We start from the raw sequence: 45032 nt of genomic DNA on the forward strand, positions 1-45032 counted from the left end.
GTAGTCCGGCACCAGGTACAACAGGTCCGGCTCGGCGAGCACGGCCCGCGCGCAGGCCTCGCCGAAGGCGTGCTCGTGGCCTTGCCCGTCACGCAGGATAAAGGCCTGGCCGTTGCCGAAGCCGTGGTGCCGTCCACGGCCGACCTGCTGCCGGCAGCGCGTGCCGGGTTCGACAAAATCCTTGCGTACGGGAGTCCAGCTCCCGTCGTTGACTGCGATCATGAATCTGCTTGTGCCTGCCGTGATGAGTGCTGCAAAGTGGCTTGCGGCGCCGTCGGCGCCTGCCACCCGCTATTGTCCACCATGCGGCCAGCAACCGCACAACCGGGCACAACCAGCCACGACAGGCCAGGCCAGGCCTGGCCGCAGCCTACTTCAGCATGAACGACATCGCCGACAAGCAGTTCAGCATGCGCACGGTCGCCTGCACCGAGGCGGCATCGAACGCCAGCGTCACGCCATCCACGCGCTCCAGCGCGGGCCACTGGCAGAACAGGTCGGCATAGGCCGGGCCCTGGGTCTGCAGTTGGCAGCGGATCGGGCCGCTGATGTTCAGGGCTTGCCCACCCTGCTCGCGCACGGCCTGCTCGGCCGCCGCGGCAATTGCCTCGCGCGCCGCGGCGGGCGACAGCGTGGTGCCGCTGCCCTGACCGCCCGCTTCCTTGGTCTGGACGTAGCGCGCCCAGGGCATCAACGGGCGGGTTTCACCCACGAAGACATCGTCGCCGCTGGCCATCAGCACCGGCACGCCGAATTCCCCCGCCAGCGCGCCGTAGATCCCGGCCTCGCCCAGTTCCTGGCCGTTGAGCCAGATGCGGGCGAACGCGCCGCTGTTGATGGTGTGGGCCAGGATGCCGCGGCTCTGCGCGCGGCCGTGGTAGCCGACCATGAAAACGCCGTCGCAGCCGGGCACCCCGGCCATCATGCCGAGGTAGCGCGGCTTGCCGAGCACCAGGCGCGCGCGCGGATCGAGCAGGTCGGGCAACAGGTTGCGGAAGCCGCCGTGCGAGTCGTTGACCAGCACGTCGGTGGCGCCGCCGGCGAAGGCGCCTTGCACAGCGGCATTGGCCTCGGCCGTCATCCAGGCGCGGGCGCGTTCGTACTCGCCGTTGCCTGCGCGGGTCTGCTCGGCGTGGAAGACGCCGGCCACGCCTTCGATGTCGGTAGAAATCAGGATCTTCATGCGGTGGGGAATCGGTTCGTCTGGTGCAATGCATGACGCGCGAGCCACTGCGGCAGCTCGGGCATCAGCTCGCGCAGTGCAACGCGCTGGTGGCCATCGCGGCCTTGCACGGTCTCGGCCTGCCACAGCGCATGCAGGATGGCCTGCTCGACGCTGTCGGCGGCGGCGTGGAAGAGCGCGTCGAGGCGCGTTTCGTGCAGCATCGCCAGCGCCGGCATGGGCGCGTCGGCCAGCTGCGGCAAGGTGTAAGCGGTAGAGAAAGCGAGCGCGATATCGCCCGAGCCGTGGCCGAACACCGAGCCGGTGCGCGCCAGGCCCGCGCCCGCGCGCAGCGACAGCCGGCGCAGCTGGCGCGCGTCGAGCGGCGCGTCGGTGGCAACGATCATGATGATCGAGCCCTTCTCCGGGCCGGACTCCAACTGCGGCGCCTGCGCGTGCGCCTGCAGCCGCTCGGCCAGCAAGCCGCCAACGCGCGTGCCGGCCGCGGTGAAGGTGGGCAAGGTGCCAAAGTTGGACTGCACCAGCACGCCCACATGGTATTCGCCCACCTGGCGCGAGGCGGAGCCGATGCCGCCTTTCAGCCCGAACGATGACATCCCGCGCCCCGCCCCGACCGCGCCCTGCGCGAACGCCGTGCCGGCCGCGGCGCAGGCATCCGCGTAATGCGCTTGCTGCACGGCCATCGCCTGGATGTCGTTCAGGTAGCCGTCATTGCACTCGAACACCAATGGATTGACGGTGGGCCAGGCGCGGCCGATCTCCGGGTTGGCCGCAATGGCCTGCCGGATCTGCGCCTGCGCCAGCGCCCCCACGGCAAAGGTGTTGCTCAGCGCGATGGGCGTCTCCAGCACGCCGAGCTCTTCCACCTGCACCAGGCCCACGCTCTTGCCAAAGCCGTTGAGCACCGTGGCAGCGGCTGGCACCTTGTCGGTAAACAGGTTGCCGGCGTGCGGCAGCACCACCGTCACGCCGGTCTGGCAGGCGCCCTCGGCCAGCGTGCAGTGGCCCACCGCAACGCCGGGCACGTCGGTGATGCTGTTGCGCGCGCCGGCCGCCAGCGCGCCGATATGCGGCATGGCTTCAGACATGTGATGCGACATGTGATGCCGCCCCTTAGCGCCGGTCGATCTTCGGATCGAGCGCGTCGCGCAGGCCGTCGCCCAGCAGGTTGAAGGCCAGCACGGTGAGGAAGATCGCCAGGCTGGGGAAGATCGCCACATGCGGCGCGGTCACCATGTCCGCGCGCGCCTCGTTGAGCATCGCGCCCCACTCCGGGGTGGGCGGCTGCGCGCCCAGGCCCAGGAAGGACAAGCTGGCGGCGGTGATGATCGAGGTGCCGATGCGCATCGAGAAGTACACCACGATGGACGAGATGGTGCCTGGCAGGATGTGGCGCATCAGGATGGTGAAGTCGGACGCGCCGATGCTGCGCGCGGCTTCCACATAGGTCAGGCGCTTGAGCATCAGCGTATTGCCGCGCACCAGGCGGGCAAAGGCCGGGATGCTGAACACCGCCACCGCGAAGATCACGTTGGTCATGCCGTTGCCGAGGATGGCCACGATGCCGATCGCCAGCAGGATGCCAGGGAAGGCAAACAGCACGTCGGAGATGCGCATCACGATGCGGTCCCACCAGCCTTCGTAGTAGCCGGCCAGCAGTCCGAGCACGGTGCCGACGATGGCGCCGATGATCACCGAGAAGAAGCCTGCCGCCAGCGAGATGCGGGCACCGGCCAGGATGCGGCTGAAGATATCGCGCCCGAGCGAATCGACGCCGAACCAGTGCGCGGCGGAGGGGCCGGCATTGAGCGCGTCGTAGTCGAAGAAGTTCTCCGGATCGTAAGGCACCAGGTGCGGGGCGAGGACCGCCACCGCCACCAGCAGCAGCACGAACACGCCGGCGCCCAGCGCCAGGTGCTGCTTGCGGAATTTGCGCCAGAACTCGGTCCAGGGCGTGCGCACGGCTTCTTGCGCGGCGGCCGCGGCGGCAACGGCGGGCTCGCCATTGGCGGGCGTGGATAGCTGGGTCATGCCGGCCTCACTTACTTGTAACGAATGGCGGGGTTGATGACGGTGTACAGCACGTCGACCACCAGGTTGATCAGGATGAACTCGAGCGAGAACAGCAGCACCTCGGCCTGGATGACCGGATAGTCGCGCATCTCGACCGCGTCTACCAGCAGGCGTCCGAGGCCAGGCCAGTTGAATACCTTTTCCACCACGATCGAGCCGCCCAGCAAGAAGCCGAACTGCAGGCCCATCATGGTCACCACCGGAATCATGGCGTTGCGCAGGCAGTGCTTGGCCACCACCAGGAACTCGCCCACGCCTTTGGCGCGCGCGGTCCGCACGAAATCTTCATTCAGCACCTCGACGAAGGAGGCGCGGGTAAAACGCGCCATCACGGCGGCCACCGCGGCGCCCAGCGTGATCGACGGCAGGATGTAGTGCTTCCAGGTATCGGCGCCGATCGACGGCAGCCAGCCCAACTGCACCGAGAACACTTCCATCAGCAGCATGCCGAGCGCAAAGGCGGGAAACGAAATGCCGGACACCGCCAGCGTCATGCCGAAGCGATCGGGCCAGCGATTGCGCCACACGGCCGAGCTGATCCCGATCACCATGCCGAAAATGACCGCCCACACCATCGAGGCCAGCGTCAGGTACAGGGTCGGCATGAAGCGGTCGCCGATTTCCTCGCTGACCGCACGCTTGGTGCGCAGCGAATTGCCAAACTCCCAGCGCAAGGCGTTCGAGAAGAAATGCACGAACTGCTCGGGCAGCGGCTTGTCCAGGCCGAGATCGCGGCGCACCAGCTCCACCGTGGTCTGGTCGGCCTCGGGGCCGGCCGCGAGCCGGGCGGGGTCGCCCGGCAACAGGTGGACGAACAGGAACACCAGCACTGCCACGATCAGCAATGTGGGGATCACGCCCAGGAATCGTTTGAGAAAGTAATTCAGCATGAAGCACCGGATGATTAAAGACCGCGGGCCGCCCGCCCTGCCCCCGCGACTGCGGGCAGACGGCCGTGCACGGCTTACTGCGCTGTACCGCTAAGCGATGACTGACCGCGTGGCACCGCTCTGATGGGACGTGCCTCGCGTCAAGCCAATGCGCTTACTGCTTGATGTCGATGTCGTCGAAGCTGAACGAGCCGTCGGGCATCACGTAGGCGCCGGTCAGGCGCTTGGCGCGCGCGAACAGCACCTTCTCGGTCACCAGGAACGCCCAGGGTGCATCCTTCCAGATCTGCTCCTGCGCATCCTTGTACAGACGTGCCTTCTCGCCACGGTCGGTGGTGCGCAAGGCACCGGCGATGTCGGCATCGACCTGGTCGTTCTTGTAGTACGCCGTGTTCAGCAGCTTGGGCGGCATCGATTCGGAGGCCAGCAGCGGACGCAGCGCCCAGTCGGACTCGCCGGTGGACGACGACCAGCCCACGTAGTACATGCGCACGCCGGCGTCTTCCGGCTTCTGCACGCTCTCGACCTTCTCGACGCGCTGGCCGGCTTCGAGCGCTTGCACGGTCGCCTTGATGCCGACCTGCTGCAGCTGCTGCTGCACGAACTGGATCACCTTCTGCGCGGTAGTGTGGTTGTATGCGGACCACAGCGTGGTCTCGAAGCCGTTCGGGTAGCCGGCTTCCTTGAGCAGCGCGCGCGCCTTGGCCGGGTCATACGGCCACGGGCCCAGCTTCTCGGCATAGTCCACGCCCGCGGGCACCACGCCGTCCATCGGCGTGGCATAGGTGGCGAACGCCACCTTGGCCAGCGCCTCCTTGTTGATGGCGTAGTTGATGGCCTGGCGCACCTTGGGGTCGTTGAACGGCTTGACCATGGTGTTCATGCTCAGGTAGCGCTGGATGATCGACGGCGAGGCGATCAGGTCCACCTTGGCATTGCCCTTGAGCACGGCCGCCTGCTCGAACGGAATGCTGAAGGCGAAGTCCGCTTCGCCGGTCTGCATGATGGCGGCGCGGGTGTTGTTGTCCACCACCGGCTTCCAGGTGATGGTGTCGATCTTGGGATAGCCGGTCTTCCAGAAACCGGCAAACTTCTTGCCCTTCAGGTGATCGGGCTGCTTCCACTCCACGAACTCGAACGGGCCGGTGCCGACCGGATGGAAGGCGATGTCCTTGCCATACTTCTGCAGCGCGGCGGGCGAGATCATCACGGCGGACGGGTGGGCCAGCACGTTGATGAAGGGCGAGAACGGCTCCTTCAGGGTGACCTTGACGGTGTTGGGGTCGATCACGTCGGTCTTGGCCACTCGGTTGAACAGCGTGTAGCGCTTGAGCTTGTTGGCCGGGTTGGTCACGCGGTCGAAGTTGGCCTTGACGGCGGCGGCATCGAAGGTGGTGCCGTCGTGGAACTTCACGTTCTTCTTGAGCTTGATGGTGTACGTCAGGCCATCCTTGCTGGCTTCATAGCTCTCGGCCAGCACGTTGACCAGCTTCATGTCCTTGTCGAAGCCGAACAGGCCTTGGTAGAAGGACTTGGCGGCGGCTTGCGACAGCGTGTCGTTGGCGTCGTACGGGTCGAGCGTGGTGAAGGTGGAGTACACCGCCATCACGGCGTCCTTGGCGGCAAAGGCGGGACCTGCGCCGAGCGCGGCCAGGGCCAGGCCACCGGCGATCAGCTTGGAAGGGGCCAGACGAAAACGGGTCATCATCGATTCTCCTTGGGGTTGCGTCGGTTCATTACGTCGGTTCATGCGTCGGCTCAGTAGGCGCCGCCGATGGCGTGCCGGGCTACAAAATGATGGGAAGCGGCGTTGCCGCCGACCGCCACCAGGGGCTGCACCAGCGGCTCGTCGCCAAGCGCGCGGATTGGGCTGGGCATCTCCTCCAGGAGCGGCTCGCGCTTGAGGTGGCGGCGCGCCGGATCGGCGATCGGCACCGCCGACATCAGCTTTTTGGTGTACGGGTGCTGCGGGTTTTCAAAGATGGCGCGGCGCGGGCCGATCTCGACGATCTGGCCCAGGTACATCACCGCCACGCGGTGGCTCACGCGCTCCACTACCGCCATGTCGTGCGAGATGAACAGGAATGCAATGCCCATCTCGCGCTGCAGGTCCAGCATCAGGTTGACGATCTGCGCCTGGATGGAAACGTCGAGCGCGGAGACCGATTCATCGGCCACCACCACCTTCGGGTTCAGGGCGAGGGCACGCGCGATGCAGATGCGCTGGCGCTGGCCGCCCGAGAACTCGTGCGGGTAGCGCGACGCGTGCGCGGCCGACAAGCCCACCTTTTCCAGCAGCCAGGCCACGCGCTGCTCGGCCTCCTTGCCGCTGGCCACCTTGTGCACCAGCAGCGGCTCCATGATCGAGTAGCCCACCGGCACGCGCGGGTCTAGCGAAGCGAACGGGTCCTGGAAGATGAACTGGATATTGCGGCGCAGGGTCTGCAGCGCACTGCCGTGCATATGGCTGATGTCCTGGCCATTGAACTCGATGCTCCCGCTCTGGCTGTCGACCAGGCGCAGCAGCGAGCGGCCGGTGGTGGATTTGCCGCAGCCGGATTCGCCCACCAGCGCCAGCGTCTCGCCGGGGTAGAGGTCAAAGCTCACGCGCTCCACCGCATGCACGCGGCGCGCCACGCGGCCCAGCAGGCCGCCGGGCACGTCGAAGCGGGTCACCAGGTCGCGCACGCGCAGGATCGGCGAGGCGTTCACCGCCACCGTGTCCTGCGGCACCGGCGCCACCGGCTCGCCGTGGTCCAGCTGCACCAGCGGGAACTTGGCCGGCCAGTCGGTGCCGCGCATGGCGCCCAGCTTGGGCACCGCGGACAGCAGCGCGCGGGTGTAGGGATGCGCGGGCTTGCCAAAGACTTGCTCGGAGGTGCCCTCCTCGACCTTCTCGCCGCGGTACATCACCAGCACGCGGTCGGCCACTTCGGCCACCACGCCCATGTCGTGGGTGATGAACACCACGGCCATGTCCATCTCGGACTGCAGGTTGCGGATCAGTTGCAGGATCTCGGCCTGGATGGTGACGTCGAGCGCCGTGGTGGGCTCGTCGGCGATCAGCAGCGCCGGCTTGCACGACAGCGCCATGGCGATCATCACGCGCTGGCGCATGCCGCCGGAGAGCTGGTGCGGGAAGCGGTCCAGCACGCGGCGCGCCTCGGGAATGCGCACGATCTCCAGCATGCGCAGGGCCTCGGCGCGCGCCTGGGCGCGGCTCTTGCCCTGGTGCAGGCGGATCGATTCGGCAATCTGCTCACCCACCGGGAATACCGGGTTGAGCGAGGTCATCGGCTCCTGGAAGATCATCGCCACGTCGCTGCCGCGCACGCGGCGCATGGCGGCGCCATCGGCGGTGGCGAGATCGAGCACCTGGCCATTGCGCCTGCGCAGCGCCATGCTGCCGGTGGCGATCTTGCCGCCGCCGTGTTCCACCAGGCGCATCAGCGCGAGCGAGGTCACCGACTTGCCCGAGCCCGATTCGCCCACCACGGCTAGCGTCTCGCCACGATCGACGTGGAAGGACAAGTTGCGCACGGCTTCCACCGTGCGCTCCGAGGTGGAGAAACGCACGGTGAGATCGTTGACGGCTACCACGCGTTGCGGTGGCAGGACGATGGTCGACTGGGAAGAGGATGCAGCCACTGGGCCCCCTTAGTGCCTAGGTTGATGCTTCGCTTGATGCGTGTTTGGTGCGTGCTTGCTGTGCGGATGCCGCCGTCGTGCTCGCGCGCGCTCAGCCGTAGATCCACACATTGACCGGCTCGCCCACCCGGGCGAAACCGCGGTACATGCCTTCGGTATTGAACGGCAGCGTGACGTTGCCTTCGCGGTCCACGGCGATCAGGCCGCCGCGGCCTTCGATGGCGGGCAGCTTTTCCATCACCACGCGGCGTGCGGCTTCTTCCAGCGGCACGCCCGCATAGCGCATCTGCGCCGCCACGTCGTACGCGGCCACGGTGCGGATGAACATTTCGCCGGTGCCGGTGGCGGACACCGCCGCCACGTCGTCGGCAAAGCAGCCGGCGCCGACGATGGGCGTATCGCCCACGCGGCCCACCTGCTTGTTGGTCACGCCGCCGGTGGAAGTCGCCGCGGCCAGGCGCCCCTGCGCATCGACCGCCACCGCGCCTACCGTGCCGAACTTGGTGTCCGGGTCGATGGGCTCGGCGGCCAGCGTAGCGGCGTCGTGGTCCAGCAGGGTCATGCTGCTGGCGGCGCGCGCGCGTTCCCACTGATCGGTGCGCGCCTGCGTGAAGTAATAGTCGGGCGTCACCAGTTCCAGGCCCTGGGCCTCGGCAAAGGCTTCCGCGCCTTCGCCGGCGAACAGCACGTGCTGGCTTTTCTCCATCACCGCGCGCGCAGCCAGCACCGGGTTGCGCAGGCGCTTGACGCAGGCCACCGCGCCGGCGCCCAGCGTGGCGCCGTCCATGATCGCGGCGTCCAGCTCGTAGGTGCCGGCGTGGGTCAGCACCGAGCCGCGGCCGGCGTTGAACAGCGGGCAATCCTCCAGCAGGCGCACAGCCTCGGTGACGGCATCTAGCGCGCTGCCGCCGTCGGCCAGCACGCGCTGGCCGGCTTCAAGCACGGCGCTCAGCGCGGCGGTATATTCGGCTTCCTTGGCGGCGTTCATGGCGGCACGGGTGATGGTGCCGGCGCCGCCGTGGATAGCAATGACTGGGGTGTTCATGAGGTTCACGATGCGTTCGGGGAAGATTTCTTGCGGCGTGGCGAGGCCGCCTTGGGGCGGCCATTGGCCGCTTCGTCGTGGCGCTGCTCACGCCCTTGTCCCGGCGGCACGCCGTGCAGCCACGGCAGCAGGAAGTCGGTCATCTCGGCGGCGGCCTTGACGGCATGCGCGGCGCGATACGCCACCGCGCCGCACAGCGCCTCGATAAAGGCCAGCACGGCCGCATCCGAATTGGCCGAGAGCTGGCGCCCGGTGTGGGCGTACAGCGCGATATCGGCCAGCGGCGCCAGCGGCGAAGTGGGCCCGTCGGTCAGCGCCAGGATGCGGGCGCCATGCGAGCGGGCACGCTTGGCGATGGTCACGGTGTCAAACACATAGCGCGGGAAGCCGATCACGATCAGCAGGTCGCGCGGCTGCAGCTTGAACAACTGGCGCGCCGCGGTGGACGCGCCGCCCGCGCCCGAGACCGAGATCACGGTGCGGCAAGACATGTCCAGCCCATGCTGCAGCAGCCCGGCCAGGAAGCCGCTGGCGCCGAAGCCCACCACAAAGATGCGTTCGGCCGCCAGGATGGCCTCCACCGCGCGCTCGCAGGTCTCGGCATCGAGCGCGCGGCGCGAGGCTTCGAGGTTGCGCACGTCCTCTTCCAGCGACGCGGCAAACACCTCGGCCACCGTGGCAGGACGCGCCAGTTCGGTGCGTAATTTCTCAACTGGTGCAAGCGTGGCCTCGAAGCCGCGCACCAGTTCGGCGCGGAACTGCGGGAAGCCTTCGAAGCCCAGCGCATGCGCGAAGCGGTTCGCGGTGGCGACCGACACCGCCGCGGCATCGGCGAATTCGTCGATGCGCATGGTGGCGGCGCGGAACGGATTGCCCAGCACGTACTCCGCCATGCGCTGGTGCGCCGGCGTGAGCGTGGGCAAGGCGCGGGCGATGCGCTCCGAGATTGAAGCACTGCCGTTGTTGCCGTTGTTGCCGGAGGAGCCGTTGGTACCGTTGGTCATGGCGCGGGGGGTGGGTTGGTCGGAGACGCGCGCGGCGGGAAACATCGTTTTCATCCGGCGCGCATCCATGTAAATAAATTTACACGCAAAGCCTATGCCATGAAAATAGAGTTTTACCAGCCCAAGGGTTTTCACCTAGTAACGGAGGCAACGAAGACGGCCATGCGCCATGCGCCGCGCGTTCCGGAGGCGCTGCCATGCGAAGCGGCTACAATGCCGGGTTGCCCCGTGCCATGCCGGGGCCGGTTAGAGCAACAAAGCAACCGCCCCAGACCCGCAGCCTTCTTCAGCCTTTCCCCTCCCGTGATCCGAATCGACCAGCTAGTCCTCCAGCGCGGCACCAAGGTGCTGTTCGACCACACCAGCGTGACGCTGAACCCCGGCGAGCGCGTCGGCCTTGTCGGTGCAAACGGCAGTGGCAAGTCGACGCTGTTTGCCATGCTGCGCGGCGAGTTGCAGGCGGACGGCGGCGACGTGGCCATCCCGCCGCAGTGGCGTACTGCCCACGTGGCGCAGGAAACCCCCGCGGTGATGCGCAGCGCGGTGGAGTACACCATCGACGGCGATACCCGGCTGCGCGACATCGAAGCGCGCATTGCAGCCGCCCAGGCGAGCGGCGACGGCAGTGCCGAGGGCGAAGCCCACGCTGCCTTTGCCGATGCCGACGGCTACACGGCGCCGGCGCGCGCGGAGGCCCTGCTGCTGGGGCTGGGCTTTACGCTGGCGCAGGTGTCGCAGCCGGTGGCCTCGTTCTCCGGCGGCTGGCGCATGCGGCTGAACCTGGCGCAGGCGCTGATGTGCCCATCCGACCTGCTGCTGCTCGATGAGCCCACCAACCACTTGGACCTGGACGCCATCGTCTGGCTGGAAGACTGGCTGGCGCGCTATCCGGGCACGCTGGTGATGATTTCCCACGATCGCGAATTCCTCGACGCGATCTGCAATGTCACGGTGCATATCGAGAACCAGCAGCTGCGCCGCTACGGCGGCAACTACAGCCAGTTCGAGACGCTGCGCCTGCAGCAGATGGCGCTGCAGCAGTCCGCCTACTCGCGCCAGCAGAAGGAAATCGCCCACCTCGAGTCCTTCATCACCCGCTTCAAGGCCAAGGCCAGCAAGGCACGCCAGGCGCAGAGCCGGGTCAAGGCGCTGGAGAAGATGGAACGGCTGGCACCGGTGCATATCGCCGCGGGCTTTGCCTTCGAATTCCGCGAGCCGGATTCGGCGCCCAACCCGATGATGGTGCTCGAACGCGTGGACTGCGGCTATCCCGCTCCCGCGCCGGACGCGCCGCCCGTGACCATCCTGCACAACCTCACGCTGTCGATCCAGACCGGCCAGCGCATCGGCCTGCTGGGCGCCAATGGCCAGGGCAAGTCAACGCTGGTCAAGACGCTGGCCGCCTCGCAGGAAGCGCTGGCCGGCACGCTGCGCCAGGGCAAGGGCCTGCAGATCGGCTACTTTGCCCAGCACCAGCTGGAAACGCTGCGCGACCACGAGTCCCCGCTGCAGCACCTGGCCCGGCTCGCGCCGGACACCCGTGAGCAGGAGCTGCGCGACTTCCTCGGCAGCTTCAACTTCCGCGGCGAAATGGCCACCGCACCGATCGAGCCGTTCTCCGGCGGCGAGAAGGCCCGCCTGGCGCTATCGCTGATCGTCTGGCAGAAGCCCAACCTGCTGCTGCTGGATGAGCCGACCAACCACCTGGACCTCGACACCCGCGAGGCCCTCACCATGGCGCTGGCGCAGTTCGAAGGCACGCTGATCGTGGTCTCGCACGACCGGCACCTGCTGCGCGCCACCACCGACCAGTTCCTGCTGGTGGCCGACGGCACCATCCAGCCCTTCGACGGCGACCTGGACGACTACCGCGACTGGCTGCTCAAGCAAGCCGCGGCCAAGCGCAACGCGGCGAGCGCGACCCACACGCAAGAAGACGGCGACACGCCGGCCGCCGCCACCGCCAACCGGCGCGACCAGCGCCGCGCCGAGGCCGACGAGCGCCAGCGCCTGACGCAGTTGCGCAAGCCGCTGACCAAGGAACTGGAAAAGGTGGAAAAGCGCATGGCCGTGCTGCAGCAGGCCAAGAGCGAGATCGACACGTTCATGGCCGACGAGGCCAGCTACGCGGAGGCCAACAAGGCCAAGCTGATGGAGATGCTCAAGCGCCAGGGCGAGGTCGGCGGCGAGCTGGACGCGCTGGAGGAGCGCTGGCTGGAACTGCAGGAGCAGATCGAGCTGATCGTCTGATTGGTCTGATCGTGTAATCGCGTGAAGGGTGCCGGGGGCGCCAGCCCCCGGGATGCACGTGCCGGCAGCAGCCGGCAGCGGCAGGCAGGCCGGGCAGATCAGCGGTAGTTCTTCTCGCGCCGGATCATGCCCACCGCCAGGGTGGCGGTCAGGATGAACAGCCAGATCAGCGACCAGGCCGGGATCGACAGGCCGAAGATCGGGGGCAGCGGCGTGGTGCACATGCCGTCCGAGTAGAACACCTGCGGCAATATCTTGGCCGTGGGCAACTGGTTGACCCAGTTCTCCAGCGGATCGATGCCGCAGCTGGCCTTGGGGTTGAGCAGCAGCGACACGTGATAGCCCGCCACCGCGATGCCGGCCACGCCGGACAACATGCCCAGGCCCTGCCACAGGCTGCGCGTGTTCTGCGCAATGGCGGCCAGCAGCGAGAACAGGCCGATGCCGACGAAGGCAAAGCGCTGCATCACGCAGAGCGGGCAAGGCTGGTAGCCCTCCACATGCTGCAGGTAGAGGGCGTAGCCGACCAGGCCGAACGAAATCGCGGCGATCAGCAAAAAGAAACTACGGGAATTGGCTTGCATGGCTCACTAGCAAAAAAGGGCCGGACGACATTCGCCGACGCGCAATACGAGGCACATTATTACCGATTTTGCGAAAGATGCCCGCGCAATCCCGCGCGATGGGCTCGCCGCCGCTTGCGGCGGATTGACGCAGGCCGCCATACCGCCGCCGCGCGCTGCCCTGGCTCAGGCGCCCGCGCCTATGCCGCCCATCGTGGCAGGCACGATGCGCCGGTGCAAGGGCGCCACGAACAACATGTACACGCGCCCCAGCGCATTGCGGTTGTGCACTACCGTGGACACCGCCACCGAGGGCTGGCCGCCGGCCGCCGGCTCGGGCGGATCCAGCTTGCATATGGACAGCTTCACCTCCAGGTGCTTGTCCGCGTCGCCGAGCACCACCTCGCGCTCGGACAGCGCGAGCAGCGAGAAGATGCCTACGCGATCGCCCACGCGGTAGGCGCTGGCCGGCTTGCCGGCATCGACGTCGCCGAGGTTGCCCAGGTCCTTCAGCCCTAGCAACGCCACCACGCGGTTGCGCAGCGTCATCAGGCAAGTCACCCAGGCCGGCGTGCGCGAGACCATGTCCAGATAGATTTCCAGCGCGGATTGCCCCGCATCGGCCAGGCCCACGCGATAGGCGTCGAAAAAGTCGGCGCTGGCCAGGCTGGGCGCGAGCAAACTGGAGGCGGGTACGTCGATGACGGTGACAGGCTGGCGCATGGCTCGCGTGGCGTGGACGGATGACGGGGCCCAGTATAGCGGCCAGCCAGGCGCCAAGCGCGTGGCCTTCAGGGTGCGCGCACGTCGCCGGGCAAGCCGCGCCAGCGCTGCGCCGGCAAACGGTACAGCCAGTGCTGGCGCAGCGGGCTGCCCGGCGCAACGGCCGGGTGCTCGAAGGTGCCGTCCGCCACCATGCCCAGCCGCTCCATCACGGCCCGCGAACGGGCGTTGGGCAGCGCGGTGAACGAGACGATTTCCGCCAGCGCCAGTTGCTCGAAGCCAAAGCGCAGCGCGGCCTGCGCCGCCTCCAACGCATAGCCCTGCCCCCAGTACGCCTGCGCCAGGCGCCAGCCGGTTTCCACGCAGGGGGAGAACGGCAAGGCCCACGCGGGCTCGTTGAGGCCGACCATACCGACAAATGCCTCATCGTCCTTGCGCTCGACCGCCCACAGGCCCCAGCCACGGCCGGCGATCAGCGCCTGGCAGCGCAGCGCCATGACGTCGCTGGCCGCGCGGTCCAGCGGCGCGGGGAAACACGCCATCACCACCGGATCGGCGTTGAGCGCGGCAAAGGGCGCGAAATCCGCCGCACGCCACTGGCGCAGGCGCAGCCGTGCGGTTTCCAGCACGACCGGCTCATCGCCAGCCGCACCTGCCGCCGAAGTGCGTTGATCGCGCATGGTGACGTTTCTCCTGGGCCAGTGTCAGCGCACGGCGGCGCCCTGCTCCGCCCGGCTGCGCTCGTAGGCTTTGAGTGCCTGCGCGTCCGTGTGGCTGACAAATTCGCAGATCAGCAGCGTCTTGCCCGGCAGCGCAGCACTTTCGCGCGCCACGATGGATACAGTGCCGAGATCCGGCTTGGGCTGCTGGCCGGCCGGCAGTGCACGGGCGAAGCCCTTGGTGGCGGTGCCCAGCAACGTGGAAGCCTCCGGCTTGAGCTGGTAGCGCGCGGCCAGCGCATCGGCCTGCTGGCCCTGCACCAGCACACCCACCGACGTCCCCGCGAATACCACCTCATCGCTATCGAAGCCGTCCTTCCCGATGGGCCGCGGCAGCTTGTAGATGGCGGCGCCTAACTTGGACATGTCCGCCTTGGCGAGCTTCTCGGCGGCGTCGTAGATCGCGGTGGCGGATTTGGTCGTATAGGGCGGCTTGCACAGCGCCGCGTCAAAGAACGCCTTGGTGGCATCGGCAGGAGCAGCGGCGGCGGACAGCGACAGCAGCGTGGCGCCGCAGCCGATCGCGGCTAGCACGCCAGCGTGAAGGCGGACATTGAAAGTGCGCATGGATGAACTCCGATTAAAAAAAGTGCTTCGGAATATACCCAAAATTGCATCGAAAGGGGCAGGAACAGGCTGAAAGCCTCACTCCATATGCCGAACCCGGTCAATCGCCTGCTCCAGGCGCTCCACCGCTATCACTTCCAGCCCGTCGATCTTCTGCTTGGGCGCATTGGCCTTGGGAATCACGGCTATCGAGAAGCCCAGCTTGGCCGCCTCGCGCAAGCGATCCTGCCCACGCGGGCTGGGACGGATCTCCCCGGCCAGGCCGATCTCGCCAAACACCACCAGGCCACGTGGCAGCGGCTTGTTGCGCATGGAGGAGTGAATGGCCAGCAGCACCGCCAGGTCGGCCGCCGGCTCGGTGATCTTGACCCCGCCCACGGCGTTGAGGAAGACGTCCTGGTCGAAGCAGGCAATGCCGGCATGGCGGTGCAGCACCGCCAGCAGCATGGCCAGCCGGTTCTGCTCCAGCCCCACCGCCAGGCGCCGCGGGTTCGGCACGTTCGCGGTATCCACCAGCGCCTGCACCTCCACCAGCAGCGGCCGCGTGCCCTCCTGCGTCACCAGCACGCAGGAACCGGCCACCACCTGCTCATGCTGCGACAGGAACAGCGCGGACGGGTTGCTGACGCCGCGCAGGCCACGCTCGGTCATGGCGAACACGCCCAGCTCGTTGACCGCGCCAAAACGGTTCTTGAAGGCGCGGATGAGGCGGTGCGAGGAATGTGTGTCGCCCTCGAAATACAGCACGGTATCGACGATGTGTTCCAGCACGCGCGGGCCTGCCAGGCTGCCGTCCTTGGTCACGTGGCCCACCAGGATGATGGTGGTGCCGGTGCTCTTGGCGATCCGGGTCAGCTGGGCCGCGCATTCGCGCACCTGCGCTACCGAGCCCGGCGCCGAGGTCAAGGCATCCGAGAACAAGGTCTGGATCGAGTCGATCACCGCCACCTCGGGCTTCTCCACCTCCAGCGTGGCCTGGATCTTCTCGAGCTGGATCTCGGCCAGCAGCGCCAGGTGCGGGCTGTCCACGCCCAGGCGCTGCGCCCGCAGCGCGATCTGCGCGCCGGACTCCTCGCCGCTGACGTACAGCACGCGGCGCTGCGCCGAGAGGTTGGCCAAGGCCTGCAGCAGCAAGGTGGACTTGCCGATGCCGGGATCGCCGCCGATCAGCACCACCCCGCCCGACACCAGGCCGCCGCCGAGCACGCGGTCGAACTCCTCGATGCCGCTGGAAAAGCGCGGCACGTCGGCGGCGTCGATCTCGGACAGGCGCTGCACCATGGCGGAGGCCGCCAGCGGCTGGAAGCGCTTGGTCGAAGGGGTTTCCGCCACGCTCTCCACCAGCGTGTTCCATTGCTGGCACTGCGGGCACTGGCCTTGCCAGCGCGGCGAGGTGCCGCCGCATTCGGTGCAGGTATAGACGTTCTTGGGCTTGGCCAACTGAGGTCCTAGGGGATGCTGAAGGGGATGCTGAGGGGAATGGCGGGGCTCGGAATCGGTCGCCGGCCGGGACGAAGGTCCCGGCCCCTGCCTTGCATGGCCGCTCAGGCCAGCGCAGGCTGCTCCGGCGCGGTCAGGGTCGCCACGGTGACGGGCACCCGGGGCGCCAGCGCGCACATCAGCTCATAGCCCACGGTGCCGCTGGCCATGGCGACGTCGTCGATCGGCAAGCCCTGGCCCCACAGGGTCACGGCGCTGCCCACCTTGGCCTTCGGGCAAGGCGTCAGGTCGACGCAGATCATGTCCATGGAGACCCGGCCCACCAGCTGGGTGCGCACGCCATCGACCAGCACCGGTGCCGGCTTGTCGCCCCAGCCCGCGGCGTGGCGCGGATAGCCATCGGCATAGCCACAAGCCACCACGCCGATGCGCATCGGCCGCTCGGCCTTGAACAGCGAGCCATAGCCGACGGTATCGCCCGGCTGCAGGTCCTGCACCGAAATCAGCTCGCTGTGCAGCGACATGGCCGGCTGCAGCCCGAAGCTGGCCACATCGGCCGCGACGCCCGAGGGCGAGGCACCGTACAGCACCACCCCGGGACGAACCCAGGCGCGATGGGCCTGGGGATGCCACAGCGTGGCGGCCGAGTTGGACAAGCTGGCCTCGCCCGGCAAGTTGGCGGTGGCGGCGTCGAACACTTCCAGCTGGTGCGCGATGCCGCGCGCGCTGTCGGCGTCCGAGAAATGGGTCATGTGCACGATGCTGCCTACGCATGGCAGGGTCCGCGCGCGCTCCCACGCCGTGCGGTACTGCTCCGGGCGGAAGCCCAGCCGGTTCATGCCGGTGTTGAGCTTGAGCTGGATGCCCAGCGGCCCCTTGGGGCGCGCCACTTCCAGCATGCGCAGCTGCTCCTCGCAATGCACCGCGGTGGTGAGACGGTATTGCTCCAGCAAAGGGACGTCCTGCGGCTGGAAGAAACCTTCTAGTAACAGGATCGGCCCCTGCCAGCCCAGCTCGCGCAGCAGCACGGCTTCGTTCAGGTCGAGCAAGCCGAAGCCATCGGCGGCGCGCAGGCCGGCGAATGCACGGCGGATGCCGTGGCCATAAGCGTTGGCCTTGATCACGGCCCAGACGCGCGACTGGGGTGCGCAACGGCGCACTACGTCCAGGTTGTTGGCCAGGGCCGGTTGGTGAATGACGGCGTGAATGGGTCTTGGCATGAGATCGCTTCTAGTGCTTCTAGTGCTTCGAGGGGCTTGCGGCGCGGCGGATCGGCGGGAGTCCTGGCTGGCTGGCCTGACCACTCCCGCCGCCTGGATGCACCATATCCGGGAAGACCCGGTACGCGCAGCGCGTCGCGCAGACGTTATTTGAACACATTAGGCCAAACATTTAGGGAATCGCTGCGCGCTTGCGCTGTCCAACCGGCGGCCCGTGGAAGCTCGGAATCGCCTTATTTTCGTGTTATAAAGCCGGACGTTCCGGCCATGTTTTAAAAGTGATGCAATATGTCGAACACAGTCAGGCAGGCTGCGCACCGATCCCACGGCTGGTCCGGGCATCATTTTGACAACGACGCGGGCCCAGGTTCCCTTCAGGCAATAACAGCGCCTAGCGGCGCGCTGCAGCCTGACATGTACGGTGATAGCGATGGAGTCAGAGTCCAAAGTATGAAGAAGGGTTTTTATACCATCATGGCCGCGCAGTTCTTCTCTTCGCTGGCCGACAACGCGTTACTCATCGCCGCTATCGCCCTTCTGACCGAGTTGCACTCCCCACAGTGGATGACGCCGCTGCTCAAATTGTTTTTCGTGCTGTCCTACGTCGTACTGGCCGCCTTCGTGGGCGCCTTCGCCGACTCGATGCCCAAGGGCAAGGTGATGTTCATCACCAACACCATCAAGATAGCGGGGTGCGCCATCATGATGTTCGGGTTGCACCCGCTGCTGGCCTACGGCATCGTCGGGTTCGGCGCAGCGGCGTACTCGCCCGCCAAGTACGGCATCCTCACCGAGCTGCTGCCGCCCGAGAAACTGGTCGCCGCCAATGGCTGGATCGAAGGCCTGACGGTGTGCTCGATCATTCTGGGCACCGTTGTGGGCGGCGCGTTGATCTCGGTGCACATTTCGAAGCTTCTGCTCGGCATCGATGTTCCCTACATCGACACTGGCATCCACACCCCGGCCGAGGCAGCCATGGTGGTGATCATGCTGTTCTACGTAATCGCGGCCGTGTTCAACCTGTTCATCCCCGAGACGGGGGCCCGCTACCCGCAGCAGGAAAAGAACCCGATCAAGCTGATCGCAGAGTTCGCGGATTGCTTTACCGCGCTGTGGCGCGACAAGCTCGGCCAGATTTCGCTGGCCGTGACCACGCTGTTCTGGGGCGCCGGCGCCACCTTGCAGTTCATCGTGCTGAAGTGGGCGGAAAAATCGCTCGGCCTGAACCTGTCGCAAGGCGCCCTGCTGCAAGCGGTGGTGGCGGTGGGCGTGGCGGTAGGCGCGATGATGGCGGCCATGCGCATCCCGCTGCGCAAGTCGCTGTCGGTGCTGCCGTATGGCGTGGCGATGGGTGTGGTGGTGATGCTGATGGCCTTCTACACCAAGAACAGCCTGCCTGACATTTCGCTGAATGTGCTCGGCATGCACATGCCGCTGTACATGGCGATCGCCTACGTCTTCCTGATGCTGGTGGGAGGCATGTCCGGCTACTTCGTGGTGCCGATGAACGCGCTGTTGCAACACCGCGGGCACGTCCTGCTGTCGGCCGGCCATTCGATCGCCGTGCAGAACTTCAACGAGAACGTCTCGGTGCTGCTGATGCTGTGCCTGTACGCGCTGCTCATCAAGCTCAATGTGCCGATCGGGATCGTCATCGTCGCCTTCGGCATCTTCGTGTGCGTCACCATGCTGCTGGTAATGCGCCAGCACCGCTACAACGTGCGCAACTTCAATTCGCTCGCCATGATCGGCGAGGACAAGCACCACTAAGCATCGCTTGACCCGCGGGCCAGGTCAGCCTACCGGCCAGGAGATGCGCTCGCGCGCCCGCTCCTCCCAGCCCGGCGGCACCACAAACCCGCGGGTACGCTCCCGCCACACGCCGGGCTGCCCCGCCGGCTCCACCTCGCACAGCATCACCGGCGCTTCCCGGCGCCAGTTCTTCTCGTGATGCGTCTCCGCAAAACGCAGTGCCAGCGCCTCATGGATCGCATCGGCGGTTTCCGTGTGCGCCTGGGCCACCCTGGCCGGCGCCATCCACGCCGAGCGCGGCAGCCGGTACCAGCGCGAGCCCTCGCGCTTGCCAGCCCAGGCCAGCCAGTCCGGCAAGGTGGACCACCATCCGTGCAGGTGATCCGGGGCGATGCCCAGGCTGCCGATGGCGGCCGGCACCACGCCGTCCCGGTAGAACAGCCAGCCGAGCAGGTAGACCTCGCTGCGGTCAACCGGGCGACCCAGCAGCGCCAGGGCCTCGGGGGTGCGTGACAGCGGCAGCTGCCTGCGCACGATATGTTCGAGCTTGTCGCCCAGGCGGTCCACCAGGTTGGGGCCGACGAAGCAATGGCGGTCCAGCACGGCAGCGCCGGCCCCGCCGCCGCGCGGCGCGCCATCCGCCGCGGGTTCGACCAGCAGGTAGAACTTGGCCGCCATCTCCCAGTGCACGGTCGCGCCGCTGTCCACGTCGCGCCAGACAAAATCAAGCTCGCCCAGCGTCTGCACGCCGTGCGCGCCGGCACGGCGCACCGGCAGGTTCGCCGCGAGCAGCTCCAGCCCCTCAGTGTGTTCCAGCGTGAATTGCAGCAGGCGCTCCGCATGCCGGCCCAGCCGCAGGCTGGGCGCGGGCGACGGGCCGCGCACGCGTTGCTGCTCCAGCCCTGCGGCGAGCTCGGCAATGGTGGGGGGCAGCGCGGCGGGGTCGGCAGCGGGCAGCCAACGCTGCCAGGCGGCCAGCGCCCCTTCCGGCCAGCGCGCGAGCGCCGCTTGCGAACGCCCGGGGGCGTTGCCATTGATGATGGGATTGCCTGCCTCGTCCGTCGGCAGGAATGCCAGCAACGGGGGCGACAGCGAGCACCAGGCGAGCTCGCGCAGGCGCTGCGAGGCGGCATGGCGCCAGAGCGGCGCCATCTCGATGGCGCCGCCGGGGCTTAGCGTGAACTCAGGCCTTGGCTCCCGCACGGGCATGTACCTCGCGGGCCAGGCACAGGTCTTCCCAGGCACGCGCCTTGTCGGACAAGGTGCGCAACAGGTAGGCCGGGTGGTAGGTCACCACCACCGGAATGCCTTCGTAGCTATGGACGGTGCCGCGCAGCTTGCCGATCGGCGTGGTGGTGCGCAGCAGTGACTGAGCCGCAAAGCGCCCCAGCACCACGATCAGCTTGGGCTGGATCAGCGCGATCTGCCTGCGCAGGTAAGGCTCGCACTGCGCGACCTCCTCCGGCTCGGGATTGCGGTTGCCGGGCGGGCGGCACTTCAGCACGTTGGCGATAAACACGTTGCGCCCGCGTGCCAGGCCGACGGCGGCCAGCATATTGTCAAGCAGCTTGCCGGCCTGGCCCACGAAGGGCTCGCCCTGCTTGTCCTCGTTTTCGCCCGGGGCTTCGCCGACCAGCATCCATTCGGCCTGGCGGTCGCCCACGCCAAACACGGTCTGCGTGCGGCCATCGCACAACTGGCAATCGGTGCAGCCGCAGACCCGCTGCTCGAGCGCGGCCCAGTCCAGGCGGGCAATCACGGCCTCGCGCGTACTGGTATCCGCCGCCACAGGCTCTGGCGGCATGCGCGCGACGGCGACTTCGGCCGGGGCCGGGGCCGGGGCCGGGGCTGCCGCGTCCATATCGGCTTGCGCCGACCACGCGGACGGCGCTGCTTCGGCCTGGGCCTCATTCACGCGAGCGTCGGCCACGGCGGCAAGCGTCACCGCGGCCTGGGCCGCTTCGCGCGAAGCCGCGTCTTCGTGGACGGCGGTAACTTCCGCGCTCGGGTCGGCGAGCCCCGCCATCGCGGATGGCTCGACGGCCTCCGGCAGGGCCGGCGCGCGGCGCAGCACCCATTCATCGGCAATGCCGAGCACTTCGAGGAACCTGGCGCGGCGGCTCATGGCATGGCCTCCGTGGGTGCCCATGCACGGCGCAGCACAAGCGCATCCTCGCGCGCCTGGCCGGCTGCGGGGTAATAGCCCTTGCGCCGGCCGATCTCGGCAAAGCCTGCCTGCCGGTACAGCTCGATGGCGCCCACGTTGGAAGGCCGCACTTCGAGCAGCATGGTGTGGAGATGGTGCGCGTGCGAGGTAGCCATGGCAGCGGCCAGCAGCAGCCGGCCAAGGCCGCCACGCTGGCGCTCCGGGTCCACGGTGATATTGAGCAGGTGCATCTCGTCGACGACCGGCATCAGCACCGTGTAGGCGATCAGCACGCCCCCGTTATCCCGCAAGGTCAGGCCGATGTGCCCGGCCTTGACGGAATTCTCGAAGTTGCCGCGCGTCCATGGGTGGCTGTAGGCCCGGGCCTCGATCTGCGCCACGGCTTCCACATCCAGCGCCGTCATGCGGCCGATGCTCCAGCCTGCCGGCAAGCTTGGCATCACCGGCACTTCAGGCCATTCGTATCCGGCGCCGGACGCGGCATCCGCGCCGCGGCCGGAACTGGCCGCGCCGCTTCCCGGTGGCTGGTTGCGCTCGACGCTCACGGCTGCTCTCCCGCGGCCAGCGCAGCGCGCTGCGCCGCCACGGCCTGGCGCTCGGCGATGGTCTGGGCCACCTTGTCGCGCAGGTAGATCGGCCTGGCATCGGCCGCCGCGACGGTTTCATTGCGGGCCAGCGCGCGCAGGGCAATCGATACCAGGGCCGGCGCCGCGGGCAAGGCCTCGGGCACGCTGTGCAATGCCAGCGCCGTGGCCTTGAGGCGCTCGCCAAACACGGCAGCGGCACTGCCCGCCAGCCAGAACGGCCCGGGGGGCAGGCTGACGGCCTCCGGCGGGCACACCTGCATGTCGGTCGCCGCCTGCCACTCCTGCGCGGCGCCGTCCCACCGGAACGCGCCTGCATAGGCTTCGTCCATGCGGGCGTCCAGCGCTACCAGCACCGATACGTCAGGCGGCAACGCGGGCATGCCTTCCCCGCCCAGGCGCACGCGTTCGGCGCAGGCCATCAGCGAATTGACGGGAATGACCGGCAGGTCGGCGCCAAAGGCCAGGCCCTGGGCGACGCCGCAGGCGGTGCGCAGGCCCGTGAAGGAGCCTGGCCCCGCGCCAAAGGCGATGGCGGCACAGTCCGACAGGGCAATGCCGGCCTCGGCGAGCAACTCGCCGGCGGCCGGCAGCACGCGGGAGGACGAGCGCGGGCCGGTGTGTTCATGACGAACCAGGCACTCCAGGGCGCCGCCATCGGCAATGCGCCCGAGCGCCACGGAACACCACTCGGTGGAGGTTTCAACTGCAAGAATCCAGGACATGGCGAGATTGTATCCGGAGCGACCTCAAAAGCCGAACTAGCGCGGTGCGCACACCCCGCCCCGGCGCGCCGGACTGAAGCGTTCTTCGGTTTCTTCCGGCTCAAACGCGCGGTCGCGGGCGCTATCATCGCGGCTGCCGGGTTTTTCCCGAACACCGAATCCAGAACGCTTCCCCCATCCAGCCAGGAGAACCCCATGAGCGACCTGCAGGCACGCTTCGCCCAAGCCCAGATCGACATCAAGCAACTGACCGAGCGCCCCAGCAACATGACCCTGCTGCGCCTCTACGCGCTGTTCAAGCAAGGCAGCGAGGGCGACGCACATGGCGACAAGCCGGGCATGACCGATTTCGTCGGCCGCTACAAGTTCGAAGCCTGGGAAACGCTCAAGGGCACCGCCCAGGAAGAGGCGCAGGAAAAATACATCGCGCTGGTGGAAGAGCTGCGCAGCGGCGCCACCGCCTGAAGCCAAATCGGGTAGCCGGCCCTGCGCCGGCCCCCGGATTTACGCTTCGGCCAGCGGCCTGGGCCGGATCCGCCAGGCCGCCAGGATGGCGGTCGCAATGACGAGGCCGACCGCCAGGAAGGTCTCGTCGAAAGCGCGAATGCGCGCGGCCGGATCGCCGTCGGCGCCCAGCACCGCGCCCTGCGCGGCCAGCCGCCATTGCAGGCCTACACCCGCCAGGCTCACCCCGATCGCGCCACCCAGTTGCCGGATGAAGTTGATGCAACTGGAACCCTGCGCGATCAGCGAATAATCCACGCCACGCATCGAGCCCAGCGTCAGCGAAGGCAGGATGCAGCCCAGCCCGATCCGCCCCAGCACCGCAAACCCCACCAGCAGCAGGTAAGGCGTGGCCTGGGACCCCATCGCCATCAGCAGGAAAGAGGCCGACAGCAGCGCGAGCCCGAAGGACACCTGCAGGTGCGCAGAGATGCGATTGGTCAACCGCCCCGCCGCCGCTATGGTCAGGGCCAGCGCGATGCCGGCCGGCAGCAGCACCAGCCCGGCGCGCGACGGCGTATAGGCCAGCGCCATCTGCATGTAGACGGGCAGCAGGTAGGTCGATCCGAACAGCCCGGCGCCATAGATGAACGCCACCACCGCCCCGGCCGAAAACTGCCGGTAGCTGTACAGGCGCATATTCATCAGCGGATGCGCCGCGCGCAACTGCCACAGCACGAACGCCACCAGCATCAGCACGCCAAAGCCAGCCAGTGCCATCCCGGCGGGCACGCTCTCGCGCATCTGCACCAGCCCGTTGAGCAGGCTCACGGTGGCAATGCCGGCCAGGCCCAGGCCCTGCCAGTCGAGCGGCTTGCGCTCGCCCATCATGGCCGAGTCCACCGCCATGAAGCGGCGCGCCATCCACAGCCCGATCAGCGTCAGCGGCACCACCACGAAGAAGATCGAGCGCCAGCCGAAGGCCTCCACCAGGAAGCCGCCCACGCTGGGCCCCAGCGCCGGCGCCAGCACCACGCCAAAGCCGAACATGCTGATCGCCTTGCCCTGCTCGCGCTCCTCGAACACCCGCAGGATCAGGATATTGGGCAGCGGCTGCAGGATCCCCGCCGCAATGCCCTCGGCCACCCGCATGGCGATCATCACGCCATAGGTCGGCGAGAATCCGCCGACCATCCCGCCCGTGCCCAGCAGCAGCAGGCTGCCCATGAAGGTGCGGCGCAGGCCGTAACGGTTAAGCAGCCACGGCGTGAGCAGCATCGACAGCGTCATGGCGATCATGAAGCTGGCCGCCACCCATTGCGCGCTGTCCTGCCCCAGCACGAAATGCCGGCTCAGGTCGGGAATGGCCACGTTGACGATGGTCGACGACACGATCGAGGAGACCGTGCCCAGCATCAGCGTCAGCAGCACCAGCCAGCGATGACGGCTGCCATAGCGCGCCCGCAGCGACTCACGGGTCGGGCCGCCCGGCTGCCTGCCGGCGGCAGGCGACGAGGGCTGCCCGCTCACCCCAGCCGTCCGAGGGCGGCCAGTTCGCGGATCTTGCGCACGGTGTCGAGGTCGGCCTCGTGATAGGCCGACTTGACGATTTCGGCGAAGCGGTCATCGCCGCTGTCGTCCACCGTGGGCATGGTGGTTTCGTAGACAAAGCGTAGCAGCAACGCGCCCGGTCCCGGCGTCTCGATCGCCATGGTCAGGGTGCCGCCGGCGTGCTCGTCGGTGGGGGCGGTTTCATAGCGCACGACACGGCGCTGCTCGAAAACGACGCGGTCGCGGATCGTGGCCTTGCCGAAATGCAGCTTGCGCTCGACCCAGTCGTCGCCCCGCTCCACGATCTCCGCGCGGTCCAGCCCCATCACAAACAGCTCGGGCTCGGCACTGCGCAGCACCAGCCCTTGCCAGAGCTGCTCCGGCGTGAGCGTGTCCAACTGGATATTTTGTGGATCGTTGATCTCCACCAGGTGCTCGAAACGCAACTTAACTCTCCCGATCTATTGTTAGCCGATATTATGAAGGTCTGTGCCAAGGTCCGCAGCAAACTTTCCCGGAGCCCGCCCATGAGCGCCCTGCCGTCTCCCGTCACCCGATCCGACACCCTTTGCGCCGTCGACCCGCTGCAGGTACTTGTCTACGCCGACTCGCTATCCTGGGGCATCGTGCCGGGCACGCGACAGCGCCTTCCCTGGCCGGTGCGCTGGCCCGGCCGCCTGGAACTCGCCCTGAACGGCGCGATCGCCGAAGGGCAACGCCCGGTGCGCATACTGGAAGACTGCCTCAACGGCCGCCGCACGGTCTGGGACGATCCCTTCAAGCCGGGCCGCAACGGCATCCAGGGCCTGGCGCAGCGCATCGAGATGCACTCGCCGCTGGCACTGGTGATCCTGATGCTCGGCAGCAACGATTTCCAGTCCATGCACCCGCATCACGCCTGGCACGCCGCGCAAGGCATCGGCGCCCTGCTCGACACCATCCGCGGCGCGCCGATCGAGCCCGGCATGCCCGTACCGCCGGTGCTGGTGCTGGTGCCCCCGCCCATCACCACGCCGCGCGGGCCGCTGGCGCCGAAATTTGCCGGTGGCGAGCACAAATGCGTGGGGCTGGCGCAAGCCTTCCAGGAAGTCTGCCGCGCGCGCGGATGCGACTGTTTCGACACTGGCACGGTGATCCACAGCAGCGAAGTCGACGGCGTGCACCTGGACGCCGCCGACCATATCGCGCTGGGCGATGCGCTGGTGCCCGTGGTCAATGCCTTGCTGGTGCCAATGCGCGCCTGAAGCCCTCGCCGGCACCGCTTTCAGCCTTGCGCATCACAGGCGCCGAGTACAACACTCCTGACAGTACTTGTCAGGAGGGCCGGCGCACAATCCCGTTCTTCGGGCGTGATGCTTCCATGCGGGCTCCGCCCCCATTTCAAGCAGGAGACTGCGATGCAATTGCTGATCAATATCGACGTCGACGACCTCGCGCACGGCATCGGCTTCTACCAGCACGGCCTCGGGCTGCGCCTGGCGCGCAAGCTGTTCGACGGCTCCGTGGCGGAAATGCTGGGCGGCAGCGCACCGATCTACCTGCTGGCCAAGGCGCAGGGCACCAGGCCCAGCACGCGCGCCGATGGCCGGCGCGACTATCGCCGGCACTGGACGCCGGTGCATCTCGACTTTGTGGTGGAGGACCTGGAAAGCGCAGTGGAACGCGCGCTGGAAGCCGGTGCCGAACTGGAGGACTGGCCGCAGGATTTCGCCTGGGGGCGGCAGGCGATGCTGTCCGACCCTTTTGGCCATGGGCTGTGCTTTATCGAGTGGAAGGGTGAAGGCTATGGCCCGGCCGAGGCGGGAGAGCAAGCCAGGGAGGCCGTGTTGCAGGACCGGTAGCCTGACGTGCGCCGGGCATTGCCGCCCAGGCAACGCCCGCGCCTTATGCGAGTGCCTGATGCGAGTGCCTTATGCGAGTGCAAGCGTCAAATGCCCTACCGGCTCTGCCGCAAGCGTGACTTTGATTTCGATGTCGTAACCCAGCCGGGTAAGGCACTCCATCAATTTGCGTTCGGACAAATTGGCGAAGTCACCTCGCAGCATGCTCGACACCTTCGGCTGCGCAATGCCCATCCGGCGCCCCGCTTCTTCCTGGGTCAGCCCGAGGCGACGCACGGCGCGCGCGATCTCGATCACGAGGCCGGATTTGATCTTGAGTTTCTCGGTATCGGGCAGGCCCAGGTCGGCAAAGACATTGCCGGAGCCCGTTTCGATCTCGATGCCGTCAATCGTGCGCTTTGCCATGCCTCTAGCTCCTTTGCGTGCGCCTCTGCCACATTCAGCCTGGCGCGAATGATGTCCATCTCTTCTCTCGGTGTCGCAATCCCGCGCTTGGAATCCGCTGCGCGGCCTCCTGCAGTTGCGCCAGGGTCAGCTCGCGGCCTTGCAGGTCGGCAAGCCGCCATGCGCCACGGCTGCGCGCGGCGTCGGGCCGGGGTCCGGATTCAATGTTTGCAAAATCAGGTCGTGGGAGTAGAGACGGATGCATTGTTCCGTGGGACCGCGGCACAGGGCGTGGGCGCCGTCTGAATTGGCGCAGGGAAATTTCTGCGCGCAGTGATGCGGCGAACGGCCATCCACAAAAGTGGATATGCAAGCGCGGTTTGCTTCGTTGGTGGCGCGACAACCTTGTTCTATCGTGTCTCGGGTGCAACATTGAGAAGACAACCCGGCATGCCCAACTTCGGTCCGGATCTGAGCGATCCCTTCGTCGCCCGCGCAGTGGTGCTGCGCGAGGCCTTCCATACCGATGCCGTCGCCCGCGACAAGGCTGGCGGCCGGCCCATCGAACCAATCCGCTTGCTCAAGGAAAGCGGCCTGCTCTCAGCCGGCATTCCCACGGCGTACGGCGGGGGCGGTGCCTCATGGCTGTCGCTGCTGCGCGTGGTGCGGGAATTCGCGCGTACCGATGGCTCGCTGGCCCACCTGTTCGGCTACCACCATCTGCCCGTGCACGCCGTGCAGGCGCGCGGCACGCCCGCGCAGCAGGAGCGCTGGCTGCGCGCCGCTGCCAAGGAGCAATGGCTGTGGAGCAACTCGGGCAATGCGCTGTCGAAAACGTCCAGCGCGCAGCGCGCGCCCAGCAACGATGGCTGGCTGGTCACGGGATTCCGGCCCTTCTCCAGCGGCAGCCATGTGGCGGACGTGATCCAGCTTGCCTGGGAGAATGCGCTCGGCCAGCGCCTGATGGGCGTGGTGCCGGCGGATCGCGCGGGCATCGTGGTCGAGGATGACTGGGACGGCATCGGCCAGCGCCAGACCGGCAGCGGCACCGTGACGTTCAACGGCGTGCTGGTGCGCGACGACGAGCTGCTTGGCAAGCCTGACGATCCGCTCACCCCTTTCGCATCGCTCACCACGCTGTTGCAGCAAAGCGTGCTGCTCAATGTGTTCGTCGGCACGGCACAGGGCGCGCTGGACGAAGGCCGCGCCTACACCGCCACGCAATCGCGTCCGTGGATCCACTCGGGCGTGGAGCGCCATGTCGATGATCCGTGGATCCAGCGCAAATACGGTGAGCTCGCCATCCGCACCTTGGCGGCGACCGAGCTGGCCGACCAGGCGGCGCGCAGCCTGGATGCGATCTATGGCTACGGACAGGCGCTGACGCTGGCGCAGCGCGGGCCGGTAGCCATCGAGCTGGCTACCGCCAACCTGTACGCCGGGGAGACCGGACTGGCCGTATCGAACGAGATCTTCGAGGTGATGGGCGCGCGTTCTGCCACCAACGCCAATGGCTTCGACCGCTTCTGGCGCAACGTGCGCACCCACACGCTGCACAACCCGGCCGAGTACAAGAAACGCACGGTGGGCACATGGTTGCTCACGGGCGAATTCCCCTCGCCTGCCATCTATCGCTGAACCCGCCGAACACCATGAGCCGCGACTGCTGGCCTGCGCGCCCAACATTCGATTACGGCTACCGACCGAGACCCCATCATGACCGCCAACGTCGCCTATCTCCACGCACAGGCTGAATCAGCGCCCACGCTGTTCGAGCCCGATACCAGCAACCCATTCATCGCCCGCGCCGTCGCACTGCGCGATCGCTTCGCCGAAGACGCCATCGCCCGCGACCAGGCCGGCGGGAAACCGGCGGAGCAGATTCGCTTGCTCAAGGAGCACGGCCTGCTTGCGCTGCTGCTGCCACACGAAATCGGCGGCCAGGGCGAAACCTGGTCGACCGTGCTGCGCATCACGCGCCTGTTCGCGCAGGTGGATGGCTCGCTCGGCCATCTGTTCGGCTATCACTACAGCAGCCTGCTGAGCCCGCGCTTGCGCAACGCGCCGCAGAAGGCCTTGAGCCTGTGGCGCCGCTCGGCCGAGGGCAACTGGTTCTGGGGCAACACGGCGAACAGCCTTTCCAAGAGCCTGTTTGGCCGGCGCGAAGGCGAATGGTTCGTGCTGGACGGCTATCGCCCCTTCACTTCCGGTTCGCATGTGGCCGACTTCCTGGCGATTGCCTGGGAAGACGCCGACAGCGGCGAGCGCCGCTTTGCCGCGATTCCCGCGGACCGCCAAGGCATCGTGATCGAGGACGACTGGGACGGCATCGGCCAGCGCCAGACCGGCAGCGGCCGCGTCACCTACCGGGGTGTGCGCGTGCACGAGAGCGAAGTGCTCGGCCAGCCAGTGCCGTTGAACCCCACCGGCGCGCCGGCCGAGCCCTACCGCACGGTCACGCCGCTGCAGCAGCAAAGCGTGCTGCTCAATGTGTTTATCGGCACGGCGCAGGGCGCGCTGCGCGCGGGGCGCGAATACACGGTGCATCAGTCGCGCCCGTGGATCCACTCGGGCGTGGAGCGCCATGTCGACGACCCGTGGGTGCGCCGGCAATACGGCGAGCTCTGGGTCAAGACCCAGGCCGCCACCGCGCTGGCCGACCGCGCGCTGCTTGCGCTCGACGGCGTGATTGCGCGCGGAGAAGCGCTCGCCGCCGAGGAACGCGGCGCAGCGGCCGTGGCCATCGCGGCGGCCAACGTGCTGGCTGGCGAGGTCGCGCTGCAGGTCTCCAGCGAGATCTTCGAGGTCACCGGCGCACGCTCGGCGGTGCGCAAGACCGGCCTGGACCGCTTCTGGCGCAACGTGCGCATCCATACCCTGCACAACCCGTCCGAGTACAAGACCCGCAACGTCGGCCGCTGGGTGCTGGGCGAAGGCCATCCCGAACCGGGGACCTACCAATGAGTGCATCGAACCGAGCGCGCCAGCTCCACCTCAATATCAACATCCTGCACTCGGGCTTCGTGCCGTCGGCCTGGCGGCTGCCCGAGAGCGATCCCACCGCCTTTACCGACGTGCGGCACTACATCCGCGTGGCGCAGATTGCCGAAGCCAGCAAGCTCGACGCGGTGTTCCTGGCGGACAACGCCGCCATCGTCGACCAGATCCATTTCCGCCCGATCCCCGCGCTGGAGCCGACGGTGCTGCTGGCCTGCATCGCGGCGGCGACCACGCATATCGGCCTGGTCGGCACGGCGTCCACCAGCTACAACGAGCCCTACAACATCGCGCGTCGCTTTGCCACGCTGGACCATGTGAGCGCGGGGCGCGCCGGCTGGAACGTGGTCACCACGGCCGATGTGCCCTCGGCGCGCAACTTCGGGCGCGATGCGGCACCGGACCACGCGCAGCGGTATGCGCGCGCATCCGAGTTCACCACGGTCGTCAAGGCGCTGTGGGACAGCTGGGAGGACGACGCCTTTATCGGCGACAAGGCATCGGGCCGCTTCGTCGACACCGCCAAGGTGCAGCCGATCGCGCACCATGGCGAGCATTTCAGCGTGCAGGGGCCGCTCAACCTGCCGCGCTCGCCGCAAGGCCATCCGGTGCTGGTGCAGGCCGGCGGCTCCGCCGACGGGCGCGAGCTGGCCGCACGCCATGCCGAGGCCGTGTTCTCGGCGTCGCAATCCTTCGAGGAATCGCTGGCCTACGGGCGCGAGCTGAAAGCGCGCGCGCAGGCGCTCGGGCGCGGGCCCGACGCCGTGCGGGTGCTGGCGGGCCTGACCACCATCATCGGCGCCACCGAAGCGCAGGCACGCCAGCGGCGCGACGCGCTGATCGACCTGATTCCCTGGGACTATAGCCTGGCGCGGCTGGCCGGCACGCTGGGCATTACGCCGGACCGCCTGAAGCTGGACGAGCGGCTGCCGGACCACCTTGTCCTGCCCGCCAACGGCAATGGCAACCACACCTTCTTCAACGCCACGCTGGCGCTGGCGCGGCGCCATGGCTACACCGTGCGCGAACTGATCCGCGAGCTGGCGGGCGGCGGCGGGCATCGCGTGATCGTGGGCACGCCTGAGCAAATCGCCGACGACATCGAGCACTGGTTCCGGCATGGCGCGGCGGATGGCTTCAACCTGATGCCGGATGCGCTGCCCGACGGGCTGCAGGACTTTGTCGACGGCGTGGTGCCGATCCTGCAACGGCGCGGCATCTTCCGCACGGAGTACGAAGGCAGCACGCTGCGCGAGCACCTGGGGCTGGCACGGCCACAGGGCCGGCAAAGCGCTCGCAAGGCCGCCTGATATCCCCTGATCCAAGCAAACAACAGACACCAGCAAATAACCGACAAGCAATCATGGCTCAACGTAACGGTTTACTCAGCCTGGGCGCCTTCCTTTACCCCAGCGGCCACCATATCGCCGCCTGGCGCCATCCCGATGCCAAGGCCGACGCGGGCATCGACTTCAAGCACTACGTCGCGCTCGCCCAGGCCGCCGAGGCGGCGAAGTTCGACCTGGTCTTCCTGGCCGACGGTGTAGGCACGCGCGGCGACGATGTCGAGTTCCTCAGCCGCACCGCGCACAGCTACCAGGCGCAGTTCGAGCCCATCACGCTGCTATCCGCGCTGGCCGCGGTGACCGATCGCATCGGCCTGGTCGGCACCGCCTCGACGAGCTTCAACGAGCCCTATCACGTGGCGCGCAAGTTCGCCTCGCTGGACCATATCTCGGGCGGGCGCGCCGGCTGGAACCTGGTCACCTCGTCCAACGAGCACGAAGCCCGCAACTTCAACCGCGACCACCATTTCGCCCATGCCGACCGCTACGAGCGCGCTGCCGAGTTCGCCGACGTGGTCACCGGGCTGTGGAACAGCTGGGAAGACGATGCCTTCCTGCGTGACAAGGCCAGCGGCCGCTACTACGAGCCCGCCAGGCGCCATGTGCTGCGCCACAAGGGCAAGCATTTCTCGGTGCAGGGGCCGCTCAACGTGTCGCGCACGCCGCAGGGCCATCCGGTCGTGGTACAGGCCGGCTCCTCCGAAGCCGGCAAGGAACTGGCCGCACGCACAGGCGAAGCCGTGTTCACGGCGCAGCAGACCGTGGAGGATGCCGTGGCCTTCTACGCCGACGTCAAAGGCCGGCTCGCGAGGTATGGGCGCGAGCCGGACGACCTGAAGATCCTGCCCGGCGTATTCCCCGTGGTGGGCCAGAGCGAAAGCGAAGCCAAGGAGAAATTCGAGCAGCTGCAAGCGCTGATCGACCCCGTGGTCGGCCTGGCGCTGGTGTCCGGCCTGACCGGCGGCTTCGACCTGTCGGGCTATGCGCTCGATGGCCCGATTCCCGAGCTGCCCGAGACCAATGCCAGCAAGAGCCGCCAGCGGCTCGTGATCGACCTGGCGCGGCGCGAGAACCTGACCATCCGCCAGCTCTACCAGCGCGTTGCGGGTGCCCGCGGCCACTGGCAGGTGATCGGCACGCCAGAGCAGATCGTCGACCAGCTCGAAGAGCGCTTCCGCAAATACGGCGCCGACGGCTACAACATCATGTCGCCGGTGCTGCCGGGCGGGCTCACCGATTTCATCGCACTGGTGCTGCCGGAGCTGCGCCGCCGCGGCCTGTTCCGCGCGGAGTACGACGGCAGCACGCTGCGCGAGCACCTTGGGCTCAAGCGCCCCGCGCATCCAGCCGCTTCCTCCAGATCCGCCGCCCAAACCCTTGCCGCTGCCGCATGACTACTACCTCTTCCCTCTCCGCTTCCGACCCCGATTTCCTCGCGCGTGAAACACTGCGCCTGCTCGGTCCCGCGCCAGACAACTGGGTGCCGGACCACGCCGGCATCGACCACAACGTGGCCGTCGTCGGCGGCGGCCAGAGCGGCAGCGCCTACGCCTTCGCGCTGCGCCGCGCGGGCATCGGCCGCGTGACGGTGCTGGACGCCGCGCCCGACGGCGCGTTGGCCGGCGTCTGGCGCACGCGCGCCCGCATGCAGAAGCTGCGCACGCCCAAGAACCTGGTCGGGCCGGAGCTTGGCCTGCCCACGCTGGGCTTCCAGGCCTGGTATGAAGCGCGGCACGGGGCCGAGGCCTATGCCGCCATCGACCGCATTCCTCGCCTGGCCTGGGCCGATTACCTGGACTGGTACCGGAGCTTCCTCGGCGTGCAGGTGCGCTATGCCACACGGGTGGTACGCATCGAACCCGTAACCGGCGCCGCGGTGCAGCACTTCCGGCTGCATCTGGAAGTGAATGGGCAGCCGCGCATCGAGACGGCGCGCAAGGTCATCCTGGCCAATGGCGTGGCCGGCAATGGCGCACCGTTCGTGCCAGCCGTGCTGTCGCGGGCCGTGGCCGCCGGGCTGGCCGCGCATACGGCCGATGCCATCGACTTCGACGCGCTGCGCGGCAAGACGGTCGCCGTGCTGGGCGCGGCGGCATCCGCCTTCGACGCCGCCGCCGTGGCGCTGGAATCCGGCGTGGCTGCCGTGCACCTGTTCGCGCGCCGCGACCATATCGCCGCCACGCCGGTATCGCGCGTGCGCGCCTACCCCGGCCTTTACGACAACTACCACGCCCTGCCCGACGCCACGCGCTGGGAGCAAGCCATCCGCTATCGCCGCGCCGGCTCCACGCCACCGGCCGACTCCGTTGAGCGGGTGCTCAAATTCCCGCAATTCCATTTGCACCTGGGCACGTCGCTGTCCGGCGCCGAGGTGGAATCCGGCCGCATCGTCACCCAGGTGCAAGGCGAGACCCTGCGCTTCGACTTCGCGATTGCCGGCACGGGCTATCTGGTAGATCCGTCGGCTCGTCCGGAACTGGCCGACATCGCGCCGCATATCCTGCGTTGGCGAGACCGCTATGCAGCCCCGGCCGACGCACGCGACGACGAACTCGCCGCGTCGCCCTATCTGGGCAGCGGCCTTGAGTACCTTGAGAAAACACCAGGCGCCGCGCCGTGGCTGCGCAATCTCCACGTGCACAACCCTGCTGGCTTCGCCAGCGTCGGCGTGCCGCTGGGCGATGTGCCCAGCATGCGGCGCGATATCCCAGGCTCTGTCGCCCGCATCAGCCGCGATCTGCTGCTGGCGGACCTGGCGCTGCATGAACAGCGGATTCGCGGCGACGTGCCGGCGGATTTTGGTGCGGCGCTTTATGCGGGTGCGCTGTGGAAGCCAGCTGATGCCACGCTAGCTGCGGCGTGAGGCGAGGACGCGTGACAGGGAGGCCGTGGCCAGCATCTCCGGCACCGGCTGCCTTCGGCTATCGGGCCACGTTGACCCGATAGCATCGGCGCGATCCGCCTGATCCGCCTGATCAGTGATGAAGCAAAAGTACCAGGAAGAGAACGGAGGCGAGAAGACTCAGCACGGACCGGACCGCATGTAGCCTTCCCCATTTGTCCAGCAGGATCCGCGTTTCAGCCGAAGCGAGCTCGCGCTTGCCCTCAAGCAGTTGCGCGTTGACATGCTTGATCACGAGCAAGGTGAACGGCACAACGCTGCCGATGAGCACCGCGCCAATCAGCCACATCGTGCCGCCCCCGAGCAGCCCTGAGGCCACACCCGCGAGACAGCTCAGGATTGCCAGCGGCGCCTGCATCAGCGTTGCGCGCTTGTAGCTTGGCGCCCAGACCGTTGCCGCCGTTTTCGTGTCACATCCCATCCGCGCGGGATGCTCGACAAACGTAATGTAGACCGCTGCGCCCGAGAACAGGATGCAGCAAAAGGTAGCGATAAACTGGGCAGCCTGAAGCATCGTCGCCTCTCCTGCTGGAATGAGCATTCCAAGCCTTATCGATCGGCGTGAGCAGATCGCGGAAAAATTCCGGCAAGAGCAAGCCTGGTCCGGATCATGTTACGCCAGATGGCATGGGCGCGAATCGCGTCGGCTTACCTTGAGCCTGGAAATAAAAAACCCGCAGCACCAGGCTGCGGGTTTCTTAACGCCGAGGCAGGCGCCCCGGCAAGGCCAGTGCTGCCAGCCCGATCAGATCTCTTCGTACAGCGGCAGCGTCAGGAACTCAGCAAAGTCTTCCGACGTCGACATCTGCTCGAAGATCTGCCCGGCGCGGTCATACGTCTTGGTGTCGCCACCGACGAATGCCTTGACCTTGGCCAGCTCTTCCGGGATCAGCGCGCGCACCATCTCCGCGGTCACCTTGCGGCCATCTTCCAGCTTGCCCTTGGGCGAGCGGATCCACTGCCACACCTGCGAGCGCGAGATCTCGGCGGTGGCGGCGTCTTCCATCAGGTTGTGGATGGGCACGCAGCCGTTGCCGGCCAGCCAGGAGCCGAGGTAGTGGATGCCGACGTTGATGTTCATGCGCAGGCCGGCTTCCGTGATCGGGGTTTCCGGCTGGAAGTCCAGCAGGTCCTTGGCCGCCACGTTGACGTCGTCGCGCTGCTTGTCGAACTGGTTGGGCTTGTCGCCCAGGACTGCCACGAATTCCTTCATGGCCGGCTCGACCAGGCCCGGGTGCGCCACCCAGCCGCCGTCGTAGCCGTCGGTGGCATCGCGCTTCTTGTCGTTGATGATGCCTTGCATGGCGATGGCGTTCTTTTCCGGATCGTTCTTGATCGGGATCAGGGCGCTCATGCCGCCGATGGCGGGCGCGCCGCGCTTGTGGCAGGTCTTGAGCAGCAGCAGCGCGTACGAGCGCATGAACGGCGCGGTCATGGTGACCTTGGCGCGGTCGGCCAGGCAGAAGTTCTTGTCGACCTTGAACTTCTTGATGCACGAGAAGATGTAGTCCCAGCGGCCGGCATTCAGGCCAGCGCTGTGCTCGCGCAGCTCATACAGGATTTCTTCCATCTCGAAGGCGGCCAGGATCGTTTCGATCAGCACGGTTGCCTTGACGGTGCCTTGCGGCAGGCCGATTTCGTTCTGGGCCATGACGAAGACGTCGTTCCACAGGCGGGCTTCGAGGTGGCTTTCCATCTTCGGCAGGTAGAAGAAGGGGCCGGCGCCGCGTGCGATCTGTTCCTTGGCGTTATGGAACAGGAACAGCGCAAAGTCGAAGATGCCGCCGGAGACGCGCTGGCCGTCGATGGTGACGTGCTTTTCATCGAGGTGCCAGCCGCGGGGGCGCACCTGCAGCGTGGCGATCTTGTCGGCCAGCTTGTAGTGCTTGCCGTTGGAGTCCAGCGTGAGGGTGCGGCGCACGGCGGCCTTGAGGTTGACCTGGCCCTGCAACTGGTTGTGCCAGTTGGGGGTGTTGGAGTCCTCGAAGTCGGTCATGTAGCTGTCCGCGCCGGAGTTGAACGCGTTGATGACCATCTTGGCTTCGACCGGGCCGGTGATTTCCACGCGGCGGCAATGCAGTGCCGGCGGCACCGGCGCGACCTTCCAGTCGCCTTCGCGCACGCTCTTGGTTTCCGGCAGGAAGTCGGGCAGCTCGCCGGCGTCCAGGCGCTTGGTGCGCTCGACGCGGGCGGCCAGCAGTTCCTGGCGGCGCGGCTCGAAGGCGCGATGCAGTTTGTCCACCAGGGCCAGTGCGGCCGGCGAGAGGATGTCTTCGTAGGCCGGCAGGATTTCGCCGGTAATCTTCATGCCCGCAGGCAGCGTGATGGCCATCAGTGTTCTCCTGTGATCGATGGTTGAGTTGGGGTGCCCGCCGTCAAACCGCCGCACCTTGGGTGCGCACGAATTCGAGCAGGTCGTTCATGTCGTGCCCGGTGCCGGAAGGGCTCACATCGAGCCGCTCCGCCGGATGACCGGCACGATTGATCCAGAACGTGGTGTAGCCGTACCAGGTGGCGCCGCAAGCGTCCCAGCCATTGGACGAGACGAAGAGGATCTCCCCGGCCGGCACGCCAAATGCCTTGGGGCCCAGCGCGTAGGCCTCGGGCGCGGTCTTGTACATGCGCACCGCATCGACCGACAGCACGTGGTCGAACAGCCCGTGCATGCCGGCGCTCTTGACCGAGATGTCCAGCATCTCGGGGTTGCCGTTGGAAAGAATGCCCAGCGGCAGCCCGGCGGCCCGCAGGCGCTTGAGCGCCCCGAGGTTTTCCGGGAAGGCCGACAGGCACGCGTACTCCTTGAGCAGCTGCGCCTCCAAGGCCGGGTCCAGCACCAGTTGCAGGCGCTCGGCCGCATAACGCAGCGCATCCACCGTAAGCGCCCAGAACGGCTTGTAGTATGCGCCGTCGGGGGCGGCCATCGAGCGAATGCGGGTGTAGTCGATCTGCCGCTCGCGCCACAGCAATGCCAGCGCCTCGCCCTTGCCCGGAAACAATTGCTCCGCGCGCGCGGTGACGGAATACACGTCGAACAGCGTGCCGTAGGCATCGAAGACGACTGCGCGGATCTTTTGCATGAGCTGGAGCGGTTCCTTTGGACAAACCCGGCAAAGCCGGCAAGCCAACACCACTGCGTGGGCCTGTACACCAATGAATGCATAGCATTGTAGGGAGACGTTGCAGTGCGGCAAAGTCGGTCAGGGTCACTTGATCTTTTACTTTTACCCCACTAATCTTCGCTAACGGTGTAAAGATAAGGCACCAAATCCACCCCATTACCTCACCCACCCTGTCTTTTGGGCGGCATGAGGCACAAAACTGGCGAGCTTCGTGGATCATTTCAAACAATTGGAGACCTTCGTCTCGGTAGCCGCTCGGGGCAGCCTTTCGGCGGCCGCGGCGGCTGAAGGCGTGGCGCCCGCCATCATCGGCCGGCGCATCGATGCGCTGGAAGAGCGCCTGGGCGTCAAGCTGCTGCTGCGCACCACCCGCAAGATCAGCCTCACCTTCGAGGGCTCGGCCTTCCTGGAAGACTGCCAGCGCATCCTCAACGACCTGCACAACGCCGAGGCCAGCGTCTCGGCCGGCGGCGTCAAGGCCAGCGGCCACCTGCGCGTGACCGCGCCGGCGGGCTACGGGCGCAAGCACGTGGCGCCCCTGGTGCCGCTGTTCATCGAATCGCACCCGGATGTGACCATCACGCTGGACCTGTCGGACCGCGTGGTGGATCTCGTCAACGAGGGCTTCGACTGCGCCATCCGCCTGGGCGACCTGCCCGACTCCAGCCTGGTGTCGATCCGCCTGGCGGAGAACCGGCGCGTGGTGGTGGCGTCTCCCGAATACCTGGCGCGCCATGGCGTGCCCGCCGTGCCCGAGGATCTCACCCGCCACAACTGCCTGGCCTTCGGCGCCAGCGCCAACGTGCAGCGCGGCTGGGCCTTCCAGCAGGAGGGCCGCCAGGTGACAGTCAAGGTGGGCGGCACCATGGAATGCACCGATGGCGCGGTGCTGCACGCGTGGTGCCTGCATGGCCACGGGCTGGCATGGCGCTCCTGGTGGGAGGTCGGGCAGGAAATTGCCAGTGGCCGGCTGGTCACGGTGCTCGACGAATTCCAGGCGCCGCCGATCGGCATCCACGCTGTCTTTCCGCAGCGCAAGCACCTGCCGCTGCGGGTGCGGCTATTCATCGACCACCTGAAGAACACTTATGGGAATCCGGCCTACTGGCGCCGCGCGGAACAGGCATCCGCCGCCAGCAAGCCGCAACTGGCGGTCAATTCGTAGTTCGATTTGATTTAGGGCAATGCTGCATGCGCCACCCCTGCCTACAATGAAACCTGACAGGTGCCATGCGGCCTGCCTCCGTCCACACGTCAATTCGGTCCACGCGGTCCATTCGCCCCAAAGGAGTCCAGCATGTTCAAGCACATCCTGCTACCCACCGACGGTTCGGAACTGTCCAAGAAGGCCATCGACGGCGCGCTGGAGCTGGCCAAGACAATCAACGCGCGAGTCACCGCCTATGTCTGCCTGGAGGAATATCCCTACACGCCGTTCAGCGAGATCGTGGTGGAGGCGCCCCAGGCCTTCCGGGACCGCATCGAAAGCCAGGCCAAGCTGTACCTGAAGGAAGTGGAAACCGCCGCCAGGGCCGACGGCATCAGCTTCGACGCCGACATGTCCACCTTTGCCGTGCCCTACCTGGGCATCATCGACGCGGCCGAGCGCCATGGCTGCGACGTGATCTTCATGGCCTCGCACGGCAGGCGCGGCTTGTCGGGCTTGCTGCTGGGCAGCGAAACCCAGAAGGTGCTGACGCACACCGACATCCCGGTGATCGTGTATCGCTAAGTGCGCCCTGGCGCCGGGCGCCAGTCAACAAAAAGGCTGGCCACCCCGAGCGGGGCAGCCAGCCTTTTTGCTTGATCGGCCCGCCGATGCGGCCAGGCCGGCCAGGATCAGCTGCTCTTCTTGATGCGGTCTTCGATGTGCTTGGCGCGGTCTTCCGAGCCCGGGTGCGACGAGAACATGCTGGACTTGCCGCCATCGAGCTTGGCCAGCTTCTGGAACGCCGTGACCAGGCCGCGGGTGCTGGCCTTGTTCTTGGTCAGCACGTCGAACGAGTAGTCGTCCGCGGCGCTTTCCTGCGTTTGCGAGAATTGCGCGTTGATCAGCTGCTCGCCCATTTCGCCCAGTTGCGAGGCCGACAGCGCGGCCACGGTGCCGCCGGCGGCGGCCAGCGCGCCGCGCGCGGCCATGGCGGCGTACGCCACCTGCATCTTGTTCTTGGTGTGGCCCAGCGCCACGTGGCCCAGCTCATGCCCCACCACGCCGCGCACTTCGTCGTCGGTCATCATGTCCATCAGGCCGCTGTACACGCGCACGCAGCCGTTGGCCATGGCCCAGGCGTTGACGTCCTTGGTCAGGTAGACCTTGGCGTTGACGCTGGGCAGGTCGCCCGATTGCAGGCCCGACATGATCTTGGTCAGGCGCTTGCTGTAGGTGCTGTTGGCGGCCGCGATCTTGTTGGTCTTATCGAGCTCTGCGCAAGACTGGTCGGACATGGTCTTGACGTCGCCGTCGCTCAGCGAGGCCGCCTTGAACATCGACGTGCCGGCGCCCAACATGCCGTCAACATTGGTGCCGGCGCAGCCGACCACAAAGGCGGATAGAGCAACGATGGCCGCCAGGGAGAGTTTGTGCTTCATGATTGATCTTCTTCTTGGGATGTGCACCGACCGGGTTGCCTGCCAGTGACTTATATGGACATGTGCCGGTGGCTCACCGGCGACCTGCTGCGCGCCTCTTCTGGCACACGGCGGAATCATATCGCTGAAATCGTCCCAAGTGAACCGAAAATGTCCGAATCGATACAGACACAATATTTGACATTTCCACGCATACCGGCCTTTGCTCTCCCTTTCCGGGCCGGGCGCCTGCCAGCCTGGCGCCAAAAAGCAAAAAACCGCGCCGTCCCTGAGAGGGAGACGGCGCGGCGCCTAATTGAGGGGCGTGATGGTCGCACGCCCTTCAGGTGACCAGCTACTGATCTGAAGATCTGAAGCGTCAGGCCACTTTCTTGTCGTCGAAGAATTGTTCGTCTTCGGTCGAACCCTTGAGGGCGGTCGTGGACGACTGGCCGCCTTCGATGGTCTGGGTCACGGCGTCGAAGTAACCCGTGCCGACTTCGCGCTGGTGCTTGACGGCGGTGAAGCCCTTCTCGGCTGCCTTGAACTCGTTTTCCTGCAGTTCGACGAAGGCGCTCATCTGGTTGCGGGCATAGCCGTAGGCCAGGTTGAACATCGAGTAGTTCAGCGAGTGGAAGCCGGCCAGCGTGATGAACTGGAACTTGTAGCCCATGGCGCCCAGTTCCTTCTGGAACTTGGCGATGGTGGCGTCGTCCAGGTTCTTCTTCCAGTTGAACGACGGCGAGCAGTTGTAGGCCAGCATCTTGCCCGGGAACTTGGCGTGGACGGCTTCGGCAAACTTCTTGGCGAACTCCAGGTCCGGCTTGCCGGTTTCGCACCACACCAGGTCGGCCACTTCCGCGTAGGCCAGGGCACGGGCGATCGATTGCTCGATACCCGGCTTGGTGCGGTAGAAGCCTTCCACCGTCCGCTCGCCGGTGCAGAACGGGCGATCGCGCTCGTCCACGTCCGAGGTCAGCAGGTCGGCGGCTTCCGCGTCGGTACGGGCGATCACCAGGGTCGGCACGCCGGACACGTCGGCGGCCAGGCGCGCGGCGGTCAGCTTGGCAACGGCTTCACGCGTCGGCACCAGCACCTTGCCACCCATGTGGCCGCACTTCTTGACCGAAGCCAGCTGGTCTTCGAAGTGAACGCCGGCAGCGCCCGCGTCGATCATCGACTTCATCAGCTCGAAGGCGTTCAGCACGCCGCCGAAACCGGCTTCGGCATCAGCCACGATCGGTGCGAAGAAATCGGTGTCGCCCTTGCCTTCGCTCCACTGGATCTGGTCGGCGCGCTGGAAGGTGTTGTTGATGCGGCGAACCACTTGCGGCACCGAGTTGGCCGGGTACAGCGACTGGTCGGGGTACATTTCGCCGGCCAGGTTAGCGTCGCCTGCGACTTGCCAGCCCGACAGGTAGATGGCCTTGAGGCCAGCCTTGACCTGTTGCATGGCCTGGTTGCCAGTCAGCGCGCCCAGCGTGTTGACGAACGGCTCGGTGTTCAGCAGGTGCCACAGCTTCTCGGCACCGCGGCGGGCCAAGGTGTGCTCGATCTGCACGGAGCCGCGCAGGCGCACGACGTCATCGGCGGTGTAGTGACGCGCGACGCCCTTCCAGCGGGGATTGGTATCCCATTCTTTTTGCAGGTTCTTTGCTTCGGTTTCGCGGGACATTTCACTCTCCTAGTGTTTAAGGCGGGATGGCATTGAAAACTTGCGACTGGCTTGGCGGACCGTGGTGCCGACTTGCCGACCGGGGCACTTTCGGGGGGTGTTCAGGAGGCGCTGATTTGCTGGCCTCGCCACCCCTGTTTTTTGCCGCTCAGGTCATGTGTCTTATATAAGAGTGTAGGGAAACGTCCCGCGTCGCAACAGGTCGGAATGCAGTCCTTGCTTAGTTTTTTTCTTATTTATAATCAATGGCTTGTGAGATATTTTTCACGATGTGGCAGGCAATCTTCCATCATGAGAAATGCCCGTTGTGCCTCGCATCTACATTTTTTGCCGCGCAAAACATCATTCCGCATTATGAAATTTCGGAATTTGGCGCCATCCGTGCCTGCCGCAATGCCAGCGGTTCCGGGCCGCCATCGATATGCCCGGCCAGGTCCCGCACCATCGCGGCCATGGCGGCGGGGTCCGCCAGCAGCAGCCAGTGCCGCGCGCTGACCTCCCGGCGCCACCAGCGCCCCACCCAGCGCGACAGATCCTCGGAGAGCGCCGGCCTGACATAACGATCCAGCAGCGGCACGATCACCTGCACCGGCGCGTGGGCGTGGCGCTCGCCCGGAGAAAGCAGGCGCGGCAGCATATTGGCGCGGTACAGCGCCAGCCCAAAGCAGCCGTCCGCGATCTGGGTGGGATTCCGATCCGCATCGATACGCTCGGTCCGCTTCAGGTAAAGCGGCCAGGCGCGGCCCATCCAGAGCCGCCAGCTGAGTTCCGGCAGCCACGGCAGGTGGAAGAGATAGATGTACCAGGACGAGGCCATCTGCCGCAGCGAGCGCGAAAGCGCCGTGAACGACAGGCGCCGGTTTCCCCGCATCCAGTGGCCGACATGGTCCAGGCAAGGCCCGGAGCACGACGTGAACGAGGCGATGCGGCCGCGCAGGCGTGGCTCGGTGACAAACTCCCAGCACTGGATCGAGCCCCAGTCATGGCCGACCAGGTGGACGGGCGCATGCGGCGAGACGGCATCGATCACCGCGCTGAAGTCTTGCGCCAGCCGCTCCAGGCGGTAGGCCGCCACGCCTTTGGGCGCCGAAGAGCCGCCGGCGCCGCGCACGTCATAGGCAACTACGTAATAGTCATTGGCCAGCAGCGGCGCCACGCCATGCCAGACGGCGCTGTTGTCCGGATAGCCGTGCACCAGCACGATGGCCGGGCGCGCGGGATCGCCCCAGGTCTTGACGGCAAGCCGCACGTCGCCGGACTGGACGAAGCGCTGGTTGGGAAGGGAGTTGGAAGCGTGCATGCTTGACCATGACATCGGACGATGGAATGGTTGCCGATGCTACGCCAAGACCCGCCGCGCGGCGAGCGCGCGGCGTGGCGTTTCAAACGCGAGCGAGCTCGTGCCCCGTTCCGTTGTTAACGGATCTATATTTTTGCAGGATGTTGGTATCGACGCACGGGAGACGCCAACATGCCAATGGGACGAGCGAAGCTTCTGCAGCGGGCGAGCCAAATAGTGAGATAGCCAAGCGACTGCAGGTTACGCGTGCCACGGGGGGGGTAGATGGCATACGCGGTTCCTTGAGGGGCGCCTCAATGGCCTGTACGACGAATTGCGTCCCGGCAAGCCACGCACCATCGACGACGAGCGCGTCGCGGAACTCATCAAGACGACGCTGCATACCAAGCCGGCTGACGGTTCCACCCATTGGACCGCGCGCGCGGTGGCTGCAGAGACTTCGATATCGTCCACCAGCGTGCATCGCTATTGGGTGTCGCTTGTGGGTGGGGTTTTCATGCATCTAGCTGCTGCCGCGGCTGTGCGGGGTTGGCCGTTTTGGAACGTGTGAGATGTCACTTTTCTTTACTCGTAAAGAAAAGTGACCAAAGGAAAGCGATCCTTGCAGGAGGCTGCCGTGGCGTCATTGGGGACCCCAATGGTTTCGTCGTACGGCCCCGGGTGCTAACTGACTCGTGCCGTTACCAGTTTTGACCACCACGACGCTGCCAATGCCCGAGGATTCGTGGTGGCCCCCACCTGTAGCAACCACCACGAAACTCAAGCCGTCTGTCGCTCGCGGAGTGACTGGCCACGAAGTTGCAGGCGTCCCGTTTTCGTCGTGGGCGCGGTGGCACCGAATTGATAGGCCGAAGAATTTCCTCACCGCGCCCACCCCACCACGAAACCATCACGGCGTGATATATCGTGGCGCTTCGCACCGGTACCGGCAGATGTGTGGATGAGCAGGGATGCTGCTACCGAGCAGCCTCACCACGAAACCAGCTTCATCCGCAGGATCGCGGCCATTCAAACCGGTAACGGCATGAGGCCATTAGAACCCAGGGCATGACGACGAGACCACCGGGCTACGCAACCCCGACAAGCCAGCCTCCTGCAAGGATCGCTTTCTCTTGGTTACTTCTCTTTACGAGTAAAGAAAAGTGACATCTCACGCGTTCTAAATCGGCCAACCCCGTACAGCCGCGACAGCAGCTAGAAGCATCAAAACCCCGCCCACAAGCGACACCCCCGCGTCAGCGGGGCCACTATGCCAAACCAAAATTTCCAGCGCATTCTATGACACGCATTCTGCGGATGCAATCCTCGCCGATGTCGGTAGATTTTGTGAGCGAATCAACGGAACAAGACACTAGCGGGCGCGCCGGTAGGCCACCCAGTCGCCGGAATCGATGCGCGGCAGGCCCGCGACCGCCTCCTCGCCCACCGGGTAAAGCAGGCAGCTGACGGCTTGTTCGCCAACCGCCACCACGCGCTCCTCGCGCACGAACAACGAGGCCTGGCCCGGATAGACTTCTTCGATCTCGTCGAGCACAGGCACCAGCGCGGCATCGACCTCGTACAAGTCACCCGCCACGCCGGGCGCGGCGGCGTCCAGCACCAGGCCGGGATACGTGCCGAAGTCATAGAGCCGCCCCGGCACGGTCGCGCTGCCGATCAGGCGCGGCGCGGCAATGCCGTGCTTGCGCGCGGCCGCGTTGAGGTCGTTGACTTCGCCCGCGCGCAGCGTGCCATAGACAAAGACCACCGGCATGCTCAGCCCTCCAGCTTGGTGTCCGCCACCAGCACGCCATCGGCGTCGGCATAGATCCAGTTGCCCGGCCGCACCACGGCGCCGGGCATCTGCACGGTGACCTCGCGCTCGCCCACATTGCGCTTCTGGCTCTTCTGCGGATGCAGGGCCAGGGCGCGCAGGCCGATATCGCACACCGCAAGCTCCCCGCTGTCACGCACGCAGCCATTGACGATGATGCCGACCCAGCCGTTCTTCTCGGCCAGCACGCCAAGGTTGCCGCCCACCAGCGCGCAGCGCAGCGAGCCGCCGCCATCGACCACCAGCACGCGGCCGTTGCCGGGCGACTCGACCGCCTCGCGCACCAGCGAGTTGTCCTCGAACACTTTCAACGTGGCCGCCGGGCCGGAGAACGCGGTGCGCTTGCCGAAATGCTGGAATACCGGCGACAGCACGCGCAGAGAGCCGTCGGCCAGGCGTGCCTCATTGGCGTCGCACAGGTCAGTGGTAGCAAAGCTCATGAAGGACACCCGAATCAGGAAAGTGGAAATTGGAAAAGGAAGGCTGCATGCGGAACCATGGGGCCTGGGGACCGCCCGGATCGCGCTAGCGCGATCCGG

General features: G+C 66.7%; 41 protein-coding genes and 2 pseudogenes. 13 read left to right on the plus strand and 30 right to left on the minus strand.

The features are described 5' to 3' along the window. The 9 genes and pseudogenes from ACYP5B_RS42305 to ACYP5B_RS42345 form a co-directional block, all read right to left on the minus strand. Positions 1-222: pseudogene (locus ACYP5B_RS42305) on the minus strand (hypothetical protein); the annotation flags it as partial. Positions 223-370: 148 nt separating this feature from the next. After that, positions 371-1183, minus strand: coding sequence for a M55 family metallopeptidase (locus tag ACYP5B_RS42310; protein WP_459573586.1), 813 nt, complete (start codon positions 1181-1183; stop codon positions 371-373). Further along, complete coding sequence (locus tag ACYP5B_RS42315; RefSeq protein WP_459573587.1) at positions 1180-2283, minus strand: DmpA family aminopeptidase; 1104 nt, start codon at positions 2281-2283, stop codon at positions 1180-1182. The genes ACYP5B_RS42310 and ACYP5B_RS42315 overlap by 4 nt, the downstream gene beginning before the upstream one ends. Before the next feature lie 13 nt (positions 2284-2296). After that, positions 2297-3214, minus strand: coding sequence for a glutathione ABC transporter permease GsiD (gene gsiD / locus ACYP5B_RS42320; protein ID WP_267603372.1), 918 nt, complete (start codon positions 3212-3214; stop codon positions 2297-2299). 11 nt (positions 3215-3225) lie between these two features. Further along, positions 3226-4146 carry a glutathione ABC transporter permease GsiC gene (gsiC, locus tag ACYP5B_RS42325; RefSeq protein ID WP_459573588.1) on the minus strand — a complete coding sequence of 307 codons (921 nt, stop codon included), beginning with the start codon at positions 4144-4146 and terminating at the stop codon, positions 3226-3228. A gap of 154 nt (positions 4147-4300) precedes the next feature. Continuing rightward, positions 4301-5854 (minus strand): glutathione ABC transporter substrate-binding protein GsiB, encoded by a 1554-nt coding sequence (gene gsiB, locus ACYP5B_RS42330; RefSeq protein WP_459573589.1) that lies wholly within the window; start codon positions 5852-5854, stop codon positions 4301-4303. A 50-nt stretch (positions 5855-5904) separates the two neighbouring features. Then, the gene (locus tag ACYP5B_RS42335; RefSeq protein WP_459573590.1) at positions 5905-7794 is read right to left on the minus strand and encodes a dipeptide ABC transporter ATP-binding protein; all 1890 of its coding nucleotides are present in this window, start codon (positions 7792-7794) and stop codon (positions 5905-5907) included. Positions 7795-7885: 91 nt separating this feature from the next. After that, a complete protein-coding gene (locus ACYP5B_RS42340) occupies positions 7886-8839 on the minus strand; it encodes an isoaspartyl peptidase/L-asparaginase family protein (protein WP_267603380.1) in 954 nt (317 codons plus the stop codon). Between the two features lie 5 nt (positions 8840-8844). Beyond that, positions 8845-9843 (minus strand): MurR/RpiR family transcriptional regulator, encoded by a 999-nt coding sequence (locus ACYP5B_RS42345; protein WP_400091309.1) that lies wholly within the window; start codon positions 9841-9843, stop codon positions 8845-8847. Between the two features lie 303 nt (positions 9844-10146). Here ACYP5B_RS42345 and ACYP5B_RS42350 point away from each other — a divergent pair, with 303 nt between their 5' ends. Next, positions 10147-12093, plus strand: coding sequence for an ATP-binding cassette domain-containing protein (locus tag ACYP5B_RS42350; protein WP_400091257.1), 1947 nt, complete (start codon positions 10147-10149; stop codon positions 12091-12093). Between the two features lie 98 nt (positions 12094-12191). Here ACYP5B_RS42350 and ACYP5B_RS42355 read toward each other — a convergent pair whose 3' ends face one another. From ACYP5B_RS42355 to alr, 6 genes are all read right to left on the minus strand, one after another. Next, entirely contained in the window at positions 12192-12677 is a 486-nt protein-coding gene (locus tag ACYP5B_RS42355; RefSeq protein WP_183031231.1) for a disulfide bond formation protein B, read from the minus strand. Between the two features lie 165 nt (positions 12678-12842). After that, positions 12843-13379, minus strand: a complete 537-nt coding sequence (locus ACYP5B_RS42360) for a DUF2867 domain-containing protein (protein WP_400091255.1) — start codon at positions 13377-13379, stop codon at positions 12843-12845. A gap of 68 nt (positions 13380-13447) precedes the next feature. Then, entirely contained in the window at positions 13448-14059 is a 612-nt protein-coding gene (locus tag ACYP5B_RS42365) for a GNAT family N-acetyltransferase (protein ID WP_459573591.1), read from the minus strand. Positions 14060-14083: 24 nt separating this feature from the next. Next, on the minus strand, positions 14084-14665 hold the full coding sequence (locus tag ACYP5B_RS42370; RefSeq protein ID WP_400091251.1) for a hypothetical protein: 582 nt from the start codon (positions 14663-14665) through the stop codon (positions 14084-14086). Between the two features lie 78 nt (positions 14666-14743). Continuing rightward, positions 14744-16105 (minus strand): DNA repair protein RadA, encoded by a 1362-nt coding sequence (radA, locus tag ACYP5B_RS42375; RefSeq protein WP_267603393.1) that lies wholly within the window; start codon positions 16103-16105, stop codon positions 14744-14746. 104 nt (positions 16106-16209) lie between these two features. Beyond that, complete coding sequence (alr, locus tag ACYP5B_RS42380) at positions 16210-17325, minus strand: alanine racemase (RefSeq protein WP_400091247.1); 1116 nt, start codon at positions 17323-17325, stop codon at positions 16210-16212. A gap of 450 nt (positions 17326-17775) precedes the next feature. Between alr and lplT the strand changes: the two genes are divergently transcribed. Beyond that, complete coding sequence (lplT, locus tag ACYP5B_RS42385; RefSeq protein WP_400091246.1) at positions 17776-19095, plus strand: lysophospholipid transporter LplT; 1320 nt, start codon at positions 17776-17778, stop codon at positions 19093-19095. A gap of 24 nt (positions 19096-19119) precedes the next feature. Here lplT and ACYP5B_RS42390 read toward each other — a convergent pair whose 3' ends face one another. The 4 genes from ACYP5B_RS42390 to tsaB all read right to left on the minus strand — a co-directional run bounded on the left by ACYP5B_RS42390 (position 19120) and on the right by tsaB (position 22553). After that, positions 19120-20286 (minus strand): DUF1853 family protein, encoded by a 1167-nt coding sequence (locus ACYP5B_RS42390; protein ID WP_459573592.1) that lies wholly within the window; start codon positions 20284-20286, stop codon positions 19120-19122. Further along, positions 20261-21202, minus strand: a complete 942-nt coding sequence (locus ACYP5B_RS42395) for a uracil-DNA glycosylase (RefSeq protein WP_459573593.1) — start codon at positions 21200-21202, stop codon at positions 20261-20263. The genes ACYP5B_RS42390 and ACYP5B_RS42395 overlap by 26 nt, the downstream gene beginning before the upstream one ends. Next, positions 21199-21684 (minus strand): ribosomal protein S18-alanine N-acetyltransferase, encoded by a 486-nt coding sequence (gene rimI, locus ACYP5B_RS42400; RefSeq protein ID WP_400091308.1) that lies wholly within the window; start codon positions 21682-21684, stop codon positions 21199-21201. The genes ACYP5B_RS42395 and rimI overlap by 4 nt, the downstream gene beginning before the upstream one ends. A gap of 101 nt (positions 21685-21785) precedes the next feature. Further along, positions 21786-22553 (minus strand): tRNA (adenosine(37)-N6)-threonylcarbamoyltransferase complex dimerization subunit type 1 TsaB, encoded by a 768-nt coding sequence (gene tsaB, locus ACYP5B_RS42405; RefSeq protein WP_400091242.1) that lies wholly within the window; start codon positions 22551-22553, stop codon positions 21786-21788. Positions 22554-22748: 195 nt separating this feature from the next. On the opposite strand from tsaB, the gene ACYP5B_RS42410 reads away from it, so the two are divergent. Next, positions 22749-23018: an acyl-CoA-binding protein gene (locus ACYP5B_RS42410; RefSeq protein ID WP_400091240.1), complete on the plus strand. Its 270-nt coding sequence runs from the start codon at positions 22749-22751 to the stop codon at positions 23016-23018. A 39-nt stretch (positions 23019-23057) separates the two neighbouring features. Here the strand turns inward: ACYP5B_RS42410 and ACYP5B_RS42415 are convergent, their stop codons facing one another. Beyond that, positions 23058-24527, minus strand: coding sequence for a DHA2 family efflux MFS transporter permease subunit (locus ACYP5B_RS42415; RefSeq protein ID WP_400091238.1), 1470 nt, complete (start codon positions 24525-24527; stop codon positions 23058-23060). Beyond that, complete coding sequence (locus ACYP5B_RS42420) at positions 24524-24994, minus strand: SRPBCC family protein (protein ID WP_400091236.1); 471 nt, start codon at positions 24992-24994, stop codon at positions 24524-24526. The genes ACYP5B_RS42415 and ACYP5B_RS42420 overlap by 4 nt, the downstream gene beginning before the upstream one ends. A gap of 81 nt (positions 24995-25075) precedes the next feature. On the opposite strand from ACYP5B_RS42420, the gene ACYP5B_RS42425 reads away from it, so the two are divergent. Continuing rightward, the gene (locus tag ACYP5B_RS42425; RefSeq protein ID WP_459573594.1) at positions 25076-25792 is read left to right on the plus strand and encodes an SGNH/GDSL hydrolase family protein; all 717 of its coding nucleotides are present in this window, start codon (positions 25076-25078) and stop codon (positions 25790-25792) included. 153 nt (positions 25793-25945) lie between these two features. Further along, the gene (locus ACYP5B_RS42430) at positions 25946-26389 is read left to right on the plus strand and encodes a VOC family protein (protein WP_400091231.1); all 444 of its coding nucleotides are present in this window, start codon (positions 25946-25948) and stop codon (positions 26387-26389) included. Between the two features lie 69 nt (positions 26390-26458). Here the strand turns inward: ACYP5B_RS42430 and ACYP5B_RS42435 are convergent, their stop codons facing one another. Next, on the minus strand, positions 26459-26794 hold the full coding sequence (locus tag ACYP5B_RS42435) for a helix-turn-helix domain-containing protein (RefSeq protein ID WP_459573595.1): 336 nt from the start codon (positions 26792-26794) through the stop codon (positions 26459-26461). A gap of 429 nt (positions 26795-27223) precedes the next feature. On the opposite strand from ACYP5B_RS42435, the gene ACYP5B_RS42440 reads away from it, so the two are divergent. The 5 genes from ACYP5B_RS42440 to ACYP5B_RS42460 all read left to right on the plus strand — a co-directional run bounded on the left by ACYP5B_RS42440 (position 27224) and on the right by ACYP5B_RS42460 (position 33979). Further along, complete coding sequence (locus tag ACYP5B_RS42440) at positions 27224-28411, plus strand: acyl-CoA dehydrogenase family protein (protein WP_459573596.1); 1188 nt, start codon at positions 27224-27226, stop codon at positions 28409-28411. A 78-nt stretch (positions 28412-28489) separates the two neighbouring features. Next, positions 28490-29737 (plus strand): acyl-CoA dehydrogenase family protein, encoded by a 1248-nt coding sequence (locus ACYP5B_RS42445; RefSeq protein WP_459573597.1) that lies wholly within the window; start codon positions 28490-28492, stop codon positions 29735-29737. Then, the gene (locus ACYP5B_RS42450; protein WP_459573599.1) at positions 29734-31080 is read left to right on the plus strand and encodes an LLM class flavin-dependent oxidoreductase; all 1347 of its coding nucleotides are present in this window, start codon (positions 29734-29736) and stop codon (positions 31078-31080) included. The genes ACYP5B_RS42445 and ACYP5B_RS42450 overlap by 4 nt, the downstream gene beginning before the upstream one ends. A gap of 53 nt (positions 31081-31133) precedes the next feature. After that, positions 31134-32510, plus strand: coding sequence for an LLM class flavin-dependent oxidoreductase (locus ACYP5B_RS42455; protein ID WP_459573600.1), 1377 nt, complete (start codon positions 31134-31136; stop codon positions 32508-32510). Beyond that, the gene (locus tag ACYP5B_RS42460; RefSeq protein WP_459573601.1) at positions 32507-33979 is read left to right on the plus strand and encodes a SidA/IucD/PvdA family monooxygenase; all 1473 of its coding nucleotides are present in this window, start codon (positions 32507-32509) and stop codon (positions 33977-33979) included. Before ACYP5B_RS42455 ends, ACYP5B_RS42460 begins: the two co-directional genes overlap by 4 nt. 112 nt (positions 33980-34091) lie before the next feature. Here ACYP5B_RS42460 and ACYP5B_RS42465 read toward each other — a convergent pair whose 3' ends face one another. The 3 genes from ACYP5B_RS42465 to ACYP5B_RS42475 form a co-directional block, all read right to left on the minus strand. Beyond that, complete coding sequence (locus tag ACYP5B_RS42465) at positions 34092-34532, minus strand: DUF1772 domain-containing protein (RefSeq protein WP_459573602.1); 441 nt, start codon at positions 34530-34532, stop codon at positions 34092-34094. Between the two features lie 231 nt (positions 34533-34763). Further along, complete coding sequence (gene aceB / locus ACYP5B_RS42470; RefSeq protein ID WP_318231962.1) at positions 34764-36350, minus strand: malate synthase A; 1587 nt, start codon at positions 36348-36350, stop codon at positions 34764-34766. Positions 36351-36393: 43 nt separating this feature from the next. Further along, positions 36394-37095: a haloacid dehalogenase type II gene (locus tag ACYP5B_RS42475; RefSeq protein ID WP_267603424.1), complete on the minus strand. Its 702-nt coding sequence runs from the start codon at positions 37093-37095 to the stop codon at positions 36394-36396. Between the two features lie 253 nt (positions 37096-37348). Between ACYP5B_RS42475 and ACYP5B_RS42480 the strand changes: the two genes are divergently transcribed. Beyond that, on the plus strand, positions 37349-38302 hold the full coding sequence (locus ACYP5B_RS42480; protein ID WP_400091214.1) for a LysR family transcriptional regulator: 954 nt from the start codon (positions 37349-37351) through the stop codon (positions 38300-38302). A gap of 132 nt (positions 38303-38434) precedes the next feature. After that, on the plus strand, positions 38435-38869 hold the full coding sequence (locus ACYP5B_RS42485; RefSeq protein WP_006161942.1) for a universal stress protein: 435 nt from the start codon (positions 38435-38437) through the stop codon (positions 38867-38869). Between the two features lie 107 nt (positions 38870-38976). On the opposite strand, the gene loiP is transcribed toward ACYP5B_RS42485, so the two are convergent. From loiP to ACYP5B_RS42500, 3 genes are all read right to left on the minus strand, one after another. After that, the gene (loiP, locus tag ACYP5B_RS42490; protein WP_318231964.1) at positions 38977-39726 is read right to left on the minus strand and encodes a metalloprotease LoiP; all 750 of its coding nucleotides are present in this window, start codon (positions 39724-39726) and stop codon (positions 38977-38979) included. A gap of 358 nt (positions 39727-40084) precedes the next feature. Then, positions 40085-41380, minus strand: a complete 1296-nt coding sequence (aceA, locus tag ACYP5B_RS42495) for an isocitrate lyase (protein ID WP_318231965.1) — start codon at positions 41378-41380, stop codon at positions 40085-40087. 352 nt (positions 41381-41732) lie between these two features. After that, complete coding sequence (locus ACYP5B_RS42500; RefSeq protein WP_459573603.1) at positions 41733-42680, minus strand: alpha/beta fold hydrolase; 948 nt, start codon at positions 42678-42680, stop codon at positions 41733-41735. Between the two features lie 191 nt (positions 42681-42871). Here ACYP5B_RS42500 and ACYP5B_RS42505 point away from each other — a divergent pair. Further along, a pseudogene (locus ACYP5B_RS42505) lies at positions 42872-43152 on the plus strand (helix-turn-helix domain-containing protein); the annotation flags it as partial. Positions 43153-44031: 879 nt separating this feature from the next. Here the strand turns inward: ACYP5B_RS42505 and ACYP5B_RS42510 are convergent. Beyond that, a complete protein-coding gene (locus tag ACYP5B_RS42510) occupies positions 44032-44433 on the minus strand; it encodes a gamma-glutamylcyclotransferase family protein (protein ID WP_267603429.1) in 402 nt (133 codons plus the stop codon). 2 nt (positions 44434-44435) lie between these two features. After that, positions 44436-44933, minus strand: coding sequence for a ribonuclease E activity regulator RraA (rraA, locus tag ACYP5B_RS42515; RefSeq protein WP_459573604.1), 498 nt, complete (start codon positions 44931-44933; stop codon positions 44436-44438). Between the last annotated feature and the right edge of the window lie 99 nt (positions 44934-45032).

Source organism: Cupriavidus sp. 8B, from assembly GCF_054589115.1.

Excerpts from the sequence above, each read along its gene's own strand:
- ACYP5B_RS42355 (WP_183031231.1), bottom strand. The coding sequence starts at position 12,677 with ATGCAAGCCAATTCCCGTAGTTTCTTTTTGCTGATCGCCGCGATTTCG.
- ACYP5B_RS42460 (WP_459573601.1), top strand. The coding sequence starts at position 32,507 with ATGACTACTACCTCTTCCCTCTCCGCTTCCGACCCCGATTTCCTCGCG.
- gsiC (WP_459573588.1), bottom strand. The coding sequence starts at position 4,146 with ATGCTGAATTACTTTCTCAAACGATTCCTGGGCGTGATCCCCACATTG.
- ACYP5B_RS42425 (WP_459573594.1), top strand. The coding sequence starts at position 25,076 with ATGAGCGCCCTGCCGTCTCCCGTCACCCGATCCGACACCCTTTGCGCC.
- ACYP5B_RS42340 (WP_267603380.1), bottom strand. The coding sequence starts at position 8,839 with ATGAACACCCCAGTCATTGCTATCCACGGCGGCGCCGGCACCATCACC.
- ACYP5B_RS42410 (WP_400091240.1), top strand. The coding sequence starts at position 22,749 with ATGAGCGACCTGCAGGCACGCTTCGCCCAAGCCCAGATCGACATCAAG.
- rraA (WP_459573604.1), bottom strand. The coding sequence starts at position 44,933 with ATGAGCTTTGCTACCACTGACCTGTGCGACGCCAATGAGGCACGCCTG.
- ACYP5B_RS42440 (WP_459573596.1), top strand. The coding sequence starts at position 27,224 with ATGCCCAACTTCGGTCCGGATCTGAGCGATCCCTTCGTCGCCCGCGCA.
- ACYP5B_RS42430 (WP_400091231.1), top strand. The coding sequence starts at position 25,946 with ATGCAATTGCTGATCAATATCGACGTCGACGACCTCGCGCACGGCATC.
- ACYP5B_RS42395 (WP_459573593.1), bottom strand. The coding sequence starts at position 21,202 with ATGAGCCGCCGCGCCAGGTTCCTCGAAGTGCTCGGCATTGCCGATGAA.
- ACYP5B_RS42510 (WP_267603429.1), bottom strand. The coding sequence starts at position 44,433 with ATGCCGGTGGTCTTTGTCTATGGCACGCTGCGCGCGGGCGAAGTCAAC.
- alr (WP_400091247.1), bottom strand. The coding sequence starts at position 17,325 with ATGCCAAGACCCATTCACGCCGTCATTCACCAACCGGCCCTGGCCAAC.
- gsiD (WP_267603372.1), bottom strand. The coding sequence starts at position 3,214 with ATGACCCAGCTATCCACGCCCGCCAATGGCGAGCCCGCCGTTGCCGCC.
- loiP (WP_318231964.1), bottom strand. The coding sequence starts at position 39,726 with ATGAAGCACAAACTCTCCCTGGCGGCCATCGTTGCTCTATCCGCCTTT.
- ACYP5B_RS42500 (WP_459573603.1), bottom strand. The coding sequence starts at position 42,680 with ATGCACGCTTCCAACTCCCTTCCCAACCAGCGCTTCGTCCAGTCCGGC.
- ACYP5B_RS42445 (WP_459573597.1), top strand. The coding sequence starts at position 28,490 with ATGACCGCCAACGTCGCCTATCTCCACGCACAGGCTGAATCAGCGCCC.
- ACYP5B_RS42370 (WP_400091251.1), bottom strand. The coding sequence starts at position 14,665 with ATGCGCACTTTCAATGTCCGCCTTCACGCTGGCGTGCTAGCCGCGATC.
- aceA (WP_318231965.1), bottom strand. The coding sequence starts at position 41,380 with ATGTCCCGCGAAACCGAAGCAAAGAACCTGCAAAAAGAATGGGATACC.
- ACYP5B_RS42390 (WP_459573592.1), bottom strand. The coding sequence starts at position 20,286 with ATGCCCGTGCGGGAGCCAAGGCCTGAGTTCACGCTAAGCCCCGGCGGC.
- gsiB (WP_459573589.1), bottom strand. The coding sequence starts at position 5,854 with ATGATGACCCGTTTTCGTCTGGCCCCTTCCAAGCTGATCGCCGGTGGC.
- lplT (WP_400091246.1), top strand. The coding sequence starts at position 17,776 with ATGAAGAAGGGTTTTTATACCATCATGGCCGCGCAGTTCTTCTCTTCG.
- ACYP5B_RS42345 (WP_400091309.1), bottom strand. The coding sequence starts at position 9,843 with ATGACCAACGGTACCAACGGCTCCTCCGGCAACAACGGCAACAACGGC.
- ACYP5B_RS42485 (WP_006161942.1), top strand. The coding sequence starts at position 38,435 with ATGTTCAAGCACATCCTGCTACCCACCGACGGTTCGGAACTGTCCAAG.
- ACYP5B_RS42435 (WP_459573595.1), bottom strand. The coding sequence starts at position 26,794 with ATGGCAAAGCGCACGATTGACGGCATCGAGATCGAAACGGGCTCCGGC.
- ACYP5B_RS42360 (WP_400091255.1), bottom strand. The coding sequence starts at position 13,379 with ATGCGCCAGCCTGTCACCGTCATCGACGTACCCGCCTCCAGTTTGCTC.
- ACYP5B_RS42315 (WP_459573587.1), bottom strand. The coding sequence starts at position 2,283 with ATGTCGCATCACATGTCTGAAGCCATGCCGCATATCGGCGCGCTGGCG.
- ACYP5B_RS42465 (WP_459573602.1), bottom strand. The coding sequence starts at position 34,532 with ATGCTTCAGGCTGCCCAGTTTATCGCTACCTTTTGCTGCATCCTGTTC.
- ACYP5B_RS42365 (WP_459573591.1), bottom strand. The coding sequence starts at position 14,059 with ATGCGCGATCAACGCACTTCGGCGGCAGGTGCGGCTGGCGATGAGCCG.
- ACYP5B_RS42455 (WP_459573600.1), top strand. The coding sequence starts at position 31,134 with ATGGCTCAACGTAACGGTTTACTCAGCCTGGGCGCCTTCCTTTACCCC.
- ACYP5B_RS42450 (WP_459573599.1), top strand. The coding sequence starts at position 29,734 with ATGAGTGCATCGAACCGAGCGCGCCAGCTCCACCTCAATATCAACATC.
- ACYP5B_RS42310 (WP_459573586.1), bottom strand. The coding sequence starts at position 1,183 with ATGAAGATCCTGATTTCTACCGACATCGAAGGCGTGGCCGGCGTCTTC.
- ACYP5B_RS42475 (WP_267603424.1), bottom strand. The coding sequence starts at position 37,095 with ATGCAAAAGATCCGCGCAGTCGTCTTCGATGCCTACGGCACGCTGTTC.
- rimI (WP_400091308.1), bottom strand. The coding sequence starts at position 21,684 with ATGCCAAGCTTGCCGGCAGGCTGGAGCATCGGCCGCATGACGGCGCTG.
- aceB (WP_318231962.1), bottom strand. The coding sequence starts at position 36,350 with ATGGCCATCACGCTGCCTGCGGGCATGAAGATTACCGGCGAAATCCTG.
- tsaB (WP_400091242.1), bottom strand. The coding sequence starts at position 22,553 with ATGTCCTGGATTCTTGCAGTTGAAACCTCCACCGAGTGGTGTTCCGTG.